Genomic DNA, 56708 nt, shown 5'->3' with positions numbered 1-56708 from the left:
GATTTCCAGGCCGGTGGTACCCTCGGCACCGTCGATGAAAATGCTGGTGGTCACTGGCCCTGCGGGACGAGGGCGGAAGCCGGAAGCCAGCCGCTTGGCCCCTCCGGCCCAACAGCGCCCCAGGCCCATTCGCCGGCGGTATCGAGCAATTCGAACCGGCTGCCCGCGTTCAGTTCGGTAACAGCGCCTGATTCTTCATTGGGTGCCAATCGCAGGGTTACGGATGCGCCGCCAATTGCGCGAATTTGCGGCACTGCATAATGCGGAACGAGAAACCGGTCGGCCAGCGCAATATGAGCGATGTCGCCGCGCAGCGGTAGTGTGCCGGGGGCGGGGCGCGCGACCGGGCCGGACAGGCGAAGCTGTTCGGTTGGAACCTGGTATTGCGTCACGTCACTCACGGCCCGAATGCTTGCCCCTGTTGGATCGACCGCACAAGCGGATGCGCGCGCTTATCCGCTGGAAAGGCGAACCGCAAGTTCAGCCGGTCAAGATTTGGCGCCGTAACGTGCCTTGAGCATGTGGAATGCGGCGCGCAAGCCGTAGGCGGCGCCACCCTTGGGGCGGCCGGGCTTGGCAAACGGACGCCAGGCAAAGGTGTCGAAATGCGCCCAGTCGATGCCGTCGCCGACGAATTTGTCGAGGAACAATCCAGCGACACTCGCCCCGGCATAGGCATTGCCATGCGCGTTGTTCATGTCTGCAATGTCCGAATTGAGCCATTCGCGATACGCGTCAGGCAGTGGCAGGCGCCACGGCTCGTCATCATTCGCCTTGCCCGCTTCGATCAGATCGGCGGCGGTTTCATCGCGCCGCGTCATCAGGGCCGGCAGGTCCGGGCCGAGCGCGACACGGGCCGCACCGGTCAGGGTTGCAAAGTCGATGATCAACTCAGGCTCGTCTTCGCTTGCACGGGTCAGCGCATCGCCCAGGATCAAACGGCCTTCCGCATCGGTGTTGCCGATTTCCACCGTCAGGCCCTTGCGCGTCTTGAGCACATCGCCCGGGCGAAAACTGTTCGATGAAATTGCGTTCTCGACTGCCGGTACAAGCACATGGAGCCGCACTGGCAGCCCTGCGCCCATCACCAGATCGGCCAGCGCAATGGCATGGGCCGCGCCGCCCATATCCTTCTTCATCAGCTTCATGCCTGCCGCGCTCTTCACGTCAAGGCCGCCGGAATCGAACGCGACGCCCTTGCCGACGATAGCGATTTTCGGATGGCTTTCGTCGCCCCATTCGATCCGGCACAGGCGGGGGGCAAAGCCTCGCGCTGCGGCGCGGCCCACGGCATGGATCATCGGATAACCCTGCTCCAGCGCGTCGCCCTTGGTGACCGTGAAGCTGGCATTGTGACGTTTTGCGACCTTCTCGGCCTCGGCTTCGATCTCGGCAGGGCCCATGTCTTCTGCAGGGGTGTTCACCATATCGCAGATCAGCGCGACGGCCGATGCTTCTGCGACCGCTGCATCGATCCGTTTGACCTGTTCGGTCAGGAGCACACGCGGGCCCTGCGCCTTTTCGTCCTTGGTATATCGATCGAACAGGTATTGGCCCGTGATCCATCCATGCATCGCCGGTCCGGCTTCCGCTCTCACAAGGCGGTAAGCCCCCTCGGGCAGCGTCTCTGCCAGCTTGGCAAGGCACCAGCTCGACAAGCTTTCCGGATCGGCCACCCCGCCAACTGCGAACCAGTTGTCGCCATCGGGCACGATGCCGACCTGATACCCGCCGCCGTCGAATTTTTGCGCTTTGAGCGCCGCGCGCTGGCCCGCGGAGAGGGACTTGGCCCAGCTATCGAAACCGTCGCTGTTGACGAGGTGGATTGAAACCGCGTCTTGCGCGCGGTCGGGCTGGATCAGCTTGCTGTAATCGGTCATGCCCATCCAGATAGAGCAATCACAGCGCGTTCCAAGCTCGCAATTCGTTTGCAGCCTCGCTACATAGCGCGAATGACCGAATACCAAGTGATCGACAGCCGCGACACCGTTCTGCGTGACGGGACCATCAAGCTTCACGGGCCGGATGGCTATGAAGGTATGCGCAAGGCAGGCCAACTGGCCGCGCGCATCCTCGACGAGATTACGCCGATGGTGCAGCCCGGTGTCTCGACCGGCGAACTCGACGACAAAGTGCGAGAGCTGACGCTTGATGGGGGAGCGGTGCCTGCGACCATGGGCTATCGCGGCTATGCGCACAGCTGCTGCATCTCGATCAATCATGTGGTTTGCCACGGCATCCCGAGCGAGAAGACTCTGAAAGACGGCGACATCGTGAATATCGATGTCACGCCGCTGCTCGACGGATGGCACGGCGATACCAGCCGAATGTTCCTCGTTGGCGATGTGCCCTTGAAAGCTCGGCGGCTGGTCGATGTGACCTATGAATGCCTGATGATCGGGATCGACAAGGCACAGCCCGGCGCGCGACTGGGCGATATCGGTGCTGCGATCGAGGAACACGCGCGGCAGTTCCGCTACGGCGTTGTGCGCGAATTCTGCGGCCACGGCCTCGGCCGCCTGTTCCACGACGCGCCCGAAGTGGTTCACGCAGCGAAGGCGGGGACGGGTCCTGAACTCAAGCCCGGCATGTTCTTCACCATCGAACCGATGATCAACCTCGGCAAGCCCTGGGTCAAACTGCTGAGCGACGGCTGGACTGCCGTGACCCGCGACAAGTCGCTGAGCGCGCAATTCGAACACTCGATCGGGATCACCGAGACCGGGAACGAGATTTTCACCGGAAGCCCCAAGGGCTGGCACAAGCCGGGGGACTATTGAGTGGCACTTGCTTTCGGGCGCAACGCGAGTTCGGTCGCAACTATCGCAGCAATTTTTGGGCTCTTGCCAGCTCCATTGAGTGCGCATGAGGCGACTGCAAATTACGGCGAAGAGCGGTGTGGTGGTCTTTCCTCCGACTGGACTGCGAAGGCTCCCGTGCCGGATGCGCTTTACAACCGGGTGCTTGTCGGTTCCGAGGGGATTTTCTGGAATGATTCTCCGATCGATCAGGCAAAGCTCGAAGAGCTGCTCGGGTTGACCGCCAAGATGCCGAGCAAACCGGCAGTGCTCCTGACCGTCAAGGAAGGGGTCGATTGCAACACTGTTCATCGAATACGCAGTGTAGTTGAAAAGCAAACGGGCTGCGGAAGCAAGCAAACGTGCCACGAGATACGCGAGGCGGACTGGGCTCGGATTGCGCCCGATCCTTCTTCGCTCAGCCCTCCCGCGCGGCCCTGATCGCGGCACCGCCCGCAAAGGGCGCAATCGCCACCAGCACCAGACTGATCGCGCCGCACAGCGCAATCGCGCCGTAGTCCTGCCGTTCGAGCGCGCCTGCGCCGAAGATCAGGATCGGCACCGCGAGCGGGATCAGCAGCAGTCCGGAAAGCGCCGCGCCGGTCCTCAGCCCTGCGGTCAGCGCGGCGATGGTTACACCGATCGCGGCGAGGCCGGGCGTGCCCGCCAGCAGCCCGGCAAGCACCAGCCGGAGGCTTTCGCCCGACAAATTGAGCAGGGCCGCCGCCAGCACGCTCGCTAGCAACAGCAGCGGGGCGAAGCTCAGCCAGTGGGCGAGTACGCGCACGGCAATGACAATTTCCTCCGACACACCGCGCAGGGCAAGCTGGTCGAATACGCCCTGCTCGACATCGGGCGCGACCAGCCGGTCGAGCGGCAATATGCTGGCGAGCAGCGCGGCAACCCAGATCACTCCGCCGCCTGTCCTGGCAAGCAATGGCGCGTCAGGCCCAACCGCAAACGGAAACAACATCGCGACAGCCAAGAAGAACAACAGCGGCAACATGCTTCCGCCGCGTCGTCCGCCGGGAAGCAGATGCGACAAATCGCGGAGGAGGAGGCGGCCGATCACTTCGCAAAATCCTCGATGGCGAGCGTCCGTCCGCCCTCGATGGCAATCGTCTGGTGCGAGGCAATCACCGCGATCCCGCCACCGTGGCAATGTTCAGCGACGATCCGCTCGACCAGCGCCACCGCGTCGCGGTCCAGCCCGTTGAGCGGTTCGTCAAGCAACCAGATCGGCGCGCTTTGGCCGAGCAGTCGGGCAAAGGCCGCGCGCTTGCGCTGGCCAGTCGAGAGATAACGCACGGGCACGTCAAGCAGGTCGCCAAGCCCGAGCCGGACGAATTCGTTGTCCGCCGCGCCGTCGATCCGCTGCCAGAAGCCGAGCGCTTTGCCGAGCGGGGAGTGTTCATCGAGGGAAGGGCGCTCGTCCACGAGGCCGATTCCGCCGCTCCGCGCAAGTGAGCCGGAATAGGCAGGCATCAAGCCCGCGAGGATACGCATGAGGCTCGATTTGCCGATGCCGTTCGGTCCGGTGATGTGGATCGCATCGCCGGAAGATAGCGACAAATCCAGCCCGCGGAACAACAGGCGGTCTCCGCGCCGACAGGCCAGTTCACGCGCGGTTAGGCTGCACTCTTGCATGGTGGGTAGCGTTAGGCGAAACGCTTGCCAGCCACAAGAAATTGGAGAATTTGCATGAGTGTCGCCGAACTGACCGCCGACGAACGGGCCGAACTGATAGAGGCGCATCCGAATTGGTCGCTGACCCGCGAAGGAAAAGCGATCGAGCGGAAAATCAAATTCAAGGATTTCAACGAGGCTTTCGGTTTCATGACCCGTGTCGCGCTGATCGCCGACAAGCACGACCACCATCCCGAGTGGTTCAATGTCTACAACAAGGTCGAGATAACGCTGACGACACATGATGTCCCCGGCGAAGATGGCGGCCTTTCGGTCCGCGACGCTGCGATGGCGGCGGCAATCGACGCAATGGTCGGCTGATGCGTCTGCTGTTTGCCCTGCTGCTGGCTTTGGGGTTGGCAGGATCGGCGCTTGGACAGGAGAACGAACAACGTCCCGAATGGGTCGGGGTTTGGGAAGGCAGGATCGGCAACTACCCGGTCGTCATGTGCCTCGACCACTGGCGCTTTGGCGGCAGGTCGGGCAGTTACTATTATCTCTCGCAGATGAAGCCGATCCATTTGCGCAGCGGTGATACATCCGACCAGTGGGTCGAAGGCGGCTATGACGGTGTGGTTGGGTCGAAGGAGATGCCTGCTCTCGATTTTACCGATATCGGTGAGGACCAGATCACCGGCATCTGGCGTGCGGATGCGCGAAGATTGCGGATCGAACTCGCGCGCATTCCCGACGGTGCGGAAGAATATTACAATGCCTGCGCCTCGAACAACTTCATCGCGCCGCGCGTGATCGCGCCGGAATTCACGCGAGAGGATGCCGAATTCGAGGGCCTGCGCTTCACGAAGCTGACCTATGTAGCGCCGCCCCGGTTCGAAGATGTCGACATTGCCGGGTTCACTTTCGCACCGGTCGAGCCGGGGGACCACAAGATCGTGGACTGGCTTGCCGCCCGACTGCCGCAGGGCAAGGTCGAAGACGACTTCCTGCAATGCCTCGCCGGTGGCATCGGCGCGCATGGGGTCGATGGCTACTATTCGATGAACCTCTCACCCGATTTCGTGAACGCCGAATTCCTCGCGCTGTCGAGCGGCAACAGCAGCTATTGCGGCGGCGCGCATCCAAACCATTGGCAGGAATATTTCACATTCGACCGCCAGACCGGCGCGCAGCTTGATCCGTTCGACTGGTTCAATTCCGACGGTATCGGTGAGACCGAATACGGTTCGAAAATCATGATGCCGCCGCTGCGCGAAGCGATTCTGAAGCACTGGCCGGTCTATGCGGACGAAGCGGACGATTGCTCCGGTTTCGCGACCGACCAACTGTGGTGGAATTACCAGCTGCGGCGTGAGGGTGTGCTGTTCCAGCCCGATTTCCCGCATTTAATCACGGTGTGCGAGGAACAGCTTATCGTCCCCTGGTCAGAGCTTGAGCCGTTCCTGAGCGATGCTGGCAAGGCGCTGCGCGACCGCGCCGGCCGATAGAGCTTACTCGCCCAGCAACTGGATCGCGCCCCGGTCGCGCGCTTCCTTGCGAACGCGGCCGGGCATCCAGCGCGCGGCGAAAGCGATCCGCTTGGCGGTCTTCCCCACCGGCCAGTGCAGCTTGTCTTCATGCACGGCACGCCAGGCGGCCTCCGCCACTTCTTCCACCGGCGTGATTTCCAGCCCGGCCTGCTTGACCCGCACCCTTATGTGCTCGTTGGTTCCGGCATTGGGCACCATATCGAGCAGCGGCGTGTCGATGAAACTGGGCATGAGCGAGCGGACTTTGATGCCGAACGACGCCCATTCGCCATCGAGGCTCTCGGTAATTCCGCGAACGCCGAACTTGGTCGCGCAATAGACCGAACCGCCCGCGCTGCCATAGATCCCGGCTGCACTGGCGGTGTTGAGCAGGCACGAGCCAGGCGCGGTCTTCTTGAGATGCGGCAATACCGCCTGCGCGCCGAACAGCACGCCTTTCAGATTGATATCGAGGCAGCGGGTAATTTCATCGACGCTGTTCTCGCTCAGCGAGCCGCCGATCGGAATGCCAGCATTATTGGCCAGCACATCGATCCGGCCGCCCGCTGCCTGTGAGAACGCCTCCAGCGCATCGTCCCACGCGGCGCGGTCGCGCACGTCGAAATTGACGCTGAAACTCCCCCCTTCGCCAAGCATCGCGGCGGTTTCGGCCATGCCACTATCGCTGATATCGCCGAGGCCGACGAACCAGCCTTCCGCAGCGAACCTCTGCGCGATCGCGCGGCCGATGCCCGAGCCGCCGCCGGTGATGAAAATCGCTTTGCGCTCAGCCATGATATCCTCTCCCAAAAACAAACCGCGCGAAAGCATCTAGCCCCGCGCGGTTCGCTTGTCAGCCACTTACACCGATGTCAGTCGGCGAGAGCGTCGCTCAACCCCTGCACGAAGTCCGCCCCTTCGGCGATCTCGGCGGTCGAGGCCGAGACCGTCTCACCGAGAGGCTCTGCGCGTCCGCCAAGGCATGTCGCGAGGAAATTCTCCGTGACCGCGTTGAAGGCAATGTTGTTTTCCGGCTTGGCGAAGCCGTGGCCCTCATCGGGAAACAGCACATAGGTCACGGGGATCCCTGCGTCTTTCATCGCGCCGACAATCTGGTCGCTCTCGGCCTGCTTGACGCGCGGGTCGTTGGCCCCCTGGCCGATCAACAGCGGCTTGGAGATCCGGTCCGCCTTGTACAGCGGACTGCGTTCCTTGAGCATCGCGAGGCCTTCTTGCGTATTGGGATTTCCCATCCGCTCGTGGAACTGCGCGATCAGCGGCTCCCAATAAGGCGGGACAGACGCAATCAGTGTTTCGAGATTGGACGGGCCGACGATATCGACCCCGCAGGCAAAGGTGTCGGGCGTGAAAGTCAGCCCGGCGAGTGTGGCGTAACCTCCGTACGATCCGCCCATGATTGCGACCTTGTCCTTGCGGGCGATGCCTTCTTCAATCGCCCAATTGACGGCGTCGATCAGGTCGTCATGCATCGCCTTGCCCCATTCGAGGTCGCCGGCCGAGATGAATTCCTTGCCGAAGCCGGTCGAGCCGCGGAAGTTGACACTGAGCACCGCATAGCCGCGGTTCGCCAGCCATTGGTGGTGGCTGTTGAAGCCGTAGCCGTCGCGCGCCCACGGGCCGCCATGAACCAGCAGCACCATCGGCACCGCAGCGTCCGGCACACCGTCACCGTCGCTGTCACTGCCCGGCGGAAGCGTGAGGTAAGAGGGCAGGGTGAGCCCGTCGCGGCTGGTCAGTTCGAGCGGGTGCATCGGTTGGAGCGGTGCGCCTTCGAGTTCCGGCCTCGTAGTGTAGAACTCGGTCAAGGTTCCTGCCTCGCGATCATAAACGAAGGTCTTGCTCGGGCTGGTCAGCGGATCATTGCCGATGATCCATTTGGTGTCGTCCTCCGTGCGCGACTGAACGCCGAATTCGCCTTCGAGTTGCGATTCGAGGAAGTCCAACGAAGCCTTGATCTCCGGGTCGATCGCAGTCCACTCGGTCTTGAGATAGGTGAAGCTGTAGGCCTCTATTTCCCCGGTCTTGGGATCGGCCATCGCGCCGCTGATATCCGCCTTCGGATTTTGCGCGATGATCCGCTTCTCGCCGGTTGCGACATCTTCTGCGATCAATGCAGCGGTGTTGCGTCCGCGGCTGTCGATCCAGTACATCGTCTTGCCGTCAGTGGTGAACCCGGCGGGTTGAGTGGTCAGACTGTCTTCGAGGCCGGTGCTTTCGCTCGGCTCTTCTGCAATCGCCCCGTCGATAATCTTGTAGAAATCCATTCCGCCGGACGGGTTGGGCCGAATTGCCATGCGCAGGTCGAGATTGTCATCTGCCAGGAAGCCGGCAAATCCATCATTCTGCATGACCATTTCAAGCTCGCCGTTGTTGAGATCGAGCAGGTGAGCGTCATGGAATCGGGCATCGCGGTTGTTGAGGCCGACAAGCACCTTGTCGCGAATGGTCTCGGACGTGGCAAAGATCTGCACGCGCGTGTCTTCGAACGGGGTCAGAGTGCGCTCTTTGCCCGAGGCGAGATCGATCCCGTAGAGCAGGAAGTTTTCATCCCCGCCCTTGTCCTGCACATAGAGCAGGCTGTTGCTGTCCGGCGCCCAGAAATACGAGCGGATCGGCCGATCAGTCGCCGAAGTCATTGCCCTGGCGTCATCCGGATTGCCTGTCGGAGCGAGCCAGATATTCATCACCCCGTCTTTCGGGGCGAGCCAACTCAGCCACTTGCCGTCCGGGCTGATCCGTCCGTTCGACCGGGTCGGATTGCCGAACAGATCGTCGCGCGGAATGAGGGCTGCAGCTTCGGAAGTCTGGGTCATCGATGCTCCGTTGTTGAGATGGTGGTCGGCGATGGCCGATGTGGGGGTTGCTGCGGCGAGTGCAACACATGCAGTTCCCGCGAGCAGGGCCAGGGCTTGGCGAATTGGCATGAAATCATCTCCCGATTTTTGACAAGGGAGCTTTACAAAATGCTTGGGAAACTTGCCAACTGCATTCGACCAACTGCTTACAGCGCAGGATTGTTGTAGCTGTGCCAGGTCAGGATCGCGATCGCTCCGCGATGCGGACGCCAGTTGTCGGCGAGCGTGCGGGTGGTCTTTTCACTCGGTCGCTCTTCGTGGCCCAGGATTTTGCCGATGCCGGCTTGTACGGCCAGGTCGCCAGCAGGCCAGATGTCGGGGCGCCCTTCAGCGAAAAGCAGATAGATTTCCGCGGACCAGCGCCCGATGCCTTTGATCCGGGTGAGTTGCTCGATCGCCTCTTCATCATCGCCAGATAGTTTGTCAAAATCGACTTCACCTGCCTCAACGAGCTCACACAAAGAGCGGGCATAACCCTGTTTCTGGCGCGACAGGCCGCAAGCGCGCAAAGTGTCGAAGTCACGTTTGAGCAGGCAGGCGGGGGTAAATTCCGCGCCCAGTTCCGCCTCGAGCTTGTTCCACATCGAACTGGCCGCAGCGACGGAAACCTGTTGGCCAACTATGGTGCGCAGCAATGTCTTGTAGCCGGTCGGGCGAATGCGCGGTTCCGGATACCCCACCCGGTCTCGGGCGCGCGCTATGCCCGGCTCCATCGCAGCGACATGGTCGATTCCCTCGCGAATTGCCTCGGCACTCAATCCCATGCTTCGATTCCCGTCTCTTGCCAAATGGGCAGCCATTCCTTAGCTGCGCGGTCCGAAGGCCTTTTGGTCCAATGCAAACGGAAAGCAAAGCCACATGCCCAAGCTGATCGTCGTCAACCGTGCCGGTGAAGAGAGCGAAGTCCAGGTTGAAGACGGCCTGACTGTGATGGAAGCCATCCGTGACAACGGCTTCGATGAACTGCTGGCGCTGTGTGGCGGTTGCTGCAGCTGCGCGACCTGTCATGTTCAGATCGACCCGTCCTTCAAGGACAAGCTGCCTGCCATGAGCGAAGACGAGGACGACTTGCTCGAATCCTCGGATCACCGGGAAGACAATTCGCGTCTCGGCTGTCAGATTCCGTTTACTGCCGATCTGGATGGTCTGAGGGTCACGATCGCACCGGAAGATTGATTTGCAGGCTGCGTAGCGCATCTGCGTTGCGCGCAATCTGGCCACTGCTTAGCTGTCGGACATGATTGCTCCACCGCTGCGCTCCAACGCTATCGACCTGATCGGCAATACGCCGCTTGTCCTGCTCAAGGGACCGAGCGAGGCGTCCGGTTGCGAAATTTACGGCAAGTGCGAATTCGCGAACCCCGGTGCATCGGTGAAGGATCGCGCCGCCCTCTATATCATTCGGGACGCCGAAGCGCGCGGCGATCTGAAGCTGGGCGGTTGTGTGGTCGAAGGTACGGCGGGGAACACCGGGATCGGCATCGCACTGGTGGCCAATGCGCTTGGCTATCGCACGATCATCGTGATGCCGGACAACCAATCGAAAGAGAAAATGGACACGCTCCGCGCGCTCGGTGCGGAGCTGGTGCTGGTGCCGCCGACGAAATATTCCGACTGCAATCATTTCGTGCACACCTCACGCCGTCTGGCGGAAGAGACGGACGGAGCCGTCTGGGCCAATCAGTTCGACAACACCGCCAACCGCAAAGCGCATATCGAAGGGACCGCACAGGAACTTTGGGAGCAGCTCGAAGAGAGGGTCGACGGCTTCACCTGTGCGGCCGGCACCGGCGGCACCATTGCGGGTGTGGGCATGGGCCTCAAGCAATTGGACGAGACAGTCGCTATTGCGCTGACCGATCCGCATGGCGCGGCGCTCTACAATTACTATGCAAATGGCGAACTTGCGGCTGAAGGATCGTCTGTCGCCGAAGGTATCGGGCAGGGGAGGATTACCGGGAATCTGGAAGGCGCTCCGATCGACACGCAGTTTCGCATATCGGATGAACAGGGTCTCGAATGGGTCGCACGTCTGCTGCGCGAGGAAGGGCTTTGCCTAGGCCTTTCCAGCGGGATCAATGTGGCTGGTGCGGTGGCGCTGGGCCAGTATCTCAAGCGCCAAGGGCGCGACACGCCGCGCGTCGCGACAATCCTGTGTGATACCGGTTTCCGTTACCTTTCAACGCTCTACAATCGCGACTGGCTCACGGCAAAAGGCCTTCCTGTGTTCGACTGGCTCAAAAACTGAAGCACGATCGCAGGCTGTTCATGATTGCGCTCGATTCCAGCGCATAGTAGTATCAATCCATGGCTAACCGGTTTCTTGAACGTGTCTTGAAAGGCAATGAAGGCGCGATCCCGTCCGCCGCGCCTCCTTCCGCTGTGCCACCGCTCGGCGGGACGCGGTCGGAAGCGGTGCACCGGCTGCAAGTCGGCTTGTCGGGCATTGCTTCTGTGGTGCTGATCGTCGCCTTGGCTGATACGATTATGAGCCGCGCCGATGAAAGCGAGGCCAGCGCGGTGCCTGAAGCTGCCGCGACGGTTGAGCCATTTGAAGGCGACAGTCCGAGAAATGATCCGCTGTCGGAAGCCGGGCTTGTGCCTGACCTGCCGACATCACCCACGCCGTCCCCCACGGCGTCCTCTGCTGTAGTTCCGGCAGAAGGTGGCCCAGTTGAAAACAACTAGCTGGGTGCTAGCGGCGCTGGCTCTGCTGTGCGCGGTTGGTATCGCCTTTTTTGCTTCGAACACGGACGAGGACGACAGGCTGCAGTTGGGGCTGGTCACCTCATTGCCTATCTATTGGGCCGAATCCCCGTCGATTGAATCCATGTTGGCCGATGAACAGGAACCGCACTGGGTTCGCGGCAAGCTCGAACGAACCTACCAGCTGCAACCGCTCGATACTCTGGCGCAGGTCAGCGGCGACGGCACACCGTCGGATGCCCTGGCCAAGCTTGACTACCTATTGTTGGCCCAGCCGGCTGCAATGCCGCCAGCCGATCTGGTCGCGCTCGATAGCTGGGTTCGTGGGGGTGGCCGGGCGCTGATCTTCGCCGATCCGATGCTGACTGAAGAAAGCCTGTTCGGCTTTGGCGACAAGCGCCGGCCGCAAGACATAGTGACGATCGATCCCTTGCTCGCTCGCTGGGGGCTGCGGCTCGCGTTCGACGGCGATCAGCGCGCCGGGCCGAGGATTGTCGGGTTGTCGGATCCATATGCTGCCGAAACGCTGGTTGATCTTCCCGGGACGTTTATCGGGCTGGATGGACCCGATGCGGCCGCTGATTGCACAATCCGCTTTGAAGGACTGGTGGCAGATTGCAGCGTCGGCTCGGGCAAGGTGCTGCTGGTTGCCGATGCGGCGATCTTGCAGGCCGACCTGACGCTCGAAAGCGACATACCGGAGAGCGCTCTCGACAGCTTTCTGGCGCAAGCATTCGGATCATGAGCCTCGGTCGGGGATTTGCCGGGTGGGACTCGGGTGGTGGCTGCAAATCACACTGCAACTGGGACAATTTCCGGGACATTGGGCCGATTGTGGGGATTCTCCTTGGCGCCATTAACCTAATTTATAGATATTAAACAATGCTTTAGCAGTTTTTCCCGAGATTTCCCTTAATTTTCCCTTTAATCGCGTGAATTCGCGGGTTAATACCAGCTTCCATCGGACAGGTAGTCTTCAGCCGAGTCTCGCAGGGGCGAGACTAGCCACCCGTGCTGCTGCGCGGGAGGAGGCGAGGAAGATGTGCCTGCCGTCAGGTTTGGGTGAGGGGTTGAGGCAAGGTGCCGGAGGTGCGGGTCAGTTACAGCGGTCAGGCTTACTCGCCAATCGGCGACAAGAGCCGCTTTGCGCTGCCGCCTGCCTTCCGCAAGATCGTAAAGGAAGCCAGCGGCAACACCCGCACGCTGTGCCTTGATCGTCACCCTGTTTGGCCGTGCCTCGTGGGCTTTGGCCTCAACCGCGAAGAAGAACTGCTCGACCTGCTGGAGAAGCGCCACGAGAAGGCGCTCGAGAACGGGCAGGATTTCGATTACGACAAGGAGTCGGACGAGCTCTTCGGGTTCGAGCGTATCCCGTTCGATGATAGCGGCCGCTTCACCATGCCGACCTGGCTGCTGAAAGCAGGCAAGATCGAGGAGGGGCTGTTCTTCCGCGGTGCTGGCCGCTTCTTCACTGTCTGGTCGCCCGCGCAACTTTACACCATGGCGCCGGATATGGAGCGCGCCCGCATCGCTTGCGAGACGCTGGTCGAAGAACAAGAGGCGAAGCGCAAATGAGCGAAGCGCCCCACACCCCTGTTCTGCTCGATGAAGTCATCGCTGCGCTCGATCCGCAGCCGGGCGATGTGATCGTCGATGCCACTTTTGGAGCGGGGGGCTATACCCGCGCCCTGCTTGATGCCGGCGCTATTGTGCATGCGTTCGACCGCGATCCCGATGCGATCGCGGCGGGCCGTACATGGCCTGAAACCAGCGAGCAGCCCCCGCGGCTCGTGCTGCATCCGCGTCGTTTCTCGGAAATGCTCGCCAGTCTGGCGGAGGCCGGTGTATCGCAGGTCGATGGCGTGACAATGGATATCGGCGTGTCGTCGATGCAGCTCGACCAGGCCGGGCGCGGCTTTGCCTTTTCCACCGACGGCCCACTCGACATGCGGATGAGCCAGGACGGCGAAAGCGCGGCCGACTTCCTCAATTCCGCTGAAGAGTCGACGATTGCCAACGTGCTCTACCAATATGGCGAAGAGCGCCAGTCGCGCCGGGTCGCGCGCGCGATCGTGGCTGCTCGTCCGCTGGCGACAACGGGCGATCTTGCCCGGGTCGTGCGCAAGGCGCTTGGTTACAAGCCGCATGACAAGAAAGATCCGGCGACGCGCAGCTTCCAGGCGGTGCGCATCCATGTGAATGCCGAGCTTGACGAATTGGCGGACGGTCTTGCGGCAGCCGAGCAACTGCTGCGCGAAGGCGGGCGGCTGGCAGTGGTTAGTTTTCACAGCCTCGAAGATCGGATCGTAAAACGGTACTTGCGAGAGGCCTCGGCCACCGGCGGTGGATCGCGCCATCTCCCGCAGGTCGACAAGGCCGAGCCAATCTACACCAAGGTATCCAAGGCGATCCGCCCGAGCGATGCAGAGATTGACCGGAACCCGCGCGCCCGTTCTTCGACCCTGCGGCATGCGGTTCGTACCTCTGCACCGGCAAGGGAGGCGGCATGATGAGAAACGGATCGCGCCTGCGCCAGATTGGCTGGGCTGTTGTGCTGACAGTCTGCCTGACGGCCTTTGTTGCGCTCACATTCCGGGTCAATGCAGTCAAAAGCGAAGTGCGCCTGGCGGAACGCCAGATCATCGCGCTCGAACGCGAGAAGCTGCTGCTTGAAACCGAATTTCAGACCCGCGCCAACCAGCAGCAGCTGGCCGACTGGAACCGGGTTGAGTTCGGTTATCTTGCTCCGTCTGCAGATCAATATCTGGAGAACGAACGTCAACTTGCCTCGCTCGGTGTTCCGCGCGGGGCAGGGGCGCCTGAACCCATCCGTGTCGCCAAGGCGCGGGTCGAGGCTGAAACAGGGGGGATCCTTGCCATGGTATCGCCCCTGACCGGCAAGCCGGCCGAAGGATCCGGTGAGGACGGGGATGAGCCGGAAAGCACGTCCGGCGACGCCAACCAGATGTCGGCATCCGCTACGCTTGCCGAACGGCTGGCGATGGAAAGCCCGATCCGCAGCCCGTCGGTGGAGGCTGCACAGTGAACGCGCTGACGATTAGCACGGCGATCTCCAGTGGCCGTGTGCATCTCGTCACAGTGCGCCAGACCTCGCTCGATACCGCACGGATGAGAGTGTTGTGGGTGGCAGTCATCTTCGCCGCTGTCGCCGCTGCTGCAATCATGCGGATCAGCTATTTCGGGGTTAGCGACCGCGTTGTGAACACGACGTCACTGGAAGAGGCGTTATTGCCGTCACGCGGTGAGTTGACGGACCGCCACGGAGTTCCTCTGGCCCGGGCATTTCCGGCCTATGCCTTGTGGTACAATCCTACAGCGATGGGCGATGCGTCCGATCCGTTGGTCAAAACGCCGCAAGAAGTTGCTGCCGAGCTCAAGGCGATCTTCCCTGATGTCGATATCGATAATCTGGCGGGCAAGCTGGCATCAGGCAAGCCCGGCTATCTCCGCCGCCGCGTGCTCCCGGAAGACGCGAATCTGGTGCAGAATATCGGCGAACTCTCGCTCGAGCTGCCACGTGAAACCGACCGGCATTACCCGCAAGGTTCGATGGCCGCGCATATTCTTGGGTTCGTCGATGCCGAGGGCAATGGACGGGTCGGGATGGAGCAGGTGCTCAACGCGCGACTGAGCGATCCCGCCATGCGCAGCAAGCCGGTGGCTTTGTCGATCGACATGCGTGTGCAGGGCGCGCTCGAGGACGAGCTCGGACGCGGCATGCTGGCGACCAATGCCAAAGGTGCAGCGGGCATCGTCCTTGACGCAGATACCGGTGAAGTACTGGCACTTGCATCGCTGCCTGAGTTCGACCCCAACAAGATCGATGCCGAGGGTGCGGGCAATATGTTCAACCGCGTCACCAATCAGGTTTACGAACTGGGTTCGACCTTCAAGCCGCTGACCGTCGCCGCTGCGATCGACGCTGGCACGATCCGTGATTTCGGCAAGAGATACGACGCCAGCCCGGTGAAAGTCGGTCGCTTCACGATCAAGGATAGCCACGCAATGGGGGCCAGCCTCAACGTGCCGGAGACGCTGATCCATTCGTCGAATACCACAACTGCGCGAATTGCCGATGAACTGGGCCCTGCGAAGCTGCGCCGTGCGATGATGGATTTGGGGATGAATGAGCGCCCGCAGATCGAATTGCCTGCACGAGGCCACCCGATCTGGCCGGGTGATGATTGGCCGCGGCTGCGCAATATGACTGTCGGTTACGGGCACGGGATCGCAGTAACACCGCTCCATCTGGCAAGCGCCTATGCCACCATGGTCAATGGCGGCGTCTGGCGTCCGGCAACGATGCACAAACTCGAAGCGCATGAAGTGCCCAAAGGTCGCCGTGTCTTCAAGGCTTCAACATCCAGCCGTATGCGGCAATTGCTGCGGATGATCGCGCTCTACGGCACGGGCCGAAACGCCGATGCGCCGGGTTTCCGGGTTGGCGGCAAAACAGGTTCGGCTGAAAAGCCAGGCAATGGTGGTTATCGCCGTACGTCCCTGGTTTCGACCTTTGCGGCAGCATTCCCGATGGATCGTCCGCGCTTCGTCATCGTCGCCATGCTCGACGAGCCAGAGGGCACCACAGCCAGCTCTTTCCAGCGCACGGCAGCATGGAACGCCGCCCCGATCGTCGGCAAGCTGGTGCCCCGCATCGGCCCCTTGCTCGGCGTGATGCCCGACGACACGCGCGACGTTGATATCAGCGATCTGCGTCCTCTCGTGCCGGAGAAGCATTGATGCGCCTCTCCAATCTTGCAGCCGGTGCTGGCGTCGCCTTGCCGGAAGGTGTCGACGCGCAAGTGACCGGCTTTGCCATCGACAACCGCAAAGTCGCGCCCGGGACTGTGTTCGGCGCATTCCAGGGTACCAGGGTCAACGGTGAGGATTTCATTCCGGCGGCAATTCAAGCCGGGGCAGTGGCGGTGGTTGCCCGGCCTGAGGCTGTGGTCGATGGGGCAATTCACATCGCCAGCGCCGAGCCGCGCAAGCTTTTTGCCGGGATCGCCGCTCGCTTCTTCACCCCGGTGCCGGAGACCGTTGTGGCGGTCACCGGAACGAACGGGAAAACCTCGACTGTCGAAATGACCCGCCAGCTTTGGCGAATTGCCGGCCATCGGGCGGCGAGCATCGGCACATTGGGGGTAACGACACCGGAAGAGAGCATCTCGACCGGGCTCACGACCCCCGACATAGTGACGTTCCTTTCCAACGTGAGCGGGCTGGCGCGCGAAGGTGTGACGCATGTCGCCTATGAGGCCTCCAGCCATGGTTTGAGCCAGTACCGCAACGAGGGCCTGCGGGTCGCGGCGGCGGGCTTCACCAATTTCAGCCGCGACCATCTCGATTATCACAAGGACATGGAAGACTACTTCGCGGCCAAGATGCGCCTGTTTGACGAAGTGGTTGCGGATAACGCCACGGCAGTGGTCTGGACCGGCGCTGGCGAGTGGGCCGACCGGGCCATAGAGCACGCGCGCAAGCGACAATTGCGTGTGCTCAAAGTGGGCGAGCAGGCAGCCGGAGATCGTAATGATATCCGCCTGCTCGCCCATACCGCCACCCGGCTGGGGCAGGAACTGACAATTGAACACGATGGGCGGCAGCAAACCATCACGCTCCCGCTGATCGGTGCTTATCAGTCGGCCAACGCGCTGGTGGCAGCGGGGCTTGTCATTGCGACAGGGGGCGATCCCGGGCAGACATTCGATGCGGTGTCGCGCTTGCAACCGGTCCGTGGGCGGCTGGAGCGTGCGGTCATCACGCCATCAGGTGCGCCGGTCTACATCGATTACGCGCACACGGCAGACGCGCTGGAAGCGGCCATCATGGCGCTGCGCCCGCATGTGAAAGGCAAGCTGCTGTGTGTGTTCGGCGCTGGCGGCGACCGCGACCATGGCAAGCGCCCGCACATGGGTGAAGCCGCATCCAGAAACGCTGATGCTGTAATCGTCACCGACGATAATCCGCGCGGAGAAGACCCACAGGAAATCCGCCGCGCGATCCTGTCGGGTGCCGGCAGCAATGCCACAGAGATCGGCGATCGGCGCGAGGCCATCGCTTATGCAATCGCACAGGCGGACGGGGACGATATCGTTCTCATCGCCGGGAAGGGCCACGAAGAAGGCCAGATAATCGGTTCGGGGGAACATATGCGGGTCTTGCCATTCAACGACGTCGAAGTGGCGCGCGAATCCGTCGCGCAAGCCAGTGCGATGGGAGAAGGCAAATGAGCGCGGCACAGTTGCAACATCCGGCCCTTCGTTCGTGGCCGGTTAGCCAGCGCGACGCGTTGCCGCTCGTGCTGTGGACGTCAGACGAGATTGCCAAAGCGGTTGGCGGACAGGCGAGCGCCGCATTTCAATGCGCTGGGGTCGAAATCGACAGCCGCGACGTGCGCAACGGCGATTTGTTTTTTGCGCTCCAGGGCGATGCGATGGACGGCCATCGATTCATCGACAAGGCTTTCGAAAACGGTGCCGCCGCTGCTGTGGTCGACCGCGCAGTCCCCTATCCGCATATTCTGGTCGAAGACACGACCGCGGCTCTTCATGCGCTCGCCGCTGCTGCACGGGTTCGCAGCAAGGCTGTCCGCATCGGGGTGACGGGATCGGTCGGCAAGACAGGCGTCAAGGAAGCGATATTTGCCGCGCTCGACCGTTGCAGTTTCGGTGCAACCCACCGCAGTGTGCGCAGTTACAACAACCATGTCGGTGTCCCGCTCAGCCTCACCCGGATGCCTGCACGCAGCCGTTACGGCATCTTTGAGATGGGAATGAACCACGCCGGCGAGATTTCCGGCCTGACAACGCAGGTCAAACCGCATGTCGCCGTCATTACGACCATCGCACCCGCGCATATCGAGAACCTTGGCAGCATGGAGGCGATTGCCGACGCCAAGGCGGAGATTTTCGAAGGTCTGGAAACGGGCGGTGTGGCCGTGCTTCCAGCAGACAGCGATTACTTTTCTCAGCTGCGCGAACGAGCCGAAGCGCTCGGGGCAAAGGTGGTTTCATTCGGGCGGTCAGCCAGCGCCGATGTGCGGTTGCTCGATACGATCCCTTCGGCCAATGGCGGCTCGCTGGTCACTGCAGACATGGGCGACACGCGCGTCTGCTTCACAGTGGCAGAACCCGGCGAACATTGGATTGCCAACTCGCTTGCGGTGATGGCTGCAGTTCGTGCTGCGGGCGGCGATCTGGGCGCAGCCGGTCTTGCGCTGGCTGAAATGGGCGGACTGAAGGGTCGCGGCGCTCGTCACCAGATTGCAGCACCGGGCGGCAAGGCCCTGTTGATCGACGAGAGTTACAACGCCAATCCTGCCTCCATGCGCGCAACTCTGCGCCAGCTCGGGCAGACACCCGCGACGCGGCGTGTCGCCGTGCTTGGCAGCATGAAGGAGCTCGGTGATTTTGCGCCGAAATTTCATGCCCAGTTGGCCGAGCCGCTGGCGGAGGCGAAGGTCGATTACGTCATCCTCGTCGGCGAGGAGATGCGCGCGCTTGCACGGCACTTGGGGAAAGGCGGCGCAGGGGCGCTTGCAGGGGGACTCAGCTTCGCGCATTGCGATGATCCTGCCGAGGCGATTGCGGCGCTCGATGGCTATGGTTTGACTGCGGGTGACGCAGTGCTGGTCAAAGGGTCCAATTCAATCGGACTGGGCAGGCTGGTTGCACACTTTACGAGCCGGGAAACTGGCCGGGAAGATTGAATGCTGTATCTGATCGCCGAGTGGCTGAACTTCGAGGGGTTGTTCAACCTCGTTCGCTACCAGACTTTCCGCTCGGGCGCGACGCTGATGACCGCCCTGGTCATTGGCCTGATCATCGGCCCGCGCTTCATCAACATGCTTCGCGTGCGGCAGGGCAAGGGGCAGCCGATCCGCACTGACGGTCCGCAAACCCATCTCGCCAAAGTCGGCACGCCGACGATGGGCGGCCTGATGATCTTGATTGCGCTCACATCATCGATGCTGCTGTGGATGGACCCGCGCAACCCGTTTGTCTGGGCCTGTCTGGCCGTGACGGTCGGTTTCGGAATTATCGGCTTTCTCGATGACTACGACAAGGTCACAAAGCGGAGCCATAAGGGCGTTTCGGCGAAAGTCCGCTTGCTGCTGGAATTCGCTGTCGCCGGTGTCGCGAGCTATATCATCGTCGGACAGATCAACACCAATCTATATGTGCCGTTCGTGTCGGACGTATCGATCCCGCTCGGGCCGTTCTATTATGTTTTCGCGGCCTTCGTGATTGTCGGTTTCGGCAACGCGGTGAACCTGACTGACGGGCTTGATGGTCTGGCGACAATGCCGGTTGTGATTGCGGCAGGCACTTTCGCTCTCATCGCCTACCTCGTCGGACGAGTCGACTATTCGGCCTATCTCGGCATTCCCCACGTGCCCGGCGCGGGCGAACTGGCGATATTCTGTGCAGCGATCATGGGAGGCGGGCTTGCCTTCTTGTGGTTCAATGCGCCGCCAGCTGCAGTGTTTATGGGCGATACAGGCAGCCTGGCACTCGGCGGCGCGCTCGGCGCCATTGCCGTGGCGAGCCATCATGAAATTGTCTTGCTGATCGTCGGCGGTCTGTTCGTTGCAGAAACTGCTTCCGTCATAATCCAGGTGTTCTGGTTCAAACGGACGGGCAAGCGCATCTTCCGCATGGCGCCGATCCATCACCATTTCGAGCAGAAGGGCTGGGCGGAAGCGACCGTCGTTATCCGCTTCTGGATCATCTCGATCGTGCTTGCTCTGATCGGTCTTTCGACGTTGAAGCTGCGATGATCACATCACCTGTCTTTGCTGGCAAGCGTTTTGCCATCCTCGGTCTCGCAAGGTCGGGGCTGGCTGCGGCCGAGGCGCTGCTGGCAAGCGGGGCCGAAGTCGTCGCGTGGGACCGACAGGACGTCGCCCGCGAGAAGCTGGAAGGCAGAGCGAGAATTGCCGATCCGCTCGACCTTGACCTGACCGGTTTCGACGGCGTCGTTGTGTCGCCCGGCGTGCCGCTAAACGCGCACCCGATTGCAGGCCATGCGGCGAAATACGGCGTTCCGGTGATCGGCGATATCGAGCTGTTCGCGCTCGCGCGGCCCAACCTGCCGCCGCACAAGGTCGTCGGCATAACCGGCACCAACGGCAAAAGTACGACGACCGCGCTGGTCCATCATATCCTGAAGGAAACGGGCGTGCCGACGCTGATGGGCGGCAATATCGGCATCCCGATCATGGAGCAGGACCCGCTTCCTGAAGGCGGGGTCTATGTGCTGGAACTCTCCAGCTATCAGATCGACCTGACACGCTCCCTCGCGTGCGACGCTGCAGCGCTATTAAACATCACGCCCGATCATCTGGATCGCTATGATGGCTTTGAAGCATACGCCTTCGCCAAGGGTAGACTTTTTGCGATGCAGAATGTCTCGCAATTCGCGGTCTTTGGCGTTGGTGACCAGCTAACTCGCGGTTTTGCGCAAGCCGAAGCGACACGTCGACCGAGGGACCGGACAGCGCAGATTGAATCCGCTCGCTATGCTGAACTTCAGTTAGACTGGCCTGCGCTACAAGGCCCGCACAATCTCGAAAATGCCGGCGCAGCCATCGCCTTGGTCGAGGAATTAGGCGTATCGCGCGCAACGTGGGAGCCAGCGATGCGCAGCTTTGCCGGTCTGCCCCACCGGATGGAATTCGTAGCCAGGCACAATGGCGTGACATTCATCAACGATAGCAAAGCGACCAACACCGACAGCACTGCCCCTGCGCTCTCGGCCTACGCAGCCGATCCGTCCATCCATGGAGGGACACAGCGGATCCATTGGATCGTTGGTGGCCTGCCGAAAGAAGACGGTTTGGGCAAATGCGCCGACCACCTCGGCAATGTAGCCGCCGCCTATACTATCGGCGAGGCTGGACCGCGCTTTGCCGAACTGCTCGACGGAAAGGTGCCGGTCACGCAGGCCGAACTGCTATGCGAAGCAACCAAGCTCGCACAAGCGGCAGCCAAGCCCGGTGACATAGTGCTGCTCTCGCCAGCCTGTGCCAGCTTCGACCAATTCAAGGATTACGAAAAGCGCGGTGAGCACTTCCGCCAGATTGTCGCGGCGCTGACGGGTGAGACCGCTTCAACATCATCGCGGTTGAAAGGCAAGTCCGCGGCATGAGCACCAGCCAGCCCTATATTCCGCGTCCCGGCGAAAGGCCGGCCTCGGCGGACCGGTTTCGCGGTTCGCGCCTTGCAGAGCTGAAGATCTGGTGGCGCGAGATCGACCGGGTTCTGCTGTTCCTGATCCTGGCGCTGATGGCCATCGGCACTGCCGCCGTCGCAGCCGCGTCGCCTGCCAGCGCCGACCGGCTTTCCACCGCCGAGATCAGGCTTCCGGATCTTTACTTCTACTGGGCGCACCTGCGCTGGCAACTGGTCGGTCTTGTCGCGCTGTTCTGGGCATCGATGCTGAGCAAGGACAACGCACGGCGGCTCGGTGTTTTGCTGGCTGCGGGCATGCTGTGCATGCTCTTTCTTGTCCCGTTGATCGGTTATGAAGTGAATGGCGCACGGCGCTGGATCAATCTGGGTGTTGGTTTTCAGCCGTCCGAGTTTCTCAAGCCCGGCTTCGCTGTCGCACTGGCGTGGATCCTTTCATGGCGCTTGCGCGATCCGAATTTGCCGGTGATTGCCATAGTCAGCGGGATCATGGCGCTGGTGGGTTTGCTGCTGATGATGCAGCCCAATCTGGGTGCGACGATTCTGTTCGGCGGCGTGTGGTTCGTGCTCGTCCTTCTGGCCGGAGTCTCAATTCAACGTATCGGACTTTTGATCGCTGCCGGCGTTGCCGCGCTGACGGCGGCCTATTTCCTGTATGACACGGCACGCAACCGGATCGATTCCTTCATCGGCGGCGGCACCGCATTCGATCAGGTCGACCTTGCCGAGCGGACATTACTCGCAGGTGGATGGACGGGCAGCGGGCTATGGCTGGGTGTGCGCAAGATGAACCTGCCTGAAGCGCATACCGACTATATCTTCTCCGTCATTGGTGAGGAATTCGGCCTGTTGGTGTGCGCACTGATCGTGCTGATCTACCTCGCCATTGTAGTGCGGGTTCTCGTACGGCTCGCGAATGAGGAAAACCTGTTCGTGTTGCTCGCTGCGGCGGGACTTGCCACTCAGATCGTGGGGCAGGCCTTCATCAATATCCTCGTCAACTTGCAGCTGTTCCCGTCCAAGGGCATGACCTTGCCGCTTGTTTCCTATGGCGGCTCTTCGACCATTGCAGTATGTCTTGCGGTCGGTCTGTTGCTGGCAATCACGCGGCGCAATCCGTTCCTGACGCGCGAGACACCGGGCTTGCGCGCCATGCTGCAAGACAAGCTGTCTTTAGACGAAAGGAACCGCGCATGAGCGGCGCGAACCGCCATTATGTTCTGGCCGCCGGGGGGACCGGGGGTCATTTGATTCCGGCCTTTGCGCTGGCGACCGAACTCGAACGGCGCGGACATCACGTTGCGCTCATCACCGACGAGCGCGGAGCGGAGATTCCCGGCAAGCCCGAGTTTCTGCCGACCCATATTCTTCCGGCTGGTCGCCTGGGAAAGAACCCGCTCAGCTGGTTTAAAGGTGCGCGTGCGATTCTTCGAGGGCGTGCGATGGCCAAACGTCTGTTCGAGAATTTTGAACCGAGCGCAGTGATCGGCTTCGGCGGCTACCCGTCGCTGCCTGCACTGCTCGCCGCAACATCGGAAGGCATTCCGAGCGTAGTGCATGAACAGAACGCGGTCCTCGGCAGAGTCAACCGGTTGCTTGCCGGCAAGGTGCAGGCGATTGCTACAGCTTATCCGGAAATCGCACGGCTGAAACCCAAGCATTCCGGGAAGGTCCACCTGGTTGGCAATCCGGTTCGCGGCGAAGTGCTGCAATTGCGTGAAGAGCCGTTCCCGGCCTTTACAGAAGATGGCTTGCTGCGAGTGCTTATTACTGGCGGCAGCCAGGGGGCGAGTGTGCTGTCGGATATCGTCCCGGACGGGCTGGCCATGCTTCAACCGGCTTTGCGCTCGCGCTTGCAAGTGACCCAGCAATGCCGTGCGGAAGACCTCGACAAGGTCCGCGAACGCTATCGCAATCATGATATTCCGGCAGAACTCGGCACCTATTTTGAAGATATGGCTGCGCGGCTCGCTGACGCGCATCTGTTTATCGGCCGTGCGGGCGCATCGACAATTGCAGAGCTGACGGCGGTCGGCCGTCCGGCGATCCTCATCCCCTTGCCCATTGCAACCGATGATCACCAGGCGGCGAATGCGCGGGAAGTCGGGAAAAAGGGCGGCGCGCGGATGATCAGGCAGGAAAAGTTCACCGGCAAGGAACTCGCCAAGCAGATTCAGGCGCTGGCACAAAATCCGCAATCGCTTGCGACCGCTGCTCACGCTGCGTGGAATTGCGGCCGTCCTGACGCGGTGAAGGACTTGGCCGACCTCGTTGAAACCTTCGGCGGGGACGAGCTGATGGATGTCATAAGGACGACAGAACCGATCCGTGATCGGGACCATGTCGGCGCTCCGACCAAGGCTCGCGCATGAAAGGCGTCGGCACAGACATCGGCGTGATCCACTTCGTCGGGATCGGCGGAATCGGCATGTCCGGCATTGCGGAAGTGATGCATAATCTCGGCTACACCGTGCAAGGGAGCGATCTGAGCGAGAGCCCGACAGTGGAACGACTTCGGGCGCAAGGCATCGCGGTCAAAATCGGGCACGAGAAAGAGAACGTCGAAGGCGCGGCGGTGGTCGTCACGTCCTCCGCCGTGCGCCGGACCAATCCCGAAGTGGCCCATGCGCTGGAAAGCCGTGTGCCAGTGGTGCGGCGGGCAGAAATGCTGGCTGAACTGATGCGGCTGAAAAGCACCGTTGCGGTCGCCGGGACGCATGGCAAAACGACGACCACCAGCATGGTCGCAGCGCTGCTCGACGCGGGCCATATCGACCCGACTGTGATCAACGGCGGTATCATCGAGCAATATGGCTCGAACGCCCGAATGGGCGACAGTGACTGGATGGTCGTTGAAGCCGACGAGAGCGATGGCAGTTTCCTGCGGCTTGACGGCACGATTGCAGTCGTAACCAATATCGATCCGGAGCATCTTGACCACTACGGCGATTTCGACGGCGTGAAAAACGCGTTCGTCGAGTTCATTCACAATGTCCCGTTCTACGGCGCGGCGATCCTGTGCATCGATCATCCTGAAGTGCAGGCGGTGATCGGCAAGGTCCGTGACCGGCGCGTCGTTACCTATGGCTTTTCGCTCCAGGCGGATATTTGCGGGGTCAATGTCCGGCCCATCGATGGCGGCAGCCGGTTCGATGTTGTCGTGCGCCAGCGCGGCGAGGAAGATCGCCGGATCGAAGGCGTGAAGCTGCCGATGCCGGGCAGACACAATGTCCAGAACGCATTGGCCGCCATCGCGGTTGCGATCGAGATGGGCTGCTCCGACGAAGTGATTTGCAGCGGTTTCGACAATTTCAGCGGAGTCCGGCGCCGCTTTACCAAGGTTGGGCAGGTCGCCGGAGCGACAATCATTGACGACTATGCGCACCATCCGGTGGAGATCAACGCCGTGCTGTCGGCAGCGCAGGAAAGCGTTGCGGCCAATGACAAGGGCAAGGTTATCGCCGTGATGCAGCCGCACCGCTACTCGCGGCTGGGTGACCTGATGGATGATTTCCAGAACTGCTTCAACGATGCGGATCACGTCTATGTCACGCCGGTCTACACTGCAGGCGAAGACCCGATCGAGGGGGTCAGTTCCGAAGCACTGGTCGAGGGACTCAAATCACGCGGACACCGATCGGCAGCAACTGTGGCAGACCGCGAAGAACTGGCCGCGCAGCTCGCCGGTGAAATCGAGGACGGCGATCTGATTGTTTGCCTCGGCGCGGGCGACATCACCAAGTGGGCGGCTAAGCTGGCGCAGGATATCGAAAAGGCGCGGGCGGCATGACGATGCACCAGCCAGACGACTGGGCGATGCACGACCGCGGCGGCGCGCCCGATGCTGAAGTCGAAGTTGAAGGCGCGGTCAATGCGCCGGTTTCGACCGACGGCTTGCGCGGCAAGCTGACAGCGGACGCGCCGCTCGCCAAGCTTGTATGGTTCAAAACGGGCGGCAATGCCGACTGGCTTTACGAACCTGCCGATCTCGATGATTTGAGGGTTTTTCTGCAACGACTGAACGGCGAATTGCCGGTTATGGCGCTTGGCCTCGGGTCGAACATGATCATTCGCGACGGCGGCGTTCCCGGAGTGGTCATCAAGCTGGGCAAGCCGTTCGCCCAGGTCGAAGCTGGCGAGAACTGCATCGTAGCCTGTGGCGGCGCAGCGCACGGTATTCTCGTCTCCTCGGTAGCGCGCGACGCGGGAGTGGCCGGGCTCGAATTCCTCCGCGGCATTCCTGGCACCGTTGGCGGATTCGTGCGCATGAATGGCGGCGCCTATGGACGCGAAGTGTGCGATATCCTGATCGATTGCGACGTTCTGATGCCCAATGGTGATTTCATGACCTTGCCGGCGGAAGATCTGCAATACACCTACCGCCATTCAGCATTGCCAGCGGGTGCGGTCGTGGTTGCCGCTCGCTTCCAGGGCGAACCGGGCGACCCCGAAGAGATCGGCGCGGAAATGGACCGGATTGCGCAGGCGCGCGAGGAATCGCAGCCGCTCCGCACCAAGACCGGCGGATCGACCTTCAAGAACCCGGATGGCCACAAGGCGTGGCAGCTGGTCGATGCGGCGGGCTGCCGCGGCCTGACCTTGGGCGGCGCGCAAGTGAGCGAGAAGCACGCCAATTTCCTGATCAACACCGGCACTGCGACCAGCGCCGATATCGAGGGCTTGGGTGAAGAAGTGAAGCACCGCGTGTATGAGAATTCGGGCGTCGAATTGCACTGGGAAATCCAGCGGGTAGGGCGGCCATGAGGCTCGACAGCAAGCTCCATATAGCAGTCCTGATGGGCGGCTGGGCGAACGAGCGCCCGGTTTCCCTGATGAGCGGCAAGGGCGTGGCCGATGCGCTCGAAAGCCGGGGGCACAAGGTCACGCGGATCGACATGGACCGCACTGTCGCTGCAAAGATCGCCGAGGCGGCACCGGACGTCGTGTTCAACGCGCTCCATGGCGTTCCGGGCGAGGACGGGACAGTGCAAGGCATGCTCGACCTGATGGGAGTACCCTATACCCACTCAGGCCTCGCAACTTCGGTTATCGCGATTGACAAGGAACTGACCAAGCAGGCTCTGGTGCCCAAGGGCATCCCGATGCCCGGCGGACGGATCGTGAAGAGCGAAGAGCTGTACGAGAAGGATCCGCTCCCGCGCCCTTACGTGCTCAAGCCCGTCAACGAGGGCTCTTCGGTGGGCGTGGCGATCGTCACCGAGGATGGCAATTACGGCAACCCGATCGCGCGAGATGCCAAGGGGCCATGGCAAGAATTCAGTGAGTTGCTGGCTGAACCCTATATCCGAGGGCGCGAACTCACCACAGCGGTGATCGACGGGCCGGACGGTCCGCGTGCGTTGACGGTGACGGAACTGGTACCCAAGTCCGGCTTCTACGATTTCGACGCGAAATACACCGATGGTATGACCGACCATGTCTGCCCGGCTGAACTGCCGGAGAACATCACCGCGCTGTGCCTCGATCTCGCGGTGCGGGCGCACAAGGCGCTTGGCTGCAAGGGTACTAGCCGGACCGATTTCCGCTGGGACGACGAGCATGGCGAGGACGGCCTGTTCGTCCTTGAAACCAACACCCAGCCGGGCATGACGCCGCTCAGCCTTGTGCCTGAACAGGCGAGGCATTGCGGCATGGAATATGCCGATCTGGTAGAGGCCATCGTGGCTGAGGCACTGCGGACATTTGACAGCAAGGGGGGAAGCGATGGCGACCGTTAAGCGCAAGGCAAAGGGCGTACGCCGCTCGGCGGCTGCGCGCAGCCGGGCCACCACTGCGCGCAGAGCAAAGGCGACGACGGGCTCCATGCTCGACTCCGCCATGGCGATCTTGCCATTTACGCAAGAGCAGCTTCAGCGCATTTTTCTGGCGATGATCCTTGGCGGTGCAGCGGTGCTGGCATGGTTCGTTGCCAGCCTTGCCGGGGTTCCCGCTATGGCGAACCAGCAGATCGCCGGTCTTGCGTCCGATGCGGGTTTTGAAGTCCGCCGGGTCCAGGTGACCGGGGTCGACCGGATGAACGAACTCAAGATTTATGAGCGCGTGCTGAGTGAGCACAATACGCCGATGACATCGGTCGATCTGGAAACCATACGCGGACGTCTGCTCGAGCTGAGCTGGGTCAAGGATGCCCGCGTGTCTCGCCAGCTGCCGGATATGATCGTGGTCGATATCGTCGAGCGGAAAGCTCACGCGGCTCTGCGCAAGGCCGATCGCCTCGTGCTGATCGACCCTGAGGGTGTCGAGCTTGAACCGATAAGCCGAGGAAATGCCAAGGGCATGCTGGTCATTGCCGGGCCGGGCGCGGGCAAGCAGGTGGCTGAACTGACCAAGCTGCTGGATGCCGCACCGGCGCTCAAACCTCAGGTGACGGAAGCCGAGTGGATCGGCAACCGCCGGTGGAATCTGACTTTCAGCACGGACCAGGTCCTGGCTTTGCCGCAGGGGGACGACGAGTCTGCTGCAGCGCTGGTCTCATTCGCCACGCTCGATGGGCGCAACCGGCTCCTTGGCGGCAAGGTCGCGCATATCGACATGCGCGTTCCGGGCCGCGTGCACCTGCGAGTTCCGGGCCGGGCGGAACAGGTCTTAGAGATGGAGGGCAACTGATGGCGCTGCCGCGTATCAGCCGAGTGTTCGGGGCCGTGAATATCGGCTCGTTCCGAATTTCGGCAATGATCATGGGCGTATCCGAAACGGGCGAGATGATCGTGCTCGGATCCGGCCACCGCGCCAGCCAGGGCATCAAGCGCGGTTATGTCACCGATATGGCCGCTGCGACCTATGCCATTCGTGATGCGGTCGAACGGGCAGAGAAGAATGCAGGGACCAGCGTTTCCAGCGTCTGGATCGGCTGCGCCGGGGCGGGGCTTTCGAGCCAGATCGCCAAGGTCGAAATCGATATCGGCGGGCGTCGGATCGAACAGGAAGATGTCGAGCAACTCTTGCTCATCGCGCGCGACAATATTCAGCCGGATGGACGAATGGTCCTCCACGCCCAGCCGGCGCATTATACACTCGATGGCGCGCATGGCGTCGCAAACCCGACAGGGCTTCATGCAGAGCGTCTTGGCGTCGATGTACACGTCATGCTGGCGGACGGCGCCCCCGTGCGCAATCTGATCGAAGCGGTCCAGAACGCACATCTCGAAGTCGAAAGTGTGGTTGCTGCGCCGATTGCGGCCGGACACGCCTGCCTCACGCCCGAAGAGCGAGAGCTCGGTACGGCGCTGATCGAAATCGGCGGTGATGTCACAAATGTCTCGGTCTTCGCAGGCGGCATGTTGCTCGGCCTCAAAGCGATCCCGATTGGATCGGCAGACGTTACCGACGCTGTAGCGTCCGCTTTCGGGATCCGGCGGTTCCAGGCAGAGCGCCTGAAATGTGTGGCCGGATCAGCCATCGCGAGCCCGACGGACCACCGTGAGATGATCCCGGTCAATGGTCCGGGTGACACGGGCGACAGCGGGCCGACAGCACGCGGCGCGGATGACAAGAACAGGATCCCTCGCGCCGAACTGGTTTCCGTGGTGACCGGACAGCTCGGCAAAGTAACCGACGAAATAGCGAAAGCGTTAAAGGAAATGGGCTTTTCCGGTTCGCGCGGCAGCCAGGTCGTGCTGACCGGTGGCGGGGCGGAACTGGCCGGAGTCGCGGAATTCACGCAAAGTGCACTTGGCCGCCCCGTCAGGATCGGCAAGCCTCCATCATTGCGCGGACTGCCGGAAGCTCATGCCACGCCGGGTTTTGCCACATTGGCGGGCCTGTGCCTTTACGCGTCAGACGATCCAGTCGATATCCGCACCATTGATCCAAGCTATCAGACAACGATCAAACTTGGCGGGGTGGCGCTGCTATCCAGACTCTTCCGTGCGATGAAAGAGTATTTTTGAGGTGGGAAGCGCAGCATTAACCACTGTGGATAAGCGATTATCCCCTATGCCCGCTGATTCCCAATTGTGTCAGACTGAATTTCAGTCGAGTTTTTATATCTACTTCCCCCGGAGGGACATGCCATGAGCATCAATATCGGACCGCCCGCTTCAGATGAACTCCGCCCCAGGATCACCGTTATCGGTGTGGGCGGCGCGGGCGGCAATGCGATCGCCAACATGATCGCAGCCGAAGTCGAAGGCGTTGAATTCGTTGTAGCCAACACCGATGCGCAGGCGCTCAACAATGCCGTAGCCGATACGCGCATCCAGCTAGGCCCTGAAATCACAGGCGGTCTCGGCGCCGGCGCACGCCCCGAAGTGGGCAAAGCGGCGGCTGAAGAAACGACCCAGGATGTCGAGGACCTGCTCGATGGTGTGAACATGTGTTTCATTGCCGCCGGCATGGGCGGCGGCACAGGCACAGGCGCGGCTCCGGTGATTGCGGAGGCTGCACGCCGCAAGGGCGTGCTGACCGTGGGTGTGGTGACCAAACCGTTTCTGTTCGAAGGGACGCGCCGCATGCGCGCCGCCGAAGCGGGTATCGAGGAGTTGCAGAAGCACGTCGATACGCTGATCGTCATCCCCAATCAGAACCTGTTCCTGGTCGCCAAAGCGGAAACGACATTCAAGGAAGCGTTCCAGCTGGCCGACGAAGTGCTGCAGCAGGGTGTTCGCTCGATCACCGATTTGATGGTCATGCCGGGCCTCATCAACCTCGACTTCGCCGATGTGAAATCGGTGATGGAGGAAATGGGCAAGGCGATGATGGGTACCGGCGAGGGCGAAGGCGAAAACCGCGCGCTCGAAGCCGCTGAACGTGCAATCGCCAATCCATTGCTCGACGGCGTATCGATGCAGGGTGCCAAGGGCGTCATCATTTCGATCATCGGCGGCGAAGACATGAAGCTGCTCGAAGTCGACGAAGCCGCAAACCATATCCGCGAATTGGTCGACGAGGACGCGAACATCATCTGGGGCTCGGCGTTCAATCCCGACCTTGAAGGCAAGATCCGCGTTTCGGTGGTCGCGACCGGGATTGAAGTCGGCAATGGGATCGTCGACGCGTCAGGTGACACGCATTCGCTCTCGCTGGGCGAAAACCGCGCGCCCAAGCGCCCGGTCCTCGATCTGCCGGCGGAAGACGAATTCGAGGAAGAAAGCCTCGCGCTGCCAGTGGAAGAACCCGAACAGCCACTCTCGCTGGGAAGTTTCCAGTCCGATGAGGACGAACTCGAAGACGACGATTTCGACGATGTAGAAGGGATTGTAGATCCGCTCGCCGGAATGCGTAACGACGATCAGGACGACTTCGAACCGGAAAATGACACCATTCCGGAACCTGCTGAAGACAGTACCCATATGAACCCGTCAGAAGGCAGCGGTTTCGCCTCGGACGACGATGACGATTGGGGTGAGGTCGGGGAAGCAACGGACGGCGGGGAGCCGCTTGATCTCGGCGCCGAAGGTCACGAAGTTGGCAGCGGCGATGCTGGCCAAGGTGATGATCTATTGTCCGATGCAGACAAGCTTGCGGAGGATGATCAGCCGCTACAGGTCCGCACTGGTGGCGGCCGTCGGCGCGGCTTGGTATCCGGCGACGGCGGTGAAGGTGGTAGCGCCAGCAGCACCTTGTTCGAACGCATGGCCAATCTGTCCCGCGGTTCGTCCGACGATGACGAGGCAGATGAAGACGGCGATGATGATGGGGATGACGACGGCGGCTCGTCGCTCAACATTCCGCGTTTCCTTGGCCGGCAGAACAACCAGTAAGTCGGGGCAGCCCATAGGTCCGTTCGGAGCGGTTCCGCCTGTATTCAGCACGCGTCTCCGATGATGGTGCTTTACCCGGCTTTTTGCTGCCACTAACGAGCGCCCGCGATGATCAAGCCGACGACATTTTCTGCTTTGCCTCTCAGTGCGTGCTGCGCGCTCGGGATTTCCCTTTCCTTATTTGCGGTGCCACTCCCCATCGCAGCGCAGGAAGTCGTGCAAGCTTTGCCGTCGGGCGAAGTCGATGATCTCAACTCTGCGTTGCAGCGGCTGGCGCGCAATTCACAAGATGTCGATGCACTGGTCGACGCAGGTGAAGCATCGCTTGCACTTAATGACATTGATGCCGCCGTAGGCTTCTTCGGACGCGCGGAAGAGCTCTCGCCACAAAACTCGCGGGTTATGCTCGGGCTGGCGAGAGCGTCAGTGCGCGGCGGTGATCCGCTGCGCGCGATCGGATTGTTCAATGCGGCGGAACAGGCCGGTGCGGCGATGGCCCGCGCAGCACTTGACCGGGGGCTCGCATACGATCTTGTCGGCGACAGCGTCTCGGCGCAAGCGGAGTATCGGCGGGGTCTTGAGCAGGGCGAAGATCCTGAAATCCGCCGGAGGCTCGCACTAAGTCAGGCGATTTCGGGCGACCGGGAAGGGTTCCAGGAAACCCTCAATCCGCTTGTCGCACGCGGGGATTCCGCATCCTACCGGACACGCGCATTCGGACTTGCCATACTCGGCGAAGAGGATGAAGCTGTGGCGATAGCCGATGCAGTAATGCCGCGGGCGATGTCAGCAAGAATGGAACCCTATCTGCGCTACATGAAGCGGCTGACTCCGGCACAGCAGGCTGCTGCAGCCAATCTCGGCAAGTTCCCGCGCGCCGCGCAAATTGGCCGGGACACACCAGGGGTAGCGCAATATCGCGAGCAGAACGGTCTGGTTCGAACGCCCGATGCGAGGCTGGTGCCGCAGGGGGAGCCGCTCGGGCGTGACGCACGTTCATCGAGCCCGCGCCGCCGACCGGACCGGGCCATGAGCACCGCATCGGCTGCTGAAACGGCTGACGCTGAGCAACTGCCTGAATCGGTGCGGCGCGAAGTCGCGCGTGTCGAACGACAGCGCCGGTCTGATCCCCTGAGCCGGACACGGTCCGACCCGGTCATTGTGCGCAGGGCTGATCGGACCCCAGCGGAGCCTGCTGTGTCAAATACCGCGGCCGAGGTGCCCGTCGTAGCTGAAACGACTGTATCTGAGTCGCCCGAGAGATCGTCGACCGTTGCGGAGCCGGTCATGGTGGCACGGGCCGATTCTCCGCAGCCGCCTGTGGCTGTAGCAGTCCCTCGGTCCGAAGCGCAGCAGCCTGTGGGCGTTGCGGTAACGGAGCTTCCGGCCACGAGCGCGGCCGCTCAGCCGCAGGTACAGCCTCCGGCGAACGGTCAGATTGCCGCGCCGGGGTTCGACCTGGCGAACATCGCCGGCTCCACCGACCGGGCGACTGAAACCGTGCAGCCGGGCGATAGTCAGGATAGCGCTAGCGTGGCTGACGCATTCGCCGCCTTTGCTGCGGTGCAAGCGCCTGTTCCAGCGAAAAGCGGTGGTGTCGATATCACCAAGATCGAGCCGCCACGTGAGGTGGAGAAGGCCGCGCCCGAAGCGCCCGCGCACCCGAGCCGGTACTGGGTGCAAGTCGCCACTGGACGTGATGTGAGCGCGCTGGGTTTCGACTGGCGCCGATTCAGCCGCAAGGCACCCGACGTGTTGGGCGGTCTGAAGCCGCACGTCACGCCATGGGGTGAAGCGAACCGGCTTTTGGCCGGCCCCTACGCCAGCCGCGAAGACGCCCGCAAGGCCATGAATTCGCTTAAGGAAAGCGGCGTGGATGGCTTCACTTATACGAGTCCGCAGGGCGAGGAAATTCGGCCGCTGGACTGACTCGTGCCGCCTGTTTTACACAAGCTGTGAACAGCCAATTTCACTTCTCCCCAGCGCTGCCGCATGCGCCCATTGCGCGTTAACCCTTTCGCACGCCATCCAGCCTGCATGAGATTTTACTCAACCTCCTGTCTCCGCTCGTGACCCTCGCTGACGATCGTTTCTCGGCAACCGACGAGTCACCGCCGGTGGATATGCTTGCGGCCTTGTTCGAGGCTCGCGGCTGGCCATTCCAGACGCTCTCAGCGGAGGAAATCTCCGGCGAGATCCAGGGTAGCTGGGCCAAGTACCAATTAAGGGCGATCTGGCGTGCGGAAGACAATGTGCTGCAGGTGCTCTGCCTGCCGGACGTACGGGTTGCGTCGGAAAAAACCGGCGCAGCCTATGAACTGCTGGCGCTGGTTAACGAACAGCTGTGGTTGGGGCATTTCGACATCTGGTCGAAGGGCGGCGTGCTGGTTTATCGCAACGGCGCGATGCTGGGCGATGACGGATTGCTCAGTCTCGATCAGGCGCAGGCGCTGGTCGAAACCGCTGTCGATGAATGCGACCGCTTCTACCCTGCGTTTCAATTCGTGCTGTGGAGCGACCGCTCCCCGCGAGAGGCGTTGGACAATGCCCTTGTGGATGCACATGGCGAAGCTTAGCTCAGGCTCCGGATATTACGGAGCATCATGTGGCGTTTGAACGAATACTGATCGTTGGTTTCGGCACAATGACTGGAGCGATGGTCGACGGCTGGCTCAGTGCCGGGAGCGCGAAATCGCGATTTGAAGTCTACCACCCGACGAAGACCGAGGTGGCGCACGGGCTCACTGTTCACAACGCATGGCCGCGAAAGCGGTTCGATGCCGTTCTGCTCGGTGTTAAGCCGTATATGATCGATGATATTGCTGCCGGGCTCGAACCGGTAGTCGGACCGGAAACAGCAGTCCTCTCCGTACTGGCCGGGGTCGAACTGGATAGTCTGGCCGATCGCTTTCCTCGGTCGGCAGGTGTTGTCCGGTTCATGCCGAACCTCGCATCCGCTTTAGGTAAGTCGCCCAATTCTCTGATTGCCAAGGGAATTGATGCGGCAACAAAGGCCGACGTTACAGAGTTGGCTGAGAAAATCGGCAGCGCGGAGTGGCTCGACGACGAGAGCCAGTTCGACCTCGCGACGGCACTCGCAGGTTCGGGGCCGGGTTTCGTCTACCGCTTCATAGACGCGCTGGCAGCCGGGGCACACGAGCTGGGCCTGCCGGGCGAGCAGGCCGAGCGGCTTGCCGTTTCGATGGTCGAAGGGGCGGCGGCGCTGGCGGCGGCTTCGCCCCATTCGCCGCGCGAATTGGCGCGCCGCGTCGCCAGCCCGGGGGGAATGACGCAGAAGGGCCTCGACGTGCTGGACGAAGGCGACGGTCTTTCAGCTCTGGTCAAACAGTGTCTGAAGGCCGCGCGGGACCGCGGGGCGGAGATGGCGGCAGAGGCCCGCAAGAAGCGTTAACTTGCAAACGATGCAACAGCCTCCGGTTTCGCTTGAAAAAAGCCGTTCCACCGCCGATATTGATTTCAAGAACCGACACCTATCGCGGTGCCGGAGAAATTGGAGTTAGGATCGCAATGGCAGATTGGAACGACCCCCGCCGAACGGGCATGGGCGTTGGCCCGACCCCCGGCATGGACGGGCAGATCGGTGAGCGGACCGTCGTGGACGAGGGTCTGCGCAAGCACATGCTCTCGATTTACAATTACATGGCGTCGGGCGTGCTGCTCTCAGGCATCGTCGCCCTGCTGTTTGTAAACTCGTCGCTGTTCGAAGCGGCCTACACGGTGGTTCAGTCGCAAGGTCGGATGTATGCTCAGCCGAACATCCTCGGCTGGATCATCATGCTCTCGCCGCTGGCCTTCGTCCTGTTCATGTCCTTTGGGCGGAACAAGTTTAGCGCGGGCGCTCTTCAGGCAATGTTCTGGGGTTTTGCAACCGCTATGGGCCTGTCGCTTTCCACGATTTTCATCACGTACACCGGTTCGTCGATCGCGATGACGTTCTTTGCAACGTCGGGTGCTTTCGCAGGGCTCAGCCTGTGGGGCTACACCACGAAGAAAGACATTTCGGGCTGGGGCAGCTTCCTCGTGATGGGCGTCGTCGGTCTTATCATCGCATCGCTGCTGAACGCCTTCCTGATCGGCTCGCCCGGTCTGGAACTGGCGATTTCCGCGCTCGGCGTGCTGATCTTCGCTGGCCTGACAGCGTATGACACCCAGCGTCTGAAATCGGAATATATTGCCGTGCAGCACGCGAGCATGACCAATCCGGCGATGGCCGCGCAATATCCATTGCAGAAGATGGTGATCCTCGGGGCACTCAGCCTGTATCTCGATTTCATCAACATGTTCCTGTTCCTGCTGCGCTTCCTTGGTGTCGCGCGCGGCGAATAGTCGCATAAAAGACTCACATCGAGATGCCCGGAGTGCCTAGCGCATTCCGGGCATTTTCTTTGTCCCCCCACATGGTTAAGGTGCTGCTTCAGCCAAGCGAAAGCTTTGCAAATGCATGATTGTCTGGCGCCAGAGGAGGGCCACACCCGCGATGTTCGAGACGAACAGACAACGAATTCGACTGATAGCCATGCTGGCGGGTCTTGCTGCGCTTGGCGCCTGTGCGAAACCGCCGCCTCCTCCGCCTCCTCCGCCTCCTCCTCCGCCCCCACCGGTGGTGAAGGTGATACCTGCGCGCCCGACGCCGCCCGATGGCGCGTCAATGGGCATGTATATTCCCCCGCGCGACGAATTCGGCATGCGCCGGACCGTGAATTACGGTCTTTCGACTGCGCAAACGGTGTGGAATCTGCGGGCAGCGCTCAATGTGGCGGCGCTTAACTGCCAGAGCGCGGCGCACGTCGATATCCTGCCGGCCTACAGTCTGTTGCTCGAACGCGACAAGCGGGCCCTGTCCGGCATCAACAACACGATCACGTCGGAATTCCGCGCAGAATACGGGCGCGACTATCGCAGCAATTTCGACAACTACATGACCCAAGTCTACAATTATTACGCACTGCCGCCGACCCAGCGCAATTTCTGCGACACCGCACTGGCAATCTCTCGCGAGTATATGCTGACTGATGGTGCCCAGCTGGAAACATTCGCGATCGGTGCGCTGCCGCGTATCGAGCGCGTGTTCCAGAATTTCTACAGCTCGTACGAGCAGTATCAGCGCGATGTATCGGCATGGGATGCGGAGTACGCACCGCCGCCGCCTGTTCTGGTCCAGAGCTATCCGGAAACCAGCACCACCTCTTTGACGACCGCGGCACCAGGCACGGTGTATGATGTTCAAGTCGCCCCATCGAGTTCGGCAATTGGCGAAGGGCCGGTGGCTCCTGCAACGACCACATATGGGGCGACCTATGAACAGGGTTATACGACGCCGTCGAGCGAACCGGTAATTGTCTCGCGGTTGCCGGCAAGCGACCCTGTGATCGTTTCGCAAATGCCTTCAGCCGGCAGCGATGTGATCTTCTCACCAGGAGTTGCTGAACCTGCATCCGATCAAACGATGTCGCAGGCCGGGGCCAGCACCACCTTGCCCGGCTTTTCTCTTACCGATCCTGTGCCGCCGACCGATACGAGTGGTACGCCGATCGTCTTCGAAAGCGGGGAGATCGTGCAAGACGCTTCATCGCCGGATAGAACAGAAGATTAGCCGCGACAGCGGAGTGAAATGACAGCGCGCGAAGTACAAGAACTTCGCGCGCTATAATTTTCAGTGACTGCCGCAAGATGCCACATAAGCTGGCGCTTTGGCGTTCAACACCCTACCTGACGACACATGCATTTCCTTGATCAAGCGAAAATCTATCTGAAGTCCGGCGCGGGCGGCCCCGGAGCGGTCAGTTTCCGGCGCGAGGCCTATGTCGAATTCGGCGGTCCTGACGGCGGCAATGGCGGCGATGGTGGCGATGTCATCATCGAATCCGTGGCCGGGCTCAACACACTTATCGACTTCCGCTACGCACAGCATTTCAAGGCATCGCGTGGCAGCCACGGAATGGGCAAGAACCGGACCGGTGCGGGCGCAAAGGATCTTGTGATCAAGGTTCCTGTCGGCACTCAGGTTCTGTCGGAAGACAAAGAGGAAATTCTCGCCGATTTCACGGAACTCGGCCAGCGTATCGTGTTCCTCAAAGGCGGCATGGGTGGTCGCGGCAATGCGAGCTACAAGTCGAGCACCAACCGTGCACCACGCCAGCACCAGCCCGGCACTCCCGGCGAAGAGCTGTGGGTCTGGCTGCGGCTCAAACTGCTCGCCGATGTCGGCCTCCTCGGCCTCCCCAACGCTGGGAAGAGCACTTTCATCAATCAGATTTCCAACGCCAAGGCCAAGGTCGGGCATTATGCTTTCACGACACTCGTGCCCAAGCTTGGTGTGGTGCATCACAAGGGACGCGAGTTCGTACTGGCCGACATCCCCGGGCTGATCGAAGGTGCGGCTGACGGTGCGGGCATCGGTGACCGGTTCCTCGGCCATATCGAACGCTGCCGTGTCCTGATTCATCTGATCGATATCTCCGGCACGGGGGACAATGACCCGGCGGAGGCGATGAGGACGGTCAATGCCGAACTCGAAGCCCATGGCGAAGGCCTGTCGGACAAACCTCAGCTTATTGCGCTCAACAAAGTGGACCTGGGCGATGCCGAACTGGCAGACGCGTTTGCTGCCGAGCTTCGCGAGGCGGGGGCTGATCGGGTTTTTGCAGTGTCAGGTGTGACGGGCGAGGGCATTGAAGAACTGCTCGATGCGGTCCTGTCTTACCTGCCTGACAGCACGACCACGGAAACCAAAGCTGCTGAAGTCGAAGATGCCGAGGAACTTGGCGACTGGTCGCCGCTCGACTGACGATGAACATCAGCGCGCTGCCCGACCTGTTCGACGCCGTAAAGGCCCGCCGGATCGTGCTCAAGATCGGGTCATCGCTGCTGGTGGAGAGCAACGGGGAAGCGCGGCGGGAATGGCTGTCAGGCTTTGTCGCCGAGATTGCCGCCATGACGCGCTCCGGCCAGCAGGTCATCGTGGTTTCGTCTGGTGCGATTGCTTTGGGCGGGGCACTGCTCGACCGGACAGCCAATCCGCGCCGGACGCTGGCTGCAGCGCAAGCCTCCGCTTCGGTCGGGCAGATTGCTCTGGCAGGATTGTGGTCGGACAAATTTGCCGCGCACGGTCTTACCGCAGGGCAGATGTTGCTGACGCTGGACGATCTCGAAGACCGGCGGCGATACCTCAATGCTTCTGCCACGTTGGCGCATTTAATCGAAGCCGGGGTAATTCCTGTCGTCAACGAGAACGACAGTGTCGCGACGGAGGAAATCCGCTTTGGCGACAACGACCGACTGGCGGCGCGAGTGGCTCAGGCGGCGGGCGCGGATGCCGTGATCTTGCTGTCCGATGTGGACGGCCTGTACGACCGCCCGCCGGGTGACGATGGCGCACAACTTGTCGACACTGTCGACGGGATCGACAGCAAGATTCTCGCCATGGCGCGCCCAGGTTCGGGGTCGGGACTTGGTTCCGGCGGTATGGTTTCGAAATTGCAGGCCGCGCAGATTGCCGAACGCGCGGGGATCGCGCTCGCCATCATCAACGGAACTTGCGACGCGCCGTTAGCGCACGCATCAGGCACTGGCCGCGGCACTTTGTTCCTGCCCCAGCGCAGCGATACGGCGCGCAAGGCGTGGCTTGGCGGGCGCCTCGCACCCAGTGGCACCTTGCGGGTCGATAGCGGCTGCGAAGCGGCCTTGCGTAGCGGGGCCAGCTTGCTCGCTGCGGGCGTCGTGGGCGTATCCGGTTCATTCGCACGCGGCGACCTAGTGACGATCACCACCATGAAGGGCACGAAACTGGCGCAGGGCTTGGCCGAATATTCCTCTCACGAATGCCAGGCGATTGCCGGCAAGCGGGAGGAGCAACAGGCCGATGCGCTGGGCTATGCCCCGCGCCCGACGGTGATCCACCGCGATCACATGGTGTTGCTGTGACCATTTCGATCACTGGCGGCACCGGCTTTGTCGGTCAAATGGTGCTTGATGTCGCGCACCAACGCGGCATGGCGATCCGCTCGCTGGCGCGGAATGTGCCTGAAGGCAGGGACAGCGTCCAATGGGTACGGGGAAGCCTGACCGATCAAGCGGCTCTGGCAGAATTGGTGTGCGATAGCGAGGCTGTCATTCATATCGCGGGGCTGACCAACACGCCCGATCCGGCCGAATTCGAAGCGGCGAATGTCACCGGGACGGAGACGTTGATTGCGGCCTGCAAAGCGGCAAAAGTCAAACGCTTCGTGTTCGTATCCTCGCTCTCGGCGCGCAAGCCCGACCTGTCTCGATATGGTGCCTCCAAGGCGCGAGCAGAGGAACAGGTGAAGGCGAGCGGGCTGCAATGGACAATTGTGCGTCCGCCGGGGGTCTATGGCCCGCGCGATGTCGATTATTACGACATGTTCCGTTCTGCACGGTTCGGCTTTGTGCCATTACCGCCCGGCGGTGCCAGCTCGATCATTCATGTGCGCGACCTGGCCGGTCTGCTGCTTGACCTCGTCCCGGCAAGCGGCCTGGTGCTCAAGAAGACCTTCGAACCCGATGACGGGCGCGAAGGCGGGTGGAGCCACAAGGAAATGGCCGCCGCCATTGGCGATGCAGTTGGCCGCAGAGTTTTTGCGCCGCATCTGCCTGAAGGCTTACTGCGCGCGGCCGCGAGAACCGATGGTTTGCTGAGAGGGAGCAAAGCCAAGCTGACCGCCGACCGCGTCGGCTATATGTGCCACCCGAACTGGGTTGCACGCTCGGACCGCGCGGTGCCTACCAGCGTCTGGCAGCCGGAAATTGGAGGGTCCGAAGGATTCAAGGCGACCGCCGAATGGTATCGCCGCGAAGGCTGGCTCTAGTCTAGAGAAACGGCTCGTAGCCCGGTGGTAGATCGCCATCGTTTTCACCCGGCTGATGGATCCCGCATTCGGTCTTGTCCCAGCCTTTCCAGCGTCCGGAGCGCGGGTCTTCGCCCGGTGCGACCTTGCTGGTGCATGGTGAGCAGCCGATCGAGGGGTAGCCCTGCGCAACCAGCGGATGGCGCGGCAATTCGTAAGTCTCGAAATAGGCTTCGATATCGCCTGCGGTCCAGTCGATCAGCGGGTTGATCTTGAGCCGTCCCTGCTCGTCTGATGTGTCGATCTCGAAACGCGGCAAATTTGACCGGGTGGAGGATTGAAATGCCTTCCGGCCTGTCAGAGTCGCGTCATAGCCGGCCAGCGCGCGGGCCAGTGGTTTAACCTTGCGAATCTCGCAGCAACCATCGGGATCGTAGGACCACCGCAGCCCGCTCTCGTCGCGCATCTCCAGTTCCGCAAGACACGGGTACAGGTTGATGAGGTTCTTCAATCCAAGCTGCGCGACCAACGCATCACGATAGGCAAGCGTCTCCGGGAAATGCTTGCCGGTTTCCAGAAAAAGCACCGGAAGGTCGGGTGCAACTTCACTGATAAGATGAAGCAGCACAGCACTTTCTGCACCGAAGCTCGAAACCGTCGCAAGTTCTCCGGCGACGTTGTCTTCAATCAGATTGCGCAGCATTTCCCGGGTGTCCTGGCCGCGAAACATGCGATTGAGGCGCACGGCATCATCCTCGGTAAAGCGAGGTCCGGTATCGATCCGGTCGATGGCACGCAGGTCATTCATCGCAATCAGGCGTGCCGTTTCGACCAGATCGGCTGGCGGGTGTCGGCGGCCGATTGATACACTTCCGGCCAGCGTGCGAGCGCCGCCCCGAGCGTGTCCGGATCAAGCGTGGTATCGGGTTCGAAGGAGTCGAAACCGCAGCGTTTCATATAGGCGACCTGATCGACCAGCACGTCACCCACGGCGCGCAATTCGCCATCATATCCTGCTTCGCGCAAGACGCGTGCAGAGGAATAGCCACGCCCGTCGCCAAATGCCGGGAAATTGACTTCGACCAGATGCAATTGGGCAAGATGCGGGATCAAGGCGCGAGCGTCATCACCCGGCTCGACCCGCACCGCATTGGCGTTGCTTTGATCGAGGAAACTGTCGACGGTCACCGCCGGATGATCGACCGGTTCGTCGTCGCGAAAGCGGATAATCTCAGCCATACAGGGCCTCCTTGAAGGGGTCGATGCCGATCCGGCGGTAGGTGTCGAGGAAGCGTTCGCCATCGCTGCGCTCGCGCAGGTAGACGTCGGCTGCGGTTTCGACCGCATCTACAATGCCGTCTTCGCTGAAGCCCGGACCGGTAATCTTGCCAAGCGCGACATCTTCAGCCTCGCTTCCGCCGAGCAGCAGCTGGTAATTCTCCACGCCTTTCTTATCGACCCCGAGGATACCGATATGGCCAGCATGGTGATGACCGCAGGCGTTGATGCATCCGGAAATCTTGAGCTTCAGTTCGCCCAGTGCTGCAGTCTTGCCATTGGCGGAGAAACGCTCGGAGATTTTCTGTGCCACGGGGATCGAGCGGGCATTGGCGAGGCTGCAATAGTCGAGACCGGGGCAAGCAATGATATCCTCGATTGTATCGAGATTGGGCGCACCGAGTCCTGCCTCGTCCAAGCGAGCCCATAGTGCGGGCAGATCGGCAATCCGTACATGCGGCAGGACGATGTTCTGCGTGTGCATCACCCGCAACTCGTCAAAGCTGTATTGCTTCGCAAGCTCCGCCATCAGATGCATCTGATCAGCCGATGCGTCTCCCGGAATACCGCCAATGGGCTTGAGGCTTATCACCGCCGAAACATGGGCATCATGCTTGTGGCGAATGGTGTTGCGATCGACCCACAGGGCAAAATCGGGATCAGAACGGTCCACGGTCTTCGGCCCATCATCGAACGGCGGATCGGCGAAATAGGTCTTGAGGCGTTCGAGTTCAGCCAGAGGTGGTTCGATGCCCTGCTGCTGCAGATGCGCAAACTCCTCCTCCACCTGCCGGGTGTATTCTTCTGCGCCCAGTTCGTGGACGAGGATCTTGATCCGCGCCTTGTACTTGTTGTCTCGCCGACCATAGCGGTTGTAGACCCGCAGACAGGCTTCCGAATAGGTAACCAGCTGGTCGAGCGGCACGAATTCGCGAATGCACGGTGCAATCATCGGGGTCCGGCCCATGCCCCCGCCGACATAGAATGCCGCACCTGGCTCGCCCGCTTCATTCTGGACAATGCGTATTCCGATATCGTGCAACCGCATCGCCGCACGGTCCTTGTCGCTGGCAATTACGGCGATCTTGAACTTGCGCGGCAAATAGCTGAATTCCGGATGGAAGCTCGACCATTGGCGCAGCAATTCGGCATAGGGACGCGGATCCACCAGCTCGTCTGCCGCAGCGCCAGCGAAATGGTCGGAACTGATATTGCGGATGCAATTGCCGCTGGTCTGGATGGCATGCATTTCCACTTTGGCGAGATCTGACAGCAAGTCAGCAGCCTCTTCCAGCTTGATCCAGTTGTACTGAATATTCTGCCGCGTAGTGAAATGGCCGTAGCCGCGGTCGTATTTGTCCGCGATATCCGCCAGCGCGTGCATCTGCGCTCCGTTCAGCGTGCCATAGGGAATTGCGACACGCAGCATATAGGCATGCAGCTGGAGGTAGAGCCCGTTCATCAGTCGCAGAGGCTTGAACTGGTCTTCGGTCAGCTTGCCTTCGAGCCTGCGGCGTGCCTGATCACGGAATTCCTCAACCCGCGCATCGACCATGGCCTGGTCGTATTTGTCGTAGAGATACATGTCAGATTACCCATTCGCGGTGGTCGGGGTCAGCGGGCTTGAGCGTCAGGTCGGGCCGCACAGTGGGGCCAAGGGCGCGAATACGTTCCTTGATGTGAAGCGGGCGCGGCTTGCCATCGCGCTGTTCGGCATCGACCGCATAAGGCGCGTTGACCCGGCGGGCTGCCTCTTCGCGCCGAGCGATCTCGTCAGCGCGGTCCCCGGCATTGATCGCGTCTTCAATATGGATCGACCAGTCATGGCCGGTCCACCAGGTCACTGCGCCGGTTTTGAGATCGTTTCCGGTCAGAAGCTTCATATCGCGGCCTCCAAGGCAAAACGGGCCAAGGCCTGATCTGCGCGAGCGGTCACTTCCCCGATCACGATTAGCGCAGGACTTACGACATTTTCCCGGGCGACGAGATCGGGCAGCGCTGCCAACGGGCCGCGCAGCACGCGCATCTGCGGGCGGGCGCCGTTCTCGATCACCGCCACCGGCATGTCCGGAGCCAGTCCGTCTGCCATGAGTTTTTCTGCGATCTGCGGGGCCGTCGTTACGCCCATGTAGATCACCAATGTACGTCCTTTGCCGGCGAGACCTGCCCAGTCCTGTTCCTTGAGCCCCTTGCACTGGCCCGCCACGAAACTGACGATGCTCGCCGCATCGCGGTGGGTCAGGGGTATGCCGGCGGCAGCGGCGGCTCCATTCGCTGCGCTGATGCCGGGCACGATCTGCACAGGGACGCCAGCTGCGACACAGTCTTCCATTTCTTCACCGCCGCGGCCGAAGACAAAAGGATCGCCGCCTTTGAGCCGGACGACATCGCGTCCGGCCAGCGCTTCGCGCACAAGCATGGCGTTGATATCCTCTTGCGGCACAGTGTGTCTCGATCGTTGTTTGGCCACTGAAACCAGTGCCGCATCCGGGCGAGCCATCGCGAGAATTGCGCGATCAACCAGCCCGTCATGCACGATAAGCGATGCGCTCTCGATCAACCGCGCCGCGCGCAGCGTGAGCAGGTCGGGTTCACCCGGACCTGCGCCGACGAGATAGACTGTGCCGATATTTTCCATGCTGCCGTATTCGGCGCACAACGCTGAAACCGCTAACGAGAATGGCTGGCAGGGCAGGAAGATTGAATTTTGAAATCGCCGCTTCGCATCCTGTTAGCAGCGATTTCAGAAGCGGGGGTTGCAGGCGAGCAAGCTAGCCTTTCGCCTTGTCATCGACCCGCTGGGAAATCGCAGCGACCAGTTGTTCGAACTGCGCATTTCCGCGCAGATTGAGATCGCGCTGCGGGAATGGAATTTCGATACCGCTTTCCTGAAACAGATCCCACAGCCGTTTCAGGACTTCCGATTTGATATTGCCGACCCCGCCTTCGGGATCGGTGATCCAGCACTGGATCTTGAAGTCGACCGAGCTGTCACCGTAACCATCCAGCCAGCAAGTAGGAGGGGGTGACTTGAGGACGCGTTTGCAGTCGGCCGCTGCCTGCAGCATCAGTTTTTCGGCCAGCTTGATATCGCAATTGTACGAAACGCCCACGGGTATCTGCATGCGAACGTTTTTGGAAGAATAGGACCAGTTCTCGACCTGATTGATCATCAGGTTTTCGTTCGGGATGAGATACTCTTTCTGATCCCGCGTCGTGATCGAAACCGCGCGGATGCCGATCTTGCGGATCTGGCCGAAGGTTGTCGCCCCGGCCTGATCAGCCACTGCAATGACATCGCCCGGCTTGATCGACTTATCCATAAGAAGAATGATCCCGGCGATCAGATTGCCGAAGGTTTTCTGCAAACCGAAACCGATGGCGAGACCAAACGCGCCCGAGAAAACGGCTAATGCCGTGAGATCGATGCCGAGAAGGTCGATGCCCATGAAGAAAGCACCTGCCCAAACCAGGATGGTGATGATCTTTTCCGTCAGCAGACGCTGCGTGTCATCGAGCCGCGTCGCGCGGGCCACCATTGACTTGATCGCTTTGGTTGCGAGCCAGGCACCCACGATGACCAACAGGATAATGCCGGATGCAAACAGCACATCCCACAATGAGAGCCGCATTTCGCCCAGCTCGATTGCCATGGAGTCCATCGTGTCGATCATGCCGCCGATGGTTTCGCTCTGCTCTGTAACCGCCTCTTTCGCATCGTTGGCTGCGGAAATCGCTTGCGAAGGGGAAGGCTCCGGCGTGGGAATATTGGTTGGCTGAGCCGAGGCGATCAACGGTTCTCCGGTCTCTGGGTTGAGAATGACTTCGCCCGTTTCCGGATCGAGAAACTGCGTCGGCTGCTGCGCCGGGATGCCTGTGATCTGCTCGCCCGTCTCAGCATCGAGCAGCGGTTCTCCGCTTGCGGGATTGACCAGCAAAACCGCATCCGGATTGGCTGTCGGCGTATCAGTGGCGGCGGGTGCTGCAGGGGTCATGCTTGCTCCATGGCGGTGAACCCGCGTTCCAGATCGTGGATCAGGTCTTCGGTGTCTTCCAGGCCAATCGATAGGCGAATTCCCAGTCGTTCGCCAGTGCCGGCCGAAGCAGGCGGCCATGGCATGGCGGTTCGTATCGAAGCAGGGTCAAACGGTATCACAAGGCTTTCGAAACCGCCCCAGCTATAGCCGATGCCAAACAAATCGAGTGTGTCGATAAAGCGAGCGCGGGCTGCTTCGCTGCTGTCTTTGAGCACGAAGCAGAACAGTCCGCAGCCGCCCGTGAAATCGCGCTGCCACAGCCGATAATCCGGCGAGTCAGGCAGCATCGGGCAGCGCACAAAGCCGACTTCCGGTCTGCCATACAACCATCGTGCAATTTCCAGCGCCGAAGCAGTGCTCTTTTTCAGCCGTACACCCATGGTGCGCAATCCGCGCAAGGCAAGCGACGCGTCGTCGGGCGAGACCACATGGCCCAGCGCCTGTGCGGTGCGGCGCAAACGGCGATAATATTTTTCACCTGCGCTGGCCGATCCCATCATCAGGTCCGAATGCCCGCCGACATGTTTGGTCAGGCTCATGATGGAAATATCGCATCCGTGCTCCAGCGCGGCAAAACCGAGCGGCGATGCCCAGGTGTTATCCAGCAAGCTGACCGCGCCCTTGTCTCGCGCAATTGCAGCAAGCGCCGGGACGTCGCTAACCTCCATCGTCAGGCTGCCGGGGCTTTCGAGCATGACGGCTTTGGTCTTCTCACAGAAAGCATGCTCGAAACCATCAAGGTCGAGCGGATCGAAAAAGCGCGTCTCTATGCCGAAGGATTTGAGCAGGCCCAACGCTGCCAGTCGCGTTGGTTCATACGCGTTATCGGTCACCAGCAGCACCTCGCCGGGGCGCAGCACAGCCAGCAATGCGCCGGTAATCGCTGCAACGCCGCTCGGATAAAGGACTGTGCCAAAAGCCTCTGGCTCGAGCTGGGTCAGGGCGTCGCTGAGCGCCCATTGTGTCGGTGCACCGCGGCGGCCGTAATAGAATTCACCGTCGGAATTGCTTGTGCCCCCGGCTTTGCGATCAGCCTCGGTCTCGTAAAGATGCGTACTGGCACGCCACACCGGAGGGTTGACCACCGGCCCGGTCCACTCCTTGCGCCTCCCGCTCGTCACCAGGCGGGTATTCTTGCCCTGTTCGGCCGGACCGCCAGACATCAGCTGCTTGCCTTTCCGGGGCTTGGTTCGCCGGTCTCTTTCGGGGTTGCCGGATCGGCGCCCCATTCAGCCCAACTGCCGTCGTAAAGTGCGCCATGGTCGTGGCCGAGAAGACGGTGGGCAAACAACACGACCGATGCAGTCATCCCGCTGCCGCAGCTCGCGACAAGCGGCAAACACGGATCGATGCCCGCAGCTTCGAATGCTTCGGATAATTGTTCGGGCGATTTGAACGTGCCGTCTGCGTTGAGCAACTGGCGAAAGAAGAGGTTGCGCGCACCGGGAATGTGCCCTCCGGCGAGGCCGTGAACCGCATCGTCGGTCGCTGCGGTGAAACGGTCCGCATCGCGCGCATCGACAATTTGTTCGGTGCGGCTTTCCAAATTGGCGAGCATGTCTGCTTTAGAACGAACCAGTGTATCGCTGCACTCTGAACAGGCGAAGGCGCTTGGTATCGGAGCGGCTTCTCCGCTTTCAGTGCCGCGTTCTTCCGCAAGCCATTTCTCGAGCCCGCCATCCAGAATTGCGACATTATCGATCCCTGCGCGGGTCAGCAGGAAGAACGCTCTGGCAGACGAACGCAAGGCAGAATTGTCATAGAGCACGATCGATTGGCCTGACACGATGCCGAGTTCGGACAAGCGCTTATCGATCTGTTCCTTGCGCGGCAGTGCAGATGGAACGTCACTCTCGGCATCGATCAGGCCAGGCAGACCCAGGAAACGAGCCCCCGGGATATGATGCGCGACGAATTCTGTAGCCGGATCACGCCCCGCCGATGGCAGATGCGCTGATGCGTCCAGAATCGCGACATCCGCAGAGCCCAGGCGCTGTGCGAGCCATTCGGTTGATACGAGAATATCCATCCGCGCTGCCTAGCGCGCTCGCCGCCGCTCGTCGAGCAACACCGCAGGCAAGTTTACCCCAGCGGGCGCAAGGCGATTTCGCGGTATGTCTGAGCCATCTCGTCGATCCGGAATGGGGTGAGACGATCGCCGCGTCCGATCTGCTTCTGACCGATCACGAAGGTCTTGAGTACCGGTTCCATCCCGTCGGCGATAATGCGCAGGCGAAGCAAAGGCACATAAAGGTGTGCCTTGCCTTGCCGGATCAGGCGTAGCTCGTTCACTGCGAGGCGGAATTCGCCGCGCGCCTGCTTGGCCGCACCCGCTGCAAGGCTTTCAATCTGCGCAAGGTCGGGGAGTGTCGTCGCATGGCCCGCAAGCTGTTGGTCAACCGGCAGGCTGCTGTGCGCCGTGGTCATGTCGGCTTCGATCCGCACGTTGCGCAATGGCTTCCCGCCCAGATTGCTTACTGTGATGGCATAGTTGAGCGTCGCGTTGGCGAAGCTCCGCCCCAAAGAAATCGCCTGTGCTTCGACACGCAGCTGGGGCGCGGCATCAGCATCCGCCGGTGCGGTGGTGCCGCGTGCTTCTGAGCTAAGAACCGGTTTCTCGATAGTCGGGGCAACGCGCGCTCCGCCAGCCATGCGCGAACGGAGCAACCATGCACCAAAAGCAAGGATTGCCAACGCGCCGATGCCCAATGCCCACCACAGCCAAGCGAGGCCTTTTCCGCCCTCTTCCGCCGTGTCACCGGAGGCCGCGACCGGCGCACCTTCCGGCACTACGGTCACAGGGTCTTGAGCTGGTGGTCGGGCTTCTGTGGGGGCTGCCGTCTCGTCCAATTCACCAGGTGATCGTTCAGCCCCGGTTTGCGGCGGACTGCTGGTCGCAGGCGGGGCAGATCGCACGCTTTGCCTACCGCTTGATGCGCTCGAAGCAGTCGAACGGGAAGCAGGTGAGGGCGATGCGCTGGAGGTCGTCGGCGCGGGTGTGGACGCGGGTGTGGGGGTGGGTGTGGGGTTGAGTGTGGGTGTGGGCCCTGCCGTCGAGGCTGCGGTGGGCGCTGGTGTTTCTGTCGAAATAACGCGCGGCGCTACAGGTACCGGGCCCGCCGTATCCACTGGGCCCTGAACCTGCGGCGATGCTGTCGGGGTTGGCCGCGAGGGCAGCTGGAATTCAGGCGCAGGCTGCCGCGCTTCGGCAGCACTGCCGGAGATGCCAAGGGCAATCAGGGTTAGAGAGAAAATCTGGCGCATTATCGGTCTATCCGTCGGTCCTGACCCTAGCTGACTGGGCGCGCTGAATAGGATGTGAATTCTGCCTTCGCCATAGCCGACTTGTGCTCGGCCTGCGATCGCGGCATGTGCGCGGCATGAGTGACACACAAAAGCCGCAGTCCCCCGGTCCTCAGTTTCTGGGCCAGCAGACCCCGCTTCCCGTTTCGCCGGACGAAGCTGTGCTCGATTATGTTCCCAACCCGAGGGAAGGCGCGCTTTATCTCGCCCGTTTCGCCGCACCGGAATTCACTTCGCTGTGCCCGGTAACCGGCCAGCCGGACTTCGCGCATCTCGTGATCGATTATGCGCCTGGTGAGACGATCGTGGAATCCAAGAGTCTCAAGCTGTTTCTGGGAAGTTTTCGCAACCACGCTGGATTCCACGAAGACGTGACCGTGGGTATCGGGCAGCGCCTCCATGCGGAAATGAAGCCGCGTTGGTTGCGGATCGGTGGTTACTGGTATCCGCGCGGCGGCATCCCGATCGATGTCTTCTGGCAAAGCGGTAATCCGCCTGAAGGCCTGTGGGTGCCGGATCAAGGCGTCACCGCCTATCGCGGTCGGGGCTGACCGCCGCTTAAATTCCCCAAGCTGCCATGACTATGGCATCCGGTCCGGCCGATTCTATGGCATATCGGTCCGAGATGCCGGGTCGGGGGGACTCATGCGCTGGATTACACGCGGCCGTTTGTTACTTCTTGCCATCGTCTTGTTGGTGCAGGGCGTTTTCTGGTTGGCTATCGCTCCGGCTTTCGACCGGGAGGCGCGGCCGGTCGATCGACTTCGTACTGCCGTTCCTGCTTGTGGCACTGGCCGCGGCCTATCTCTCATGCAACATTCGCCTGTTCCCTTCTGCCGAGCAGATCGGCACGTTGCACCGGACTCAACTGGACCAACGCACGGTAGAGTTGCAGGTGTTCCGCACTTTGCAGGAGGCTCTGACCAATGCGCTGAGCATAGCAAAGGCGACAGGATCGAAGTTCTCGTGGAGCAAGGCGCCATCAGCGTGATCGACAATGGGTCAGGCTTCGAGGTGCCTCGCAAGGGCAGGCGGGGGCTGGAAAACATGCGCGGGCGAGCCAAGGCGATCGGCGGTGCGTTCACGATCACCCACTCTGGCGGACGCAGGTTGGCGCGCCTCGAACTGCCAGCCCTGCCTGCAGCCAGTTTGATTGCGTTGCCAGCTTGATGGCATGGCATCCGGAGAGGCTGGCTGATAGGCCTGTTGAAGATGGTTCGAATAGGGAGGCGCTATGCGCTGGATGACGCCGGACCGCTGGCGCTCGCTCGGAATTGCAGCATTGGTGCAGGCCGTGATGTGGTTCCTAGTGATCCCGCTCTTCGATGCCGATGTAGCTAGCGTCGAATTCAACGAGCTTACCAGCGCAAAACTGGCAAGGCTCGACGGGCCCTCCGATACAGCTCTCGCGCAGGCAGCTTTCGACACAATCGAACCGCCGCAGCGCATTTGCTGCGATAGCGGCCATTACGCCGCACGCTTTACCTTCGATCTGGAGGACGTGCCGACCAATGGCCGCGGTCTCATCCATGAGCTTGTGGCAGATAGCTTTGCCATTCGTCTCAACGGCGTGTTGCTCGATCAAATCGGCGCGCTCGAGACAAGTTCCATAGGGACCGAGGGCCGCAGCCATCGTGCGCTGATCCGCATCCCGGCGTCGAGCCTGAAACAGGGCGAAAACGAACTGGTGTTGGTGTTTGCGGCAAAGGAAGGGACCTTGGCCAGCGTCGTTTCCTATCCGTTGATCGGTGATGCCGATGCCTTGCAGCGGGCCTTCGGTCATCGGCTCTTCTTGCTCAACGAATACAAATTCATCAGCATGACAATCGGCTATCTCGTCGCACTGCTTGCCTTTATCGCCTGGTTTCGAGGTGATCGGCAGCCTTACCTCTTCTGGCTTGGCTCGCTAGCGGCGCTGTGGGGATTTGGATTGCATCAACAGGTTTGGGGCACTCTGCCGCTTCCGGCGGATTGGCGCGCGTTGATAATGGGCATTGTATATATATCTTTGCCCCTGGTCTGGGTGATGCTGATCGATAGCTGGGGCAAGCGCCGCGTCCGATACCTTGGACGGATCGTGGCCGTCCTGATCCCGGCCTTCACACTCGTATCCATCGCCAGCTATCTCTACCAACTGGAAAACGGCGAGGTGATGATTTCTGCCGAAATCGTCGTATTCATAATAACGGCAATCGGCGCACTCGGATTGACCGGTATCCTGCTGTCGAAGCTGCCCGAAATCGAACGCGTGATGCATTGGGAGTTCGCGATCTTTCTGGCGATGGCGGTCTTGATCCTGCGCGAACTTCTGATCCGGATATTCGGCCTCGATATGCTGCTGGCGCTCGACTATGTGCTGCCTGTGCTGATCGCCGCGCTTGCGGCGGGTTTCCTGTCCCGGAATATCCGTCTGTTCCGGTCATCTGCGCAGATCAATCAGCTATTGCAGGAACAGCTGGATGTTCGAACTGCCGAGCTTGCAGTGGCGCATGACCGTGAAAAAGACTTGCTGCGGGAGCAAGCCCACCAGGACGAGCGGCAGCGTATCCTGCGCGATATGCATGACGGCCTCGGTTCATCACTCATGTCGATGATGCTTGCGGCGCGGCGGGGCAGAGCCGAACCCGAGAAAGTGGCCAGCGGGCTTCAAGGCGTGATCGACGAGATGCGGCTGCTGATTGATTCTATGGACACTGTCGGGGAGTCGCTGAACTCCGCTCTCACCCTGATGCGCGAGCGGGCGCGCGAACGCATTGCGGCTGGCGGCTTTGCGCTCGCGTGGGAAGACCGTTCAGGCGGCGACCTGCCTGAAATGGCCCCGCGCTCGGTCTTGCAGGTCTTTCGCATCCTGCAGGAAGCGATGACCAACGCGCTCAAGCACAGTGATGGCAACTTGATCACTGTCCGCGTGGAATCGGGCGCCATCAGCGTGATCGATAACGGCTCGTGTCTGGATGGCCCGCGCGACGGCGGTAGGGGCCTCGAGAACATGCATGGCCGGGCCCAGGCTATTGGCGGCGGTTTCGACCTTTTCAGGCAGGGAGAAAACACTGTCGCTCGAATTGAATTGCCGGTGACTACGGGCAGTCATGGGACACGTCATGATTGACGCTCCTCGTCGATGATTCCATGGTCGCTGGCGAATCAAGACTTTGGGGGGAATTATGGACGACAATACGCGCACACAAATGATGTTCCAGGCGCAGAAGAAATCGACCGGAGCAGCCTATGTATTGTGGTTCTTCCTCGGCGGATTTGGCGCGCACCGGTTCTATCTTGGCCAGACTGGTACTGCCATTGCGCAGCTCCTGCTGCTTTTGCTTGGCTGGATTCCAGTCGGCCTCGGGTGGATCGCTCTTGGTGTCTGGTGGCTGATCGACGCATTTCTGATCCCCGGGATCATCGAGCGCGAAGATATGGCAACCATTCAGCGCCTAGGCGGCAATCCAGGCTTCGGTCACGGCCAGCGCCCGGGTCAAGCCATGCCGGCGCAACCGCGCGACAATTCCAACTTCAGCTAGAATCTGGTCCTAAGACCGCGTTTCCGGGAATGGTGCCGGCTAGAGGATTCGAACCCCTGGCCCCCTGATTACAAATCAGGTGCTCTACCAACTGAGCTAAGCCGGCGCGCCTTTCGGCGAGGGCCTTTTGCCTAGACCGCGCCGAATGTCCAGCCTTCCGTTCGCGCAATGTGTCGGGATAGACCTTTGGGCCGCCAGAATTCGGGTTGATGCCCGATCTTGCGCAGCCATGCGGCCGTTACAAGTGCATCGGACGAATGGTCGTCGATCGGACCGCTGCCTGCGACCGGCGCGGAGCCGAGCGCGTCGAGCGCAGCGTTGAGGTCTTCGTAGCTGCGCAGCTTGGTCTTCGCTCCGCCGACCCCGCCGCCGCGCGCGGCAATCGAAGTGTACATCTCGACCACCACCGGGCCGTTTTCCGGCAGCGGATCGACCGGCCATACGGACAGGTGATCACGCAAATTGTGCAGCATGCGCATTCCGGTGAGCGATGACTTGCCGACCTGCGCCGCGCCGACGAGATTGAAATTGCTTACCGGCCGGACCCCTTGCTGGCGCTGCGCTATCTCAGCGCGGCGAAACCGGCCTTCACGGGTCTGTGCGCCCGGCAGATGGAAACGGTCGCCAATATGGTCTTTGGCGTGCCGAAAATAGCGCGAGCCTTGCGGATGGGTGACAAAGCTGCCGCATTCAAGATGCGGATCGTCAGCGCAAATTTGGTCGATCAATTCCCACAAGGATTTCGCGTCCGGCGGGCTCTCCTTCCAGCCGGGAAAGAACGCGCCAGCATCGGCGAACGGTAGCGAAATCCCGAGGTCCATACCAACCAGTGTGGCCGGTGGCAGGTCGTCGCGCATGATCGCGAGAACATCCTCGCGCGACCAGCCCCGTCTTGGTGGCTCAACCAGCACCGGAGGTCCGCCCTTCGCATCGGCCAGTGACAGCGCGATGCCTTTCAGGCGCTCCCCCTTGGCACCAGACCAGTCGATCGCGAGGAAATGGGTGAAGCGATCAGGCCTCACTCGCGCGCCTCGCGCAGCTTTTTCCAGTAATCCAGTCGCTTGGCAATTTCACGCTCGAACCCGCGTTCGACCGGTGCGTAGTACTTCTGCGGCTCCATCCCCTCGGGCCAATAGTCTGCGCCGGAGAAACCGCCTTCCGCTTCGTGGTCATAGGCATAGCCCTTGCCATAGCCGATGTCCTTCATCAGTTTGGTCGGTGCGTTGAGGATGTTCTGCGGCGGCATCAGGCTGCCGGTTTCCTTCGCGCTCTTCCACGCGCTTTTCTGCGCATTGTAGGCGGCGTTCGACTTGGGCGCGGTGGCGCAATAGAGACACGCTTGCACAATCGCCAATTCGCCCTCGGGGCTGCCGAGGAACTCGTAGGCGTCCTTCGCTGCCAGACACTGGGTCAGCGCCTGCGGATCGGCGAGGCCGATATCCTCACTGGCGAAGCGGACGAGGCGCCGCAAAACATACAGCGGTTCCTCGCCTGCGGTCAGCATCCGCGCGAGGTAGTAGAGCGAAGCTTGCGGGTCCGAACCGCGCAAGCTTTTGTGCAGTGCGCTGATGAGATTGTAATGCCCCTCGCGGTCTTTGTCGTAGACCGCAACACGGCGCTGCAGAAACCGGCCGAGTGCGGCGGGATCGAGGGGCCCGGAGCCATCGGCGCCGATCTCTGCATTATAGAGCGTTTCTGCCTGATTGAGCAGAAACCGCCCGTCGCCGTCCGCACTTGCGATCAACGCCTCGCGAGCTTCATCGGTGAGCGGAAGCGCGCCTTCGAGTTCCTCTGCCCGGTCGAGCAGCTTGCCGAGAGCTTCTGCATCGAGCCGGTGCAGGATCAGCACTTGAGCGCGGCTGAGCAGCGCCGCGTTGAGTTCGAAGCTGGGATTTTCAGTGGTCGCGCCGACCAGTGTCACAGTGCCGCGCTCTACGAATGGCAGAAAGCCGTCCTGCTGGGCGCGATTGAAGCGATGGATCTCATCGACGAACAGCAACGTGCGTTGCCCGGCTTTCGCGGCAGTATCGGCGGCAGCGAAGGCTTTCTTAAGGTCGGCAACACCGGAAAACACTGCGCTGACGCTTTCGATCCGCATGCCGACAGCATCGGCCAGCAGGCGCGCAATTGTTGTCTTGCCGGTTCCGGGCGGCCCCCACAGGATCATGCTGGATAGGCGGCCTGCGGCAACCATTCGCCCGATTGGACCTTCCGCCCCGGTCAGGTGATCCTGGCCGATAACGTCGCTGAGCGAGCGGGGGCGCAGTCGATCCGCCAGCGGTGCATCCTCGCGCGGTTCGTCGGTAGCGCTTTGTAGCGGGTCGTCGGCGAAAAGGTCGGCCATCGCTGCTATCTAGTGGGGAGTGCGGGGGATTGCCAATGGTGCGGCGAAAGGGCAGATTTCGCGGATGGCAAGGGTCGCGCCTTGTGGGAGGGAAATCATGAACACTGCCAAGCAAGCGCCGTGGCATCTTTGGGTCGTAGGCATATTGACCCTGTTGTGGAACGGGGTCGGCATCTGGAGCTATATTAGCACGCAGACAGGCAATCTGGATGGTTTCGGCATGTCGGACGAAGCGATTGCCTATGTGACCGGCTTCCCAGCGTGGGCGGATTCGCTGTGGGCGCTGGGAGTGTGGGGCGCCTTTGTCGGCTCGATCCTTCTGCTCCTGCGCTCGCGCTGGGCGGTGGCTTCGCTGCTCGTCGCCCTTGTCGGACTCCTGGGAACGACAGTCTACCAGCGCGTGCTGACGGAGCTCCCTGCCGATATGTCCGGCTGGGGAATCGCCATTGTGATCTGGGTCATCACCTTGTTCATGCTGTGGTACGCGATGAAGATGCGCCGCGAAGGCGTGCTTCGTTAGCAGTCAGCCCGAACGCGCCTCGGCCAGGCGGAGATAAGTATCTGCTACTGCCTGGTTGATCGCGTCCCAGTTGTAGTCCTTGCTCCGCGCCTCGCCGGCCGCGCCGTGCCGGGCGCGCAAGCCATGGTCGGTGCAATAGGGGGCAATGGCCTCGGCAAAGGCTTCCGCCGATCCGGGCGGGACAAGGCGCCCGGTCTCGCCATCGCTTACCAGGCTTGAGGCACCGGTCGCCCCGGCTGCCACGACCGGCAGCCCGCAGGCCATCGCCTCCAAAGTGACATTGCCGAAGGTTTCAGTGATCGACGGGTTGAAGAAGATGTCGCCGCTGGCCAGCGCACGGCCTAGGTCGGCCCCGGTCTGGAATCCGGCGAAGGTGCCGCCGGGAAGTGCTTTCTCGAACCAGCCCCGAGCCGGACCGTCACCGATCACAAGCACTTTGTGGGGCACTTGTTTGCGGCGCAGTTGGACGATGGTTTCGGCAAAGATATCCAGCCCTTTTTCCATGACCAGCCGCCCGAGGAAAACGATCGCTACATCGTCGTCTGCCAGGCCAAGCTTTCGCCGCCACGCAAGGTCACGCTTGTCGGACGCGAAGACGGTGCGATCCACGCCGCGTGTCCACAAGGAAATGTCGTCATGCATTTCCTGCTCACGCAGGGTTTCGATCATGCTTTGGGACGGCGCGACAAGTGCGTCGCAGCGCCGGTAGAGCCGCCGCAGGATCGATTCGACAAGCGGTTCGGTGAAACCGAGCCCGTAGTAGCGTGGATAGGTCTCGAATCTGGTGTGAACCGAAGACAAAACCGGCACATCGTGATTGCGTGCCCAGGTTACGGCCCGATGCGCAGACACATCGGGCGAAGCGATATGCAGAATATTGGGCCGAAAATTCTCCAGATCGTTTCGCACCCGGCTCGGCACACCGAGCGGGAACTGGAATTCGCTGCGGCCCGGAATACTGATCGACGGCACGGAAACAAGGTCTCCGGTCGGCTCGAACGCAGGTTCTGGCACGGTGGGAGAATAAACCCGCACCGATGCGCCCTGCCGCAACATATAGCCCATCAGGCGGTTGAGCGCCTGATTCGCACCGTCGCGTGTGTAGTTGTAGTTGCCGCTGAACAGCGCAATGCGAAGGTCGGAAGTCTTCATCGCGGCCCGCCATAAGGTGTGAATTGTCGCTTGGCGAGTGCCGAGCGCATCCAAGCAACGTCTTGTCGCGGGGAAAGGTTTCTCGGGAAACTTTATCTCTGCTTGACTCGTTGCACTGCAACATTACTGCACCCAGCGGGCCACGCGGTCCCAACGCCGCGCGAGCTCTCTGCAAGGAGAGAATACATGACTGACCTGCCGGCGCTCAAGCCAGAGCGCCCTTTCTTTTCGTCCGGACCTACTGCCAAGCACAAGGG

Annotated in this window: 60 protein-coding genes and 1 tRNA gene (2 of these 61 only partly in view); 40 read left to right on the top strand and 21 right to left on the bottom strand. The window is 61.3% G+C overall.

Going from position 1 to position 56708, the window contains the following annotated elements:
• The 3 genes from argC to E0502_RS01995 form a co-directional block, all read right to left on the bottom strand.
• Positions 1-54 carry the start of an N-acetyl-gamma-glutamyl-phosphate reductase gene (gene argC / locus E0502_RS02005; RefSeq protein ID WP_137676305.1) on the bottom strand. It extends 882 nt beyond the left edge of the window, so only the first 54 of its 936 coding nucleotides appear in the window; the start codon lies at positions 52-54; the stop codon falls past the left edge of the window.
• A complete protein-coding gene (locus E0502_RS02000; protein ID WP_137676304.1) occupies positions 51-401 on the bottom strand; it encodes a hypothetical protein in 351 nt (116 codons plus the stop codon). Before E0502_RS02000 ends, argC begins: the two co-directional genes overlap by 4 nt.
• 87 nt (positions 402-488) lie before the next feature.
• Positions 489-1880: a leucyl aminopeptidase family protein gene (locus tag E0502_RS01995; protein WP_137676303.1), complete on the bottom strand. Its 1392-nt coding sequence runs from the start codon at positions 1878-1880 to the stop codon at positions 489-491.
• Between the two features lie 72 nt (positions 1881-1952).
• Between E0502_RS01995 and map the strand changes: the two genes are divergently transcribed.
• Both map and E0502_RS01985 read left to right on the top strand, forming a co-directional pair.
• Positions 1953-2780: a type I methionyl aminopeptidase gene (map, locus tag E0502_RS01990; RefSeq protein ID WP_137676302.1), complete on the top strand. Its 828-nt coding sequence runs from the start codon at positions 1953-1955 to the stop codon at positions 2778-2780.
• 75 nt (positions 2781-2855) lie between these two features.
• On the top strand, positions 2856-3239 hold the full coding sequence (locus E0502_RS01985) for a hypothetical protein (RefSeq protein WP_137676301.1): 384 nt from the start codon (positions 2856-2858) through the stop codon (positions 3237-3239).
• Here E0502_RS01985 and E0502_RS01980 read toward each other — a convergent pair.
• Together E0502_RS01980 and ccmA are read right to left on the bottom strand one after the other, a co-directional pair.
• Positions 3217-3870, bottom strand: coding sequence for a heme exporter protein CcmB (locus E0502_RS01980; RefSeq protein WP_137676300.1), 654 nt, complete (start codon positions 3868-3870; stop codon positions 3217-3219). The genes E0502_RS01985 and E0502_RS01980 overlap by 23 nt on opposite strands.
• The gene (gene ccmA / locus E0502_RS01975; RefSeq protein ID WP_137676299.1) at positions 3867-4445 is read right to left on the bottom strand and encodes a heme ABC exporter ATP-binding protein CcmA; all 579 of its coding nucleotides are present in this window, start codon (positions 4443-4445) and stop codon (positions 3867-3869) included. Before ccmA ends, E0502_RS01980 begins: the two co-directional genes overlap by 4 nt.
• A 54-nt stretch (positions 4446-4499) precedes the next feature.
• On the opposite strand from ccmA, the gene E0502_RS01970 reads away from it, so the two are divergent.
• Positions 4500-4805: a 4a-hydroxytetrahydrobiopterin dehydratase gene (locus tag E0502_RS01970; protein WP_137676298.1), complete on the top strand. Its 306-nt coding sequence runs from the start codon at positions 4500-4502 to the stop codon at positions 4803-4805.
• Entirely contained in the window at positions 4805-5929 is a 1125-nt protein-coding gene (locus E0502_RS01965) for a hypothetical protein (protein ID WP_137676297.1), read from the top strand. The genes E0502_RS01970 and E0502_RS01965 overlap by 1 nt, the downstream gene beginning before the upstream one ends.
• A 3-nt stretch (positions 5930-5932) precedes the next feature.
• Here the strand turns inward: E0502_RS01965 and E0502_RS01960 are convergent, their stop codons facing one another.
• The 3 genes from E0502_RS01960 to E0502_RS01950 all read right to left on the bottom strand — a co-directional run bounded on the left by E0502_RS01960 (position 5933) and on the right by E0502_RS01950 (position 9590).
• Positions 5933-6745, bottom strand: coding sequence for an SDR family oxidoreductase (locus tag E0502_RS01960; RefSeq protein ID WP_137676296.1), 813 nt, complete (start codon positions 6743-6745; stop codon positions 5933-5935).
• Positions 6746-6822: 77 nt separating this feature from the next.
• Positions 6823-8895 carry an alpha/beta fold hydrolase gene (locus E0502_RS01955; RefSeq protein ID WP_137676295.1) on the bottom strand — a complete coding sequence of 691 codons (2073 nt, stop codon included), beginning with the start codon at positions 8893-8895 and terminating at the stop codon, positions 6823-6825.
• Between the two features lie 77 nt (positions 8896-8972).
• Positions 8973-9590, bottom strand: coding sequence for a DNA-3-methyladenine glycosylase family protein (locus E0502_RS01950; protein WP_137676294.1), 618 nt, complete (start codon positions 9588-9590; stop codon positions 8973-8975).
• Between the two features lie 94 nt (positions 9591-9684).
• Between E0502_RS01950 and E0502_RS01945 the strand changes: the two genes are divergently transcribed.
• The 28 genes from E0502_RS01945 (at position 9685) to E0502_RS01805 (ending at position 40317) form a co-directional block, all read left to right on the top strand.
• Entirely contained in the window at positions 9685-10002 is a 318-nt protein-coding gene (locus E0502_RS01945) for a 2Fe-2S iron-sulfur cluster-binding protein (protein ID WP_137676293.1), read from the top strand.
• Positions 10003-10063: 61 nt separating this feature from the next.
• A complete protein-coding gene (locus tag E0502_RS01940) occupies positions 10064-11074 on the top strand; it encodes a cysteine synthase A (RefSeq protein ID WP_137676292.1) in 1011 nt (336 codons plus the stop codon).
• Between the two features lie 59 nt (positions 11075-11133).
• A complete protein-coding gene (locus E0502_RS01935; protein ID WP_137676291.1) occupies positions 11134-11514 on the top strand; it encodes a hypothetical protein in 381 nt (126 codons plus the stop codon).
• Positions 11501-12277 carry a Gldg family protein gene (locus tag E0502_RS01930; RefSeq protein WP_137676290.1) on the top strand — a complete coding sequence of 259 codons (777 nt, stop codon included), beginning with the start codon at positions 11501-11503 and terminating at the stop codon, positions 12275-12277. The genes E0502_RS01935 and E0502_RS01930 overlap by 14 nt, the downstream gene beginning before the upstream one ends.
• A gap of 344 nt (positions 12278-12621) precedes the next feature.
• Entirely contained in the window at positions 12622-13107 is a 486-nt protein-coding gene (locus E0502_RS01925) for a division/cell wall cluster transcriptional repressor MraZ (RefSeq protein ID WP_137676289.1), read from the top strand.
• Positions 13104-14042 (top strand): 16S rRNA (cytosine(1402)-N(4))-methyltransferase RsmH, encoded by a 939-nt coding sequence (gene rsmH, locus E0502_RS01920; RefSeq protein ID WP_137676288.1) that lies wholly within the window; start codon positions 13104-13106, stop codon positions 14040-14042. The genes E0502_RS01925 and rsmH overlap by 4 nt, the downstream gene beginning before the upstream one ends.
• Positions 14039-14578, top strand: a complete 540-nt coding sequence (locus tag E0502_RS01915) for a hypothetical protein (RefSeq protein ID WP_338047303.1) — start codon at positions 14039-14041, stop codon at positions 14576-14578. Before rsmH ends, E0502_RS01915 begins: the two co-directional genes overlap by 4 nt.
• Positions 14575-16293, top strand: coding sequence for a peptidoglycan D,D-transpeptidase FtsI family protein (locus E0502_RS01910; RefSeq protein WP_240048816.1), 1719 nt, complete (start codon positions 14575-14577; stop codon positions 16291-16293). The genes E0502_RS01915 and E0502_RS01910 overlap by 4 nt, the downstream gene beginning before the upstream one ends.
• A complete protein-coding gene (locus E0502_RS01905) occupies positions 16293-17786 on the top strand; it encodes a UDP-N-acetylmuramoyl-L-alanyl-D-glutamate--2,6-diaminopimelate ligase (RefSeq protein ID WP_137676287.1) in 1494 nt (497 codons plus the stop codon). The genes E0502_RS01910 and E0502_RS01905 overlap by 1 nt, the downstream gene beginning before the upstream one ends.
• Complete coding sequence (locus tag E0502_RS01900; protein WP_137676286.1) at positions 17783-19264, top strand: UDP-N-acetylmuramoyl-tripeptide--D-alanyl-D-alanine ligase; 1482 nt, start codon at positions 17783-17785, stop codon at positions 19262-19264. The genes E0502_RS01905 and E0502_RS01900 overlap by 4 nt, the downstream gene beginning before the upstream one ends.
• Entirely contained in the window at positions 19265-20335 is a 1071-nt protein-coding gene (gene mraY / locus E0502_RS01895; protein WP_137676285.1) for a phospho-N-acetylmuramoyl-pentapeptide-transferase, read from the top strand.
• Entirely contained in the window at positions 20332-21705 is a 1374-nt protein-coding gene (gene murD, locus E0502_RS01890; protein ID WP_137676284.1) for a UDP-N-acetylmuramoyl-L-alanine--D-glutamate ligase, read from the top strand. Before mraY ends, murD begins: the two co-directional genes overlap by 4 nt.
• Positions 21702-22943: an FtsW/RodA/SpoVE family cell cycle protein gene (locus E0502_RS01885; protein WP_137676283.1), complete on the top strand. Its 1242-nt coding sequence runs from the start codon at positions 21702-21704 to the stop codon at positions 22941-22943. The genes murD and E0502_RS01885 overlap by 4 nt, the downstream gene beginning before the upstream one ends.
• Positions 22940-24118 (top strand): undecaprenyldiphospho-muramoylpentapeptide beta-N-acetylglucosaminyltransferase, encoded by a 1179-nt coding sequence (gene murG / locus E0502_RS01880; RefSeq protein WP_137676282.1) that lies wholly within the window; start codon positions 22940-22942, stop codon positions 24116-24118. Before E0502_RS01885 ends, murG begins: the two co-directional genes overlap by 4 nt.
• The gene (gene murC / locus E0502_RS01875; RefSeq protein ID WP_137676281.1) at positions 24115-25536 is read left to right on the top strand and encodes a UDP-N-acetylmuramate--L-alanine ligase; all 1422 of its coding nucleotides are present in this window, start codon (positions 24115-24117) and stop codon (positions 25534-25536) included. The genes murG and murC overlap by 4 nt, the downstream gene beginning before the upstream one ends.
• On the top strand, positions 25533-26510 hold the full coding sequence (gene murB, locus E0502_RS01870) for a UDP-N-acetylmuramate dehydrogenase (RefSeq protein WP_137676280.1): 978 nt from the start codon (positions 25533-25535) through the stop codon (positions 26508-26510). The genes murC and murB overlap by 4 nt, the downstream gene beginning before the upstream one ends.
• A complete protein-coding gene (locus tag E0502_RS01865; protein ID WP_137676279.1) occupies positions 26507-27484 on the top strand; it encodes a D-alanine--D-alanine ligase in 978 nt (325 codons plus the stop codon). Before murB ends, E0502_RS01865 begins: the two co-directional genes overlap by 4 nt.
• Positions 27471-28373 (top strand): cell division protein FtsQ/DivIB, encoded by a 903-nt coding sequence (locus E0502_RS01860; RefSeq protein WP_137676278.1) that lies wholly within the window; start codon positions 27471-27473, stop codon positions 28371-28373. Before E0502_RS01865 ends, E0502_RS01860 begins: the two co-directional genes overlap by 14 nt.
• On the top strand, positions 28373-29656 hold the full coding sequence (gene ftsA / locus E0502_RS01855) for a cell division protein FtsA (protein ID WP_137676277.1): 1284 nt from the start codon (positions 28373-28375) through the stop codon (positions 29654-29656). Before E0502_RS01860 ends, ftsA begins: the two co-directional genes overlap by 1 nt.
• A gap of 123 nt (positions 29657-29779) precedes the next feature.
• Complete coding sequence (gene ftsZ / locus E0502_RS01850) at positions 29780-31468, top strand: cell division protein FtsZ (RefSeq protein ID WP_137676276.1); 1689 nt, start codon at positions 29780-29782, stop codon at positions 31466-31468.
• Between the two features lie 216 nt (positions 31469-31684).
• Entirely contained in the window at positions 31685-33397 is a 1713-nt protein-coding gene (locus tag E0502_RS01845; RefSeq protein ID WP_240048815.1) for an SPOR domain-containing protein, read from the top strand.
• A 194-nt stretch (positions 33398-33591) separates the two neighbouring features.
• A complete protein-coding gene (locus E0502_RS01840) occupies positions 33592-34044 on the top strand; it encodes a type III secretion system chaperone family protein (protein WP_137677477.1) in 453 nt (150 codons plus the stop codon).
• 29 nt (positions 34045-34073) lie between these two features.
• Positions 34074-34880, top strand: a complete 807-nt coding sequence (locus E0502_RS01835; protein ID WP_240048814.1) for a pyrroline-5-carboxylate reductase family protein — start codon at positions 34074-34076, stop codon at positions 34878-34880.
• 116 nt (positions 34881-34996) lie between these two features.
• Positions 34997-35815: a Bax inhibitor-1/YccA family protein gene (locus E0502_RS01830; RefSeq protein ID WP_137676274.1), complete on the top strand. Its 819-nt coding sequence runs from the start codon at positions 34997-34999 to the stop codon at positions 35813-35815.
• Positions 35816-36143: 328 nt separating this feature from the next.
• Entirely contained in the window at positions 36144-37082 is a 939-nt protein-coding gene (locus E0502_RS01820) for a hypothetical protein (RefSeq protein ID WP_137676273.1), read from the top strand.
• Between the two features lie 126 nt (positions 37083-37208).
• Entirely contained in the window at positions 37209-38276 is a 1068-nt protein-coding gene (gene obgE, locus E0502_RS01815; protein ID WP_137676272.1) for a GTPase ObgE, read from the top strand.
• A gap of 2 nt (positions 38277-38278) precedes the next feature.
• Positions 38279-39412, top strand: coding sequence for a glutamate 5-kinase (proB, locus tag E0502_RS01810; protein WP_137676271.1), 1134 nt, complete (start codon positions 38279-38281; stop codon positions 39410-39412).
• Positions 39409-40317 (top strand): NAD-dependent epimerase/dehydratase family protein, encoded by a 909-nt coding sequence (locus tag E0502_RS01805; RefSeq protein ID WP_240048813.1) that lies wholly within the window; start codon positions 39409-39411, stop codon positions 40315-40317. The genes proB and E0502_RS01805 overlap by 4 nt, the downstream gene beginning before the upstream one ends.
• A 1-nt stretch (position 40318) precedes the next feature.
• Here E0502_RS01805 and E0502_RS01800 read toward each other — a convergent pair whose 3' ends face one another.
• The 9 genes from E0502_RS01800 to E0502_RS01760 form a co-directional block, all read right to left on the bottom strand.
• Positions 40319-41104, bottom strand: coding sequence for a phosphoadenylyl-sulfate reductase (locus E0502_RS01800; RefSeq protein ID WP_137676269.1), 786 nt, complete (start codon positions 41102-41104; stop codon positions 40319-40321).
• A gap of 5 nt (positions 41105-41109) precedes the next feature.
• Entirely contained in the window at positions 41110-41535 is a 426-nt protein-coding gene (locus E0502_RS01795) for a DUF934 domain-containing protein (RefSeq protein WP_137676268.1), read from the bottom strand.
• Positions 41528-43159, bottom strand: coding sequence for a nitrite/sulfite reductase (locus E0502_RS01790; protein WP_137676267.1), 1632 nt, complete (start codon positions 43157-43159; stop codon positions 41528-41530). The genes E0502_RS01795 and E0502_RS01790 overlap by 8 nt, the downstream gene beginning before the upstream one ends.
• A gap of 1 nt (position 43160) precedes the next feature.
• On the bottom strand, positions 43161-43457 hold the full coding sequence (locus tag E0502_RS01785) for a DUF2849 domain-containing protein (protein WP_137676266.1): 297 nt from the start codon (positions 43455-43457) through the stop codon (positions 43161-43163).
• Entirely contained in the window at positions 43454-44212 is a 759-nt protein-coding gene (gene cobA / locus E0502_RS01780) for a uroporphyrinogen-III C-methyltransferase (RefSeq protein WP_137676265.1), read from the bottom strand. Before cobA ends, E0502_RS01785 begins: the two co-directional genes overlap by 4 nt.
• Before the next feature lie 133 nt (positions 44213-44345).
• Entirely contained in the window at positions 44346-45569 is a 1224-nt protein-coding gene (locus tag E0502_RS01775) for a mechanosensitive ion channel family protein (RefSeq protein WP_137676264.1), read from the bottom strand.
• Positions 45566-46774 (bottom strand): cystathionine beta-lyase, encoded by a 1209-nt coding sequence (gene metC, locus E0502_RS01770; RefSeq protein ID WP_137676263.1) that lies wholly within the window; start codon positions 46772-46774, stop codon positions 45566-45568. The genes E0502_RS01775 and metC overlap by 4 nt, the downstream gene beginning before the upstream one ends.
• Positions 46774-47640: a sulfurtransferase gene (locus E0502_RS01765; RefSeq protein WP_137676262.1), complete on the bottom strand. Its 867-nt coding sequence runs from the start codon at positions 47638-47640 to the stop codon at positions 46774-46776. The genes metC and E0502_RS01765 overlap by 1 nt, the downstream gene beginning before the upstream one ends.
• Before the next feature lie 53 nt (positions 47641-47693).
• A complete protein-coding gene (locus E0502_RS01760; RefSeq protein ID WP_137676261.1) occupies positions 47694-48410 on the bottom strand; it encodes a hypothetical protein in 717 nt (238 codons plus the stop codon).
• Positions 48411-48438: 28 nt separating this feature from the next.
• On the opposite strand from E0502_RS01760, the gene E0502_RS01755 reads away from it, so the two are divergent.
• The 6 genes from E0502_RS01755 to E0502_RS01730 all read left to right on the top strand — a co-directional run bounded on the left by E0502_RS01755 (position 48439) and on the right by E0502_RS01730 (position 52435).
• Positions 48439-48750, top strand: a complete 312-nt coding sequence (locus E0502_RS01755) for a hypothetical protein (protein WP_137676260.1) — start codon at positions 48439-48441, stop codon at positions 48748-48750.
• Positions 48751-48991: 241 nt separating this feature from the next.
• Positions 48992-49465, top strand: a complete 474-nt coding sequence (gene queF / locus E0502_RS01750) for a preQ(1) synthase (RefSeq protein ID WP_137676259.1) — start codon at positions 48992-48994, stop codon at positions 49463-49465.
• Between the two features lie 233 nt (positions 49466-49698).
• Positions 49699-49905: a hypothetical protein gene (locus E0502_RS01745; RefSeq protein ID WP_137676258.1), complete on the top strand. Its 207-nt coding sequence runs from the start codon at positions 49699-49701 to the stop codon at positions 49903-49905.
• Entirely contained in the window at positions 49902-50084 is a 183-nt protein-coding gene (locus E0502_RS01740) for a hypothetical protein (protein ID WP_137676257.1), read from the top strand. Before E0502_RS01745 ends, E0502_RS01740 begins: the two co-directional genes overlap by 4 nt.
• A 64-nt stretch (positions 50085-50148) precedes the next feature.
• A complete protein-coding gene (locus E0502_RS01735; RefSeq protein WP_137676256.1) occupies positions 50149-52023 on the top strand; it encodes a sensor histidine kinase in 1875 nt (624 codons plus the stop codon).
• Between the two features lie 55 nt (positions 52024-52078).
• On the top strand, positions 52079-52435 hold the full coding sequence (locus E0502_RS01730; RefSeq protein ID WP_137676255.1) for a TM2 domain-containing protein: 357 nt from the start codon (positions 52079-52081) through the stop codon (positions 52433-52435).
• A 30-nt stretch (positions 52436-52465) separates the two neighbouring features.
• Here E0502_RS01730 and E0502_RS01725 read toward each other — a convergent pair.
• The 3 genes from E0502_RS01725 to E0502_RS01715 form a co-directional block, all read right to left on the bottom strand.
• A tRNA-Thr gene (locus E0502_RS01725) sits at positions 52466-52541 on the bottom strand.
• 25 nt (positions 52542-52566) lie between these two features.
• Complete coding sequence (locus E0502_RS01720; protein ID WP_137676254.1) at positions 52567-53457, bottom strand: hypothetical protein; 891 nt, start codon at positions 53455-53457, stop codon at positions 52567-52569.
• Positions 53454-54779 carry a replication-associated recombination protein A gene (locus tag E0502_RS01715; protein WP_137676253.1) on the bottom strand — a complete coding sequence of 442 codons (1326 nt, stop codon included), beginning with the start codon at positions 54777-54779 and terminating at the stop codon, positions 53454-53456. Before E0502_RS01715 ends, E0502_RS01720 begins: the two co-directional genes overlap by 4 nt.
• 97 nt (positions 54780-54876) lie before the next feature.
• Between E0502_RS01715 and E0502_RS01710 the strand changes: the two genes are divergently transcribed.
• The gene (locus tag E0502_RS01710) at positions 54877-55299 is read left to right on the top strand and encodes a hypothetical protein (RefSeq protein WP_137676252.1); all 423 of its coding nucleotides are present in this window, start codon (positions 54877-54879) and stop codon (positions 55297-55299) included.
• A gap of 3 nt (positions 55300-55302) precedes the next feature.
• Here E0502_RS01710 and E0502_RS01705 read toward each other — a convergent pair whose 3' ends face one another.
• Entirely contained in the window at positions 55303-56451 is a 1149-nt protein-coding gene (locus tag E0502_RS01705; protein ID WP_137676251.1) for a glycosyltransferase family 4 protein, read from the bottom strand.
• Between the two features lie 186 nt (positions 56452-56637).
• Between E0502_RS01705 and E0502_RS01700 the strand changes: the two genes are divergently transcribed.
• Positions 56638-56708: the 5' end (the start) of a phosphoserine transaminase gene (locus E0502_RS01700; RefSeq protein WP_137676250.1), read on the top strand. It continues 1087 nt past the right edge of the window; the window shows 71 of its 1158 coding nt (coding positions 1-71); it begins with the start codon at positions 56638-56640; its stop codon lies beyond the right edge, outside the window.

Origin of the sequence: Parerythrobacter lutipelagi (assembly GCF_005434975.1) — a bacterium.
GTDB classification, from domain to species: domain Bacteria; phylum Pseudomonadota; class Alphaproteobacteria; order Sphingomonadales; family Sphingomonadaceae; genus Parerythrobacter_A; species Parerythrobacter_A lutipelagi.
The sequence above is the reverse complement of the archived record's forward strand: the minus strand, read 5'-3'. Positions and strand labels throughout refer to the sequence as shown.

Excerpts from the sequence above, each read along its gene's own strand:
- E0502_RS01905 (WP_137676287.1), top strand. The coding sequence starts at position 16,293 with ATGCGCCTCTCCAATCTTGCAGCCGGTGCTGGCGTCGCCTTGCCGGAA.
- E0502_RS01710 (WP_137676252.1), top strand. The coding sequence starts at position 54,877 with ATGAACACTGCCAAGCAAGCGCCGTGGCATCTTTGGGTCGTAGGCATA.
- E0502_RS01735 (WP_137676256.1), top strand. The coding sequence starts at position 50,149 with ATGCGCTGGATGACGCCGGACCGCTGGCGCTCGCTCGGAATTGCAGCA.
- E0502_RS01795 (WP_137676268.1), bottom strand. The coding sequence starts at position 41,535 with ATGGCTGAGATTATCCGCTTTCGCGACGACGAACCGGTCGATCATCCG.
- E0502_RS01955 (WP_137676295.1), bottom strand. The coding sequence starts at position 8,895 with ATGCCAATTCGCCAAGCCCTGGCCCTGCTCGCGGGAACTGCATGTGTT.
- cobA (WP_137676265.1), bottom strand. The coding sequence starts at position 44,212 with ATGGAAAATATCGGCACAGTCTATCTCGTCGGCGCAGGTCCGGGTGAA.
- E0502_RS01995 (WP_137676303.1), bottom strand. The coding sequence starts at position 1,880 with ATGACCGATTACAGCAAGCTGATCCAGCCCGACCGCGCGCAAGACGCG.
- E0502_RS01820 (WP_137676273.1), top strand. The coding sequence starts at position 36,144 with ATGTATATTCCCCCGCGCGACGAATTCGGCATGCGCCGGACCGTGAAT.
- E0502_RS01830 (WP_137676274.1), top strand. The coding sequence starts at position 34,997 with ATGGCAGATTGGAACGACCCCCGCCGAACGGGCATGGGCGTTGGCCCG.
- metC (WP_137676263.1), bottom strand. The coding sequence starts at position 46,774 with ATGTCTGGCGGTCCGGCCGAACAGGGCAAGAATACCCGCCTGGTGACG.
- E0502_RS01765 (WP_137676262.1), bottom strand. The coding sequence starts at position 47,640 with ATGGATATTCTCGTATCAACCGAATGGCTCGCACAGCGCCTGGGCTCT.
- murC (WP_137676281.1), top strand. The coding sequence starts at position 24,115 with ATGAAAGGCGTCGGCACAGACATCGGCGTGATCCACTTCGTCGGGATC.
- E0502_RS01730 (WP_137676255.1), top strand. The coding sequence starts at position 52,079 with ATGGACGACAATACGCGCACACAAATGATGTTCCAGGCGCAGAAGAAA.
- mraY (WP_137676285.1), top strand. The coding sequence starts at position 19,265 with ATGCTGTATCTGATCGCCGAGTGGCTGAACTTCGAGGGGTTGTTCAAC.
- E0502_RS01840 (WP_137677477.1), top strand. The coding sequence starts at position 33,592 with ATGCTTGCGGCCTTGTTCGAGGCTCGCGGCTGGCCATTCCAGACGCTC.
- E0502_RS01935 (WP_137676291.1), top strand. The coding sequence starts at position 11,134 with ATGGCTAACCGGTTTCTTGAACGTGTCTTGAAAGGCAATGAAGGCGCG.
- map (WP_137676302.1), top strand. The coding sequence starts at position 1,953 with ATGACCGAATACCAAGTGATCGACAGCCGCGACACCGTTCTGCGTGAC.
- murD (WP_137676284.1), top strand. The coding sequence starts at position 20,332 with ATGATCACATCACCTGTCTTTGCTGGCAAGCGTTTTGCCATCCTCGGT.
- ftsA (WP_137676277.1), top strand. The coding sequence starts at position 28,373 with ATGGCGCTGCCGCGTATCAGCCGAGTGTTCGGGGCCGTGAATATCGGC.
- ftsZ (WP_137676276.1), top strand. The coding sequence starts at position 29,780 with ATGAGCATCAATATCGGACCGCCCGCTTCAGATGAACTCCGCCCCAGG.
- ccmA (WP_137676299.1), bottom strand. The coding sequence starts at position 4,445 with ATGCAAGAGTGCAGCCTAACCGCGCGTGAACTGGCCTGTCGGCGCGGA.
- E0502_RS01705 (WP_137676251.1), bottom strand. The coding sequence starts at position 56,451 with ATGAAGACTTCCGACCTTCGCATTGCGCTGTTCAGCGGCAACTACAAC.
- E0502_RS01715 (WP_137676253.1), bottom strand. The coding sequence starts at position 54,779 with ATGGCCGACCTTTTCGCCGACGACCCGCTACAAAGCGCTACCGACGAA.
- E0502_RS01940 (WP_137676292.1), top strand. The coding sequence starts at position 10,064 with ATGATTGCTCCACCGCTGCGCTCCAACGCTATCGACCTGATCGGCAAT.
- proB (WP_137676271.1), top strand. The coding sequence starts at position 38,279 with ATGAACATCAGCGCGCTGCCCGACCTGTTCGACGCCGTAAAGGCCCGC.
- E0502_RS01915 (WP_338047303.1), top strand. The coding sequence starts at position 14,039 with ATGATGAGAAACGGATCGCGCCTGCGCCAGATTGGCTGGGCTGTTGTG.
- obgE (WP_137676272.1), top strand. The coding sequence starts at position 37,209 with ATGCATTTCCTTGATCAAGCGAAAATCTATCTGAAGTCCGGCGCGGGC.
- E0502_RS01970 (WP_137676298.1), top strand. The coding sequence starts at position 4,500 with ATGAGTGTCGCCGAACTGACCGCCGACGAACGGGCCGAACTGATAGAG.
- rsmH (WP_137676288.1), top strand. The coding sequence starts at position 13,104 with ATGAGCGAAGCGCCCCACACCCCTGTTCTGCTCGATGAAGTCATCGCT.
- E0502_RS01775 (WP_137676264.1), bottom strand. The coding sequence starts at position 45,569 with ATGACCCCTGCAGCACCCGCCGCCACTGATACGCCGACAGCCAATCCG.
- E0502_RS01800 (WP_137676269.1), bottom strand. The coding sequence starts at position 41,104 with ATGAATGACCTGCGTGCCATCGACCGGATCGATACCGGACCTCGCTTT.
- E0502_RS01965 (WP_137676297.1), top strand. The coding sequence starts at position 4,805 with ATGCGTCTGCTGTTTGCCCTGCTGCTGGCTTTGGGGTTGGCAGGATCG.
- E0502_RS01960 (WP_137676296.1), bottom strand. The coding sequence starts at position 6,745 with ATGGCTGAGCGCAAAGCGATTTTCATCACCGGCGGCGGCTCGGGCATC.
- murB (WP_137676280.1), top strand. The coding sequence starts at position 25,533 with ATGACGATGCACCAGCCAGACGACTGGGCGATGCACGACCGCGGCGGC.
- E0502_RS01945 (WP_137676293.1), top strand. The coding sequence starts at position 9,685 with ATGCCCAAGCTGATCGTCGTCAACCGTGCCGGTGAAGAGAGCGAAGTC.
- murG (WP_137676282.1), top strand. The coding sequence starts at position 22,940 with ATGAGCGGCGCGAACCGCCATTATGTTCTGGCCGCCGGGGGGACCGGG.
- E0502_RS01950 (WP_137676294.1), bottom strand. The coding sequence starts at position 9,590 with ATGGGATTGAGTGCCGAGGCAATTCGCGAGGGAATCGACCATGTCGCT.
- E0502_RS01885 (WP_137676283.1), top strand. The coding sequence starts at position 21,702 with ATGAGCACCAGCCAGCCCTATATTCCGCGTCCCGGCGAAAGGCCGGCC.
- queF (WP_137676259.1), top strand. The coding sequence starts at position 48,992 with ATGAGTGACACACAAAAGCCGCAGTCCCCCGGTCCTCAGTTTCTGGGC.
- E0502_RS01900 (WP_137676286.1), top strand. The coding sequence starts at position 17,783 with ATGAGCGCGGCACAGTTGCAACATCCGGCCCTTCGTTCGTGGCCGGTT.
- E0502_RS01860 (WP_137676278.1), top strand. The coding sequence starts at position 27,471 with ATGGCGACCGTTAAGCGCAAGGCAAAGGGCGTACGCCGCTCGGCGGCT.
- E0502_RS01785 (WP_137676266.1), bottom strand. The coding sequence starts at position 43,457 with ATGAAGCTTCTGACCGGAAACGATCTCAAAACCGGCGCAGTGACCTGG.
- E0502_RS01865 (WP_137676279.1), top strand. The coding sequence starts at position 26,507 with ATGAGGCTCGACAGCAAGCTCCATATAGCAGTCCTGATGGGCGGCTGG.
- E0502_RS01790 (WP_137676267.1), bottom strand. The coding sequence starts at position 43,159 with ATGTATCTCTACGACAAATACGACCAGGCCATGGTCGATGCGCGGGTT.